Origin of the sequence: Clostridium sp. TW13 (genome assembly GCF_024345225.1) — a bacterium.
Lineage (GTDB): Bacteria > Bacillota > Clostridia > Clostridiales > Clostridiaceae > Inconstantimicrobium > Inconstantimicrobium mannanitabidum.
In genome coordinates this window covers 346,029-403,699 of sequence record NZ_BROD01000001.1, presented here as the reverse complement: position 1 = coordinate 403,699, position 57,671 = coordinate 346,029, and the positions used below count along the sequence as shown (strand labels likewise).

Sequence of the window (57,671 nt, the reverse complement as noted above, 5' to 3'; positions counted from 1 at the left end):
TGCAAAAAACAAAAATGATTTTTACAATTGGTCCTGCTAGTGATAATGAAGAAACACTTAGAGAACTTATGAACATTGGTATGAGCGCTGCTAGACTTAATTGCTCTCATGGTACTCAAGAAACACACAAACAAAAAATAGACTTAATAAAGAAATTAAGAACAGAATTAGACAAACCAGTTGCCATTGTATTAGATATTAAAGGTCCCAAAATAAGAACACATAATTTTTCAGGAGATGAAGCCACTTTAAATGAAGGTGATGAATTTATATTCAGCTGTGGTGAAGAAATCCTAGGAGATAACAAGCATTGCTCTATTTCCTATACTAAACTATGTAAAGATATAAAACCTAATGATACTATCCTAGTTGATGACGGATTATTGGAATTTAAGGTTACATATGTCGAAGGAACCGAAATTCATACCACAGTTGTGATAGGCGGTACTATTAAAAATCATAAGGGAGTTAACATTCCAAACTTAAAGATTGATTTACCTGCTATAACTGAAAAAGATAAAGAAGACTTAGCCTTTGGTTGCAAGATGGATGTAGATTTTGTAGCAGCTTCTTTCATAAGAAAGGCTGAAGACATTACAGAAATAAGAGAATTCTTGAAACAAAATGGTGGAGAGAATATAAGAATAATAGCTAAAATCGAAAGTCAAGAAGGCGTTGATAACGTTGATTCAATTCTTGAAGCTACAGATGCTATCATGGTAGCAAGAGGAGATATGGGAATCGAAATTCCTATTGAGAAAGTTCCTATAATCCAAAAGAAGATAATAAAGAAGTGTAATGCTGCAGGTAAGGTAGTAATTACAGCTACTCAAATGCTTGATTCTATGATAAGAAATTCTAGACCTACAAGAGCTGAAGCTTGTGATATCTGCAATGCTATCTTTGATGGTACTGATGCAGTAATGCTTTCTGGTGAAAGTGCTTCTGGTAACTACCCACTTGAATCAGCAAGAACAATGAGCAAGATTTCTTTGGAAACTGAAGCTAATTTAGATTATGAATATATGATAAACAAACTTCGTGAACCAAGCTTATCTCACTATGCAGATGCTATAAGTTATTCAGCTGCTAAAACTACAATTAAGCTTCCTACTAAAGCTATAGTAGCTGCTACTCAAAGTGGTGCTACAGCTAGAGTATTATCTAAGTACAGAACTAAATGCCCAATAGTTGCTATAACTGCTTCCGAAAAGGTTCAAAGACAATTATCTTTAAACTTTGGTGTTATACCTCAACTTTGTGCTGAGTTCCACACTACTGATGAAATCATCAATGAAGCTAAAAATGTAGTTAAGAAATTGGATATAGCTAAAACTGACGATACAATAATAGTTGCTGCCGGAATGCCAACTTCTCACACTGGTGGAACTAATATGTTCAAAATCGAAAAAGTATAATATGCATTAAAATAGGCTGTCTTAAAGGATAAACATTTTCTTTCTCCTCTAGACAGCCTTTTCTTTATAGTAAAAACAGTTGCTAAAATTATTTAAGGGAATGTAGATAGATTGGCTTTTTACAAATTTGTCTACATTCCCTTTTATTACTTAAGGTTATTAATTTTAATTGTTAAGAATTTAAGCTTGCAACTTTCTCTTGCAAATACTTGCTTTTTGGAAAAACTTCTACCAGCCTTTTATAAACCTTATTAGCTTTATCCAATTCTCCTAGTTCTTCTAATGCTTCTCCTAATTTTATTTGAATATCAGCATCAGCTTCTAAATCTTTATTATTGATTGACAAGATTATTTCTGCAAACTCCTTTTTATCACCAAGCATGAAGAAGTTTAGAGCTTTTAGAAGTCTAACTTGTTCTTCATCTTTTCTTTCATCAAGTGAATTGCAGCATTCTAAGCTTTGTTCAAATTTCTTAGAATAATATAGATCTATAGCTTCATCAATTAATATATTTTCGCTATCTTTATTATTCTTTATAGCTTTTACCACATACCAAATATAAATTGGACTTATTATTAAAAGAAACGGATTCATTATACAAAACATAAGATACATCAAACCTATTGAAATAAGTATCCTTAAAGGCTTATTTTTCTTTTTAAGATATTTGGGTTTACTAATTTCTTCTATCATCTATATATTCCAATTACTTAGGCATCTTCAAAAAATAAATATCCGTCGCACATTGTGACTTGTTATTTATTTTCAAATGCCTTATTCAAATTTTACTCCTGATAATTTATCTTTTAATAAGTCTCCTAAAGTTGATTCTTCTTCATTATCAGTGTATTGTAAGTATTCTTTTGATTTTTCTACAGCATCTTTTATGCTTAAGCTCATTTTATGGTTTGCTGCATCTATGCTAAGAACTTTTACCTTAACTGTTTGACCAATTTCAAGTACTTCTGATGGCTTAGCTATATTTTCGTCGCTTATTTCGCTTAAATGAACAAGACCTTCAACTCCATCTGCTACTTCTACAAAAGCTCCAAAAGTAGTGAATTTAAGTACTTTACCTTCAACTACATCTCCTGTCTTCATTTTAGATTCTACTAGAGTCCATGGATTTGTTGCAACATCCTTTAAAGCTAAGGATAATCTATTCTTTTCTCTATCAACAGATTGAATAAATACATTTACAGTATCACCAACTGAAACTACTTCTTCTGGATTGTTTACTCTCTTCCAAGATAAATCTGATACGTGAACAAGTCCTTCTACTCCTCCGATATCAACGAAAGCACCAAACTTAGCAAGTCTTGTTACCTTTCCTTCTCTCTTTTCTCCTACTGTTAATCCAGACCATAGTTCATTTTTCTTTGCTTCTATTTCAGCTTCTTCTATAACTCTTCTTGAAGCTACTATATTCTTTTTAACCTTATCACATTCTGTTAGCTTAACTTCAAGTTCTTGACCTACTAAAGTGTTTAATTCAATTCTTCTAGCAGCTGCTTGAGATCCTGGAATAAATACTCTTAGTCCTTTGTAACTTGCAATAAGTCCACCCTTAGTTTCAGATTTAACTTTAACTACTACTGTTTTTCCTTCTTTTTTAGCATCATCTACTGAATCCCATATTGAAGCTTCATCTGCTTGTTTCTTAGATAAAACTACATTTCCTTCTCCATCATCAGTACTTATAATTTTAACTGATATTTCGTCTCCTTCTTTAACTACATCAAAAGGATTAACATCGCTTTCAAATGAAAGTTCATCCTTATTTATGATTCCATCTGAAAAATAATTTATATTCACTATAACTTCATCATTAGTAACTTTTAAAACGCTACCTTTGATTATCTCTCCTGTGTGGATTTTTTTGAAGTCATAATTCTTTAATACATCTTCCATTGCTAATTCTTGTTCTAATTCTTGATTTTCTTCCATATATATCACTCCTAATCATATGCTAAATGCTTTACATAAAATTATTTTACCCCAGCGGCTCTATCTTAACAAGTTATTTAAAACTAATTATTAATATTTTCTTAAAGTTTTCAAGTTATGATACTACCCAAAACATGGTATAATTGTATTAGCAAAATAAAAATATTCGTAAAATTTCTTTAAGAGTTATTAAATAACCCTTAAAGAGTTAAAAATTAAAGTAAAATGAAGATATCAAGAGTTTATTCTTATTGTATGCATCTAACTTCTTATAAACAGTAAAATTTATAACGATATAGGTTATTTTTATACTTGTAAAGAGGTAATTTATACTATATAATAAATTCATGGATTTAGTTCTAGGGGGTGTGCAAAATTAAGTTTAACAAAAAGCGCTTTGTATTTACGCTTATACTGACCTTAATGTTTTTAACTTCTTGTTTTTCTATAGATATTCCAAATATCTTTGGAAATACAGGTAACCCCTCTGTAGCATATGCTAAGGGGAGTTCAAGATCATCATCAAGTGGATTTAAATCTAGTTCTTTTGGAAGTTCAAGTTCAAAGTCTTCCTCAAGCGGATTTAAATCAGGTAGTTTCTCTGGTAGTTCAAGTAAGTCTAGTGGCTCATCCTCTAGTGGCTTTAAATCAGGAGGCTTTTCAAATTCTAAAAACAATAATAGTAGTAGTTTCTGGGGATCAGGCAGCAATAGTTCAAACTACAACAACAATGGAAGCTATTCTACAAAACACTCATTTATACCGATACCAATTCCAATCCCATTTGGTAGATCGTCATATTATGGTGGTTATGGATACGGTGGTGGCAGCCTAATAGGCTCAGTTTTCAAAGTGATTATATTATTTATAATAATAATAATCTTAATAAATCTTATTAAAAAATATATGAGAAGAAAATAATGGAGGAATGATTTATGGGAATTATCAACAGATTATCAAACATGGTAAAGGCAAAGGTAAATGATACTTTAGATGACATGGAGAATCCAATTCAATTATTGGATCAAAAAATTAGAGACATGGAAGAAAGCTTGAGCAAAGCTAAACTTTCTTCAGCACAAATTTTAGGAAATGTTCATGAAATTGAGAAAAAAATAACTATAGCTGAAAAAGAATCTAAAGATTATGATGAAAAAGTAAAGCTTGCATTAGCAAAAGGGAATGAAGACTTAGCTAAGAGAGCTCTTCAAAGAAAATTAGATGCTGACAAGAAGATTGAATCTTTAAAAACTAGTCATGCAGATGCTGCTCAAAAAGCAGAATTAATCAAAAAGAACTTAAAAGCATTAGAAGATGAAATTGAAAAGACTAGAAGCTACAGAGATGAAGCCGCTGCTAGATCTAACAACGCTGATGCTTCAAAGCAAGTTAATGAAATACTAGCTAACGTTAAAACTAAACAAAATTCAATTCAATTAGATGATATCGAAAGAAAGATTCAAAGAAAAGAAGCTCTTGCTGAAGGTTTAGGCGAATTAAGAGAAGTTGACAGCTTAGAAGCAGAATTTGATTCTCTTGGTGGAGATGTAGACCTAGATTTAGAACTTCAAAAATATAAAAAGACTGAATAATTATAGTTAGGATGAAGCCTTATGTCAAATGATTTAGAATTTATAAAATCTGAAAAAGATATCTGGGGAAAAGTATACGTTGATATCAACTATGCTATCGACAATGTAGCACCTTTCCTCTCTGAGAAAACATTAAGACTTAGAAGATATAATAGTAAAAAGGACGTATTAAAAAAATACATTGATCTTTTAGAATCTTCTGAATTAGAACTTTCAAAAAAATCAGGCTTTCTAGGTGGTTTATTTGCAGACAAAAATAAATATCAAGATTTGCTTAAGAGCTACAAAGCAGACAACAAAAATACTTTTGCTCAATTAAAGAATTGCAGCTCTTGTGCTTGCTTAAACTGTGTTAATGATGATTGTAAGTTCAATTCTTGCACAGGTTGTAGAGAAGGTTCATACATTAAGACTTGTGATCATGAGAAATTAAATATAACTCTACATGATAGCTTTACTTTAGATCTTACTAACAATAATACAGGTAGAGAATCAAAGTATAAAGTCTTAGCAACATTACAAGATTGCCAGCTAGATAGACAATATATAATCATTGAAAACCTTTGGGATAAAGAAGATAAATTCATTCTTTACTACTATCCTGGAATTTCTGAAGATCAGTATGGTGAAATATCTGATCCTGAAGAATTTGATTATATTGCCGAAAATTTTCAACAGATTTAGATTAATAATATAAATATTTAAGTATAATATAAGGACATACGGATACATTAAATACTTGTATCCATATGTCCTATTTTTCTAGATAATAGACTATATAATCTTGTGTAAGTAAATTTTAATATTATTGAAAATCCTAATTTTCAGTAATTTATACTTTCTTTATTTCTTAAACTTATCTGCAAGCTTTGTAAAAGCTTCTAATGATTTTTCAATCTTTTCAAAAGAAACACAGTATGCAATTCTAAAATATCCTGGACATCCAAAAGCAGAACCTGGCACTAATAATAAATTAAATTCCTTTGCTGCATCACAGAAAGCTTTATCATCTTCTATTAATGATTTTGGGAATAAGTAAAATGCTCCCTGAGGCTTCACACATGAAAATCCTAAGCTTACAAGATGATTGTATAGCACATCTCTATTTTTCTTATAAACTTCTACATCAACCTCAGAATCTAGATTTCTTGCCACAACTCTTTGGAATAAAGAAGGTGCATTTACAAACCCTAAAACTCTGTTTGCTACATTCAAAGCCTTCATTATTGTATCAAAATCATCCATCTCACTATTAGCTACAATATATCCTATTCTTTCTCCAGGCAAAGATAAAGATTTACTATAAGAATAGCCTACAAATGAGTTCTTGTAGTACTTTAATATATATGGAATCTCAATGCCATCATATGCAATCTCTCTATATGGCTCATCAGAAATAAGATATATACTAGTGTTAAATTCTACAGATTTTCTATTAAGTATTTCTGCTATTTTAGTTAATGTTTCAGAAGAATAAACCACTCCTGTTGGATTATTAGGTGAGTTTATTATTACTATTTTAGTTTTTGCTGTTATCTTTTCTTCAAACTCTTTTAAATCTGGTTCAAAAGTTTCTTTATTTGGAGCTACTACTTTAAGTACTCCATCATAATTATTTGTATATGCTCTGTATTCCCCAAAGAATGGTGCAAAAACTAAAACTTCATCTCCAACATTCATTAAGCTCTTAAAGATTATGTTCAGTCCACCTGCTGCTCCACAAGTCATAACTATGTTTTTTTCTGATAACTGAACATTGTACTTTTTACTGTTAAATTCAGCTATAGTCTCTCTTACATCATCATAACCTGAGTTATTCATATATCCATGAATTAAATTAGGTGATTCTTCTGATAAAATCTCTATAATAGATTCCTTAACGCGCTTTGGTGGTTCTACATTTGGATTACCTAAACTAAAATCAAATACGTTTTCTTCTCCGTATATAGCTGATAATCTTTTACCTTCCTCAAACATAGCTCTTATTGCAGAACTGCCTGCTACAAGATCCTTCATTCTTTCTGATATCATATGATAGCCCCCAATCATAATTTTTATTATATATATATTAACACACTTTTTTTTAATTTTATACATATGTTGTTATTTACTCTGCCACTAATCCAAGATTTATATGCTGCTAGCATATCTATACCCTCAATTCCTATATTTCTATACATTGAAGTTGTATCATTTTCTCGAAAACAAGTTTTGCATAAACGCTATAAGTTTTACTAAAATCCATATACAGAGTCCAGCTACTTAATTCAAATCCTATTTCAATATTAGCAAATTCAATCTATACAAGAACTCTAGTCCTATGTATTAGATTAAATCCCCTATGTAAGTATTCCATCAAAATGTTGGTGGACAAGTTACAATATTTCGACAAAAAAACTTACGGACAAGCTACAAAAGTCCTACAATATTCTACCAACATTTAAGTGGAATAGTACCATATGCATTCACAGTATTATATATGACCTATATATCTCTTCTTAATACTACTCTTTATAAAAAATCTGCTTAGTGAATTATATTTAAATTTATTCCCAACTTATAGATTTTACCTCTCTCAATATTAAATGGAACTATTTTTCTGGAGCTGTATAAAATTTTCCCTTACCACACCATTACTACAAAAAAATAAGCGAATACCTAAAATCCACTATTCGCATTTTATGATATCCACTTTAAACTATCATTCCATATTTATTTTTCTATACAGCTAATGCTCCAAAAGCTGTATTTACTTTTACTCTTTGTAGCACTGTATTTACTACTGAATTACATACATATTGAGCAAATATTATATCTGCCTCAAACCCTTTAACTGTGTTATATTCAATTAGCATTGCATTAATAAAATCAGCAACCTTTGCTATATCTATATTCATATTTTTATAAGAATTGTATCTATAGTTTTCAGCCATTCTTCCTAATACGACCTCATATTGAACATGTCTCTTGAATTTATTTTTGAACTCCCATCTCTCATGATGAGCCATACAAAAATAATCACATAAAAAATGACATACTACTCCAAGTTCTTGATTAAATCTTTTTTTACCATAGGTAGTTAGTATTTCTTGTTTGGAAAGCGAGGACAAAAAATGTATCTTTGAAATAATCATTGCAAAACTCTCATCTTTATAATGTTTCTTTAGCTTATACATAGAAATATTATCAGGTTTTAAGTTGCCTTTAATAAAATTCTTCTCATCTATAATATCCTTGTTTCCTGTAGAAATATTTACAATTATATTACTTGCTATCATTCTATGAGTCTTTGTTAGCAATCCTCTTAACCCCTTTCAAATTAATCTTCCTCTGTACTTCATGCTATTACTATCTGTAACTTCATCTTAGTATTATTATTTCCCAATGTCAATGCAAATAGTATTGGTAACTTGTAACAATCAGTTTAGTAAAGACTAATTTTCTTATGTTCTCTAAAATCCATACCAAAGTCTTTAAGATTCTCGTATTTTTATCTATACCCAACTCCTCTAAATCTCTTTCTGGAGTTTTAGAATCTATAAGTATTCCTCTAAATATAGCTTGATACTTATTGTTCATATTAGTATAACTATCAATAGAAAAATATACAGCTGTACATAGAAGAATAATAATTATTGAAGCTATTATTATAACCTTTCTAAACTCCTTATAATAATAGTATATTCCTATATATATCACTAACATGAATATTAAAAGTGTTAATTGTTGAATTTTTCAAAACAAAAAAACAACTGAACTTACAAATAATATTATTTAGAATTTATATCTCTATTTGTTCTTTTAAAAAGATTTGTTTTCCCTATTAATTTTCCTATATTGCTTAAAATCCAAATTAAAGCTACTCCAAACATTATGTCATAAGAAAGATTCATAAGATAAATATGCTTGCCCAAATCTGCTCTCCCTGAGCCTATAATAGGTAACACGGCTTGAGATGCTCCTGTTGCTAAAATAAATATACACAGTAGTGATAATAACCTAGATTCTCTTCGTTTATCTTTTATTAGATACCATAAACATATTATAAAATACAGTATTGAAAAGACCAAAAATACAAACACATTTTTATGAATTTGTGGAGTTTGCTTAGCCAAATGGACTCTAAATGTATTCACCCATTTTCCGCTCCAATCCTTTCCCTTCTCAAAGTTTGATGGTTCAACTTCAAAAAAATCATAAGCATATTTAGCAGAGCATTCAATTTTCTCCCACATTCTATCAGGATGCTTTAAATAGAACACAAGTACCTTCATTGAACTCATTTTACTATATACATCATTTTTCATTATTTCACCGACAGTATCTACAGGATTATCTTTGCTGTAAAAACCATAGTTTCTTAAGTAAGCATATTTTTTATCAATACCCAACTCCTCTAAATCCTTCTCTGGAGTTTTAGAACCAACTAATATTCCATCAAACACTGCCTGATACATATTATTCATATTAGTGTGATTATTTATTGATATATAAACAATTCCACAAAGATTTACAATTATCAATGCTGCAATTAAAGTAAGCTTTCTGAATTCCTTGTAATAATAATATATGCTTATAAATATTATTATCATGAATATCAAAAGTGGTAATTGTTGAGTTTTTGATGTTAAAAAAGCTGCTGAACTTATAAAGAAAACTATCATATGCCACTTCTTAGGTTTTTCTCTGGCTATTAGGTTAAGTGTTACCCCTATGAATAAGAAGAAAAACACAGTAGTAGCAGCTTCTCCAAAGAATGAATTAAAATAAGAAATATAATTAAAATCAGTAAAAAATAAAATTATATATATACCTAAAACTACTTTAATTGGTTTTGATATTTTGTTATATTTCATTATTTCTAACATTGCTATAACAAAAAGTGAAGCATACACTATTGTCTGATAACTCAAATTAAATAATTGATTTATGTCTGCAGTAATAGGCAAAGTTAAAAATACACAAATCTTAGCAATAAGAACTCCAAATACCCAGTTTGGACCCCAAGGTTGCAATAAGGTAAGCCTATTTACTAAATAGAACCTATGTACTCTATAATCAAAAATTTCATCATAGCTCTTTCCTGTATTGTATAGTCCACCTAAACCATACATTCTTTCAAAATCTCCATTATCACATTTCCCTATTATCGGATCGCAAAAAAGCGAATATATCAATATTCCAGCTAAAGCAACAACAAATATAGTTTCTATAAGCCTGTCCTCTTTTATCTTTTTTAAAATGTTTAAAAATCTTCTTTTCATAGTTTCCTCCTAACATTTTCTGACAATAAATTATAGCATTAACCAGAAAATATTTCCACGATGAATTCTTAATTTTTTCTTACTTTTCTATTAATTTACTGAATGCAAAAAAAATCACATGCAAATACAATTTCTTAAAGAATAAAAAACTTGCTATACACATATTGTGTATAGCAAGTTTCATATTTCAATTCTATATAGTTTATATATTTATTATTTCTATGCTTCTTTTAATAGATTGTTCTTTCTTAAGGTCTTGTAGCAATAATCTATTATATCACTTCTTTTAATAATTCCTATAAAGGTATTATCATCATCTACTACAGGAACAAAATTCTGTGATACTGCCAACGTTATCAAACTTTCAATATTAGCACTAATAGCTACTGGTTTATGATTAACCTTTCTTGTTATATCTTTAACTGTTACTGTATTAGTGTTTTTGAAATTTAAATCAGGAGTATTTTTGAGTTTCCAAAGAATATCTCCCTCTGTTAAAGTACCAATGTACTTTCCATTCTTATCTATAAGCGGAATAGCTGTATATCCATGCTGTTCCATTCTCTCTATAACTTGTCTCATAGTTGCATCTATTGTTTCATATACGACTTCATTTTTAGGTGTTAAAAAAAAAGCTACATTCATATTTAATTCATACCTACCTTTAAAACTATTTGGGCCACTTATATTCTATCATTTTTTGAACTCTTTTCAAACTTATATGTGTAGTTAAGATATTGTATATCATCCAAGATTGTATTAAACTCGTTATAGATTTCTTTTCCTTCTAATGTTTGCTTAATAACAATTTCTTTAAGTACTTTACTTTTACATTTTGGACAATAATACATTCCTATAAATCTCCATCCAAAAAATCTAAATTCTTTTTCCACTAATAGATTACATTTACAATGTGGGCATTTTATATCTACATCTTCTTCATTAATTTTATGATTTTCTAAATTATGTGCCACAAATACTGGAGTCTTATATATCTCCTTATAAATATAATCTTTTATTATCCTTGAATTAAATAATCTCTTAAAAACTTTAGCTGTACAAATAGAATCATATAAAGCATCATGCAGCTTTTTATTTTCCACACTGATTCTTAACTGGTCAACTGCATTCTTTAAACCTAAGGATTTCTTTTTTCCCAATACTTTAGTGGCATATTCCTGTATATCTATATACTCATTAATCCAGGATATTACCCCATAATTATGATATCTAGCATTTTTAATAAGTTCAGCCACATCATCCTTGGCCCAAGAACACAAGATATCATCTTCACCAATAAAATTTCTAAGCTTATCCATCCCTTCTTCAAAGCTAACCCCATTAACAAGCATATCCTCTGTAATGTGAGTTATTTCTGTAATTTTAGGATTAATACGCTTAAAAACTGTTGGCTTAATAAAAACCTTAAGATTATCTATTGGGTTTATATTTCTATCAAGCTTTACAGCTCCTATTTCTATTATTTCATTATCAAAATCAATATCCTTAAGCTCCGGATTATCAATATAAAAGCTTGGATAATATTTTGTAATACCAGCTAAATTATTAAATTCTAAATCTATAATTACATACCCCATAAAATATATCCTCTCCAACATATGTCATATAACTATTATGACATATGTTGGAGAGGATTTCACCTAAGAAGTTAAATATTTTTCTTTAATATACCTACAGCTACCCCTAATATATTTACGTTTTTATTTTTAATATGTATTGGACTGTACATAGGATTTTCCGGCATTAATACTGGTTCTTCTGAAAGCTTCAACCTTTTAAGTGTTGCACTTCCATCTATATCAGCAGCTATAATATCATTATGATTTGCAGTAGATTGACGTTTGATTAATATGAAATCTCCATCTAATATATCTGCATTCTTCATACTGTCTCCCTTTACATGCAAAAGAAACAGCTCCTTTTTGTCTCTTATCCAATCATTAGGCAACATAAATGTACTTTCCATTTGAGAGCTCATTAAAATTGGTTCACCAGCAGCTATATCTGAGAAAACTGGTATTTCAAACTGCTCATTGCCTTCATATATATCTTCTGTATCTTTATCAGTATAACTTATAAGCTTTCCTTCTACATCAGACGAATCCCTCATAAATTCCATAGTATTCTTATGTTTTAAATCTACAAACTTAAACTTTTCTAAGAACTTAGAATTATTCTTTGCAGAAAACTTGTCCTTCAGTAAATAGGTTCTAACTTTGCTTGTATCTCCAAAAACAGAATTAAAATTCACTCCCTTTTTGAACCAAGCATCCTTAATATCTCCTGTATTTGTATTTATAATAACTATAAAATTTGAGTAAGGCTTTTGGGCATTAAGCATTTTAATAAACTTAATTTCACCCCTTCTTAATGTTTCAGAATCATCTAAAAATATATGGGTACTAGTTTGTCTATACTTTTTTAATGCTCTTATCGCATATATTGTATAATCATATTCATCCATTAAGCCTTCATATGCTAATCCCTCTGAATACTGCAGCATCATATCGAATATAGCTTTTCTTGATATTGCATTCTTTTTTATTCTCTTGCTTCTGCCTTTTCGCTCTATATTTAAGTATTCTTCTTCCTCAAAGCAAGAAGATTTAATCCAATGAATTTCTTCTAAAAGGAACTCTAAAGTTATTTTTTTAAGCAATTTAGATTTCTTATATTTTTCTATATTTGCACTTAGAATATTCCTTAAAATATCTAGCCTTTCTTCCTCTGACGCTATTCTAAGGCTCATTCTTTGCTCCTTGATATATGTCTTAGCATACATTTCTATAAGTTCTGCTTTTGTAAGTACCTTAATTCTATTTTTATTGGTTGAAAATAAAGTCATTACCTCATAAGCTTTTGCATCATTTATTTTTTTATAGAGTTTCCTTAATTCGTCACATCTATTTGAGTCAGAGGTTACATAAAGAATACTATCTTCATCATATAAGCAATAATTGTTTTCAAAAATTATCATCTTATCAACTGCTATGGTAGTTTTTCCTGTATTAAGATTTCCCTTAAGGACTTGAACTCCCATAGTCTTAGACTTTAAAAATCTTTTTTGACCTTTTCCTAATTCCATTTTTCCTACCTAAACCAAAAAAATTTTACTTTTGTGGTACTCTTCCTCTCTATTTATGTTTTAGTATCGATTATATATTTCAATTAGTGCATTTTATCCTTAATAATTACTTAAACTACTTGTAATATTATTAATTATCTCACTCATGGCTTTATAATTCAACTTGTCTTTTGTATCTCTTTTTGTGTACAAATCTTCATATCTATAAATTCCTGTATCTGTTAGCAGCACTGCTGGAATTTTTGCTTGCCAAAATGAATAATTATCTTCCTTACTTGCTCCTAAAATCTTGTTAGAATTAGTTTGAACTATTGGGAAACTTGATTTTTTCTTAAATTTGGCAACAAAATCATCATTGAAGCTCTTAGAATTACTATCTCCCATGGCTGCTAAAAAATTCCCCTTGTTCGGATACCCTACTCCCATAAAAGGATATCTTTGAGTGAGAATAGTATTAGTATAATATCCAATACAATCTAAAATCACAGCACCTTTTATATTACTTTGCTTATCTTTAATGCTATTTACATATATTTTGCTTCCTATATTTTCAGATGAAGTATATGGTTTTTCAGAATTTGCAAAAGCAACAAACTCTATATCGTAAGTGCAGCTTAAATTCTTCATCTGATCTGCAATGGTTAATATGGCAGAAATACCAGTATCTGAAGCGTCTACTGAAGGCCTATTTCCACTAAAATATGGAGCACCTACAACTATTGTGCCGGAACTTTGTCTGCTTCCCTTCTTTATAGCAATAATATTAGATACATTTACACCTTCATTGTCAAATTGTTGAACCTTTATTTCATATCCACACTTTTTAAATTGATTCATAATGTAATCTCTTGAATTATTCAAGTTTGCTATATTCTTTGTATTTCTAATGGTAAATTCACCTGAAAATTTGTTCATATTATTTCTTAAAGTAGTTTCAATATTACTATTTTCAACATACTGATCTTTATTTTCGTTTATCTTCCATCCAAAGGTAAGAGTAGATACTGCCACCATTATTAAAGCCACTACCACTACCCAATTTATCTGTTTTTTCATAAACTAATCTCCTCTAAATAAAACCTATGACTAATTTTGTTCAAAATAATGCTAATTATTCATAATCACACTATCTTATTTGACCACTCAATGGAATCTATAAATAATTCGGGTAATATAATTGAATCCAATTTCAATTCTTCTAATAATCTCCCTACTTCTTCAAAATCCATATTTTCATATGCCTTTACAAGAACCAATATATCATTCAATGTATTTTTTTCACCTGTTAATGCATCTTTTATATCTACATCTAATGGTAAATCTCTTAGAACATCCCTCATATCCATATCCAAATAAGTATCTATGCTAGAAAATAGGCCTACTATAAATGCCTTATTTTTTTCTTCTTCAATATTCTGTGCAATTAGTTCACAAAACCTCGCTCTTATTAGTGTTTGACTAATAAACTCTTCATTATTATCACTAATTATATTACTTACTGCAATAACTGAAATCCACTTTCTTAATTCATTTTTACCTAAGATAACTATAGCTTGCCTTAAAGACGAGATTCTTTGTCTAAATGAAAACTTTGCAGAATTTAAAAACTTCATAAGCTTATAACTCATAGCTACATCTAATTCTATCATTTTTTCAACTACATCTATATCAAATTCATCTTTCATAAGCTCCAACATAACGTTAAAACAACAAGCTTCTCTTATAGGTATATCTTTGCCAGATATCATAACAGGTCTACTAAAATAATATCCTTGAAAATACGTGAATAAATTTTTTGCAGCTTCTTTATATGTCTCTTCATCTTCTATTTTTTCAGCTAGAAATTTTGCTTTTGGATTCACTTTTCTTATTTTATCTAATAGTAATTTTCTTTGCAATTTGTTTGTATCAATAAAATCGATCTTATATATGTCAATTAAATCTCCGAATTCTTTATATCTTGTACTATATACTACATCATCTAATGCTAAAACATACCCTTTTTGTTTTAGCTGTTTCATACTTTCAATAACTTCAGGAATAGGATTTACATTCTCTAGTATTTCTATAACGACCACATCTTTAGGTAAAATGGTTGGAATATCATTAAGCAATATTCCTTCAGTAAAGTTTATAAATGCTTTTTTATCACTTGTTAATTCTCTAAAACCTATAGTTGAGCAGTTTGATATAAGTTTTAGGGTTGCATCATCCTCATTATATTCATTTGAAATTAAATCAAATTGATTTATGTCAGAATTTCTAAATAACATCTCATATGCAATTATATTTTGTGATCTATCATATATAGCCTGCCGTGCTAAAAAAATATTGATAATAACCATCCCCCAAACTATCTATTTTTACAAAATATATTAATATAGATTAAGTATAGATGCGTGAAAAGCAGTACTATTCATTAAATTATTATATTATTTTAATAGAGCTACTTTACCTCTAGTTCCATTAATGTAAATCTTATGCCATGAACCGTTTTTTCTTCCTCCACTGAATTAAATCCTAAATCATTATAGAACTTAATTGAACACGGAGCAGAATTCGCAGAAATACACTGAATTCCTTTGTTATAATATTGGCATTTAAGTATGGCCTCATCTATAAGCTTATGCGCTATACCAATTTTTTTGTATCCATCTCCTGCAAACAGAAGAGAAATGTGATTAAAATCTTTTACTTCTATAGTTCCGACAATTCTATCTCTATTCATTGCAATCAACATAAAATAATTGTTAGATACTCTCTCCCTTATTCTGTTGCCATCAACATATTTTAAAAACTCTTTTATTCCTTCTGTTGAATAGTCAGTAGCAATATACTTATTAAAACAATCTACAATTAGCTCTCCCACTAAGTATTCTTCCCCATTTTCAATTGTTCTAATATTTATATCTTTTTGCATCTAATCTCACCATCTCTCATTTTATATTGCAAAGAAACTCTTATTTTTTATTAAATTATACCATATCTATTTACCTAAATAAATCTAGTTTATCACTATTTATTCGCAAGTATTCTGTGAACTTTTTGTTCTTAATCCTAATAATTCTTCAAACCAATTTAATATAGAACTAATTATATTTTAATAGTTTAGCTCAAATACCATTTCAGCTGCATTTGTAAAAGAAATAGAGCTGACTATTTTCAGCTCTACAATACAATTTAAATTAAAACTTAGTAAATAACTCTTTACATCTTTCAACTAAAGATTCTTGCCTATCTTTTATAGCTTGCATATTCCAATCCTTTAGTACTTTAATTTCATCTGTAATTGCAAACTCACTTTTCTTTGAAATGTAATTTTCTATCTTTTCAGCAAAAGCCTTGTTATTAATTTTGCTGTTCTTTGCACCTGTAATAATTACTAGATTACCTAATTTATTAGCCCAATTTCTTCTTTGCTCCACTGTAAAATTAGCTGTCCAATAAGCTTCTTTGGCATTTCTAGGTAAGATATGCTCTAGCATAACCTTATTACTATATTGTAAGTTTTCTTTCTTTCTAAGTTCCATGTCTAATCTAATTAATATATACTTAGGAATCATCATTCTGCCCTTACTATAGAATTCTATATCATCTAAAGAATTTGCAAAATAGCTTGAAGTTCTTTCTATATCCCCTATAAATACATCTGATTTAATTACATCAGTTCCTTTTTCACATTTATCTATAGTCTCAAGAATTCTATAAATTCTCGCCAGTCTATCAGCAAATGAATTTCCATTTACCCAATCTATCACAATTCTCTTTTCAAGTGCTTTAACAAAGTCTAGTACTAATTTATCTTCTTTATACTTCTCAATAAACTTAATTACAGCTGTTATCCATTCATCAAAAGATAAGAAATCCTTCATAACTGTTATTAAATTTTTATAGTATATTTCATCTTCCTTATTTTCTACGCTAATCTTGCCTTCCAATATGTATTGAATATATATTTCTTTAATACTGTGAAGATGCTCTATGAATTTTTCACCTCTATACTCTGGCTCAGCAACAAATATTTTTTTGTTAAATTCTTCATATACAGTTGAATTTGCTTTTCTATTAAGCTTCATAGTCCTCATAAAGCTAATAAGCATTTCCATATCTTCTTTTCCAAGCTCACCTTCATCTGTTTCCCATATATCTGTATACTTAATTCTTACTTTTTCATCTATAACTCTTAAATTTTCACTTTTTAATAAATCTGCATTGGTAAGTGGTAATCCTCTAGCATTTATAACATTAAATAATCTAAATGCTGAAGCAAATGAATCTGTAGTTATTACTACTAGTATTACTTTTTGAAGTAAATATCTTATAAATTTATTTAATTTATCAAATAATAATTCTTCATTTTCATCAAAAAATCTAGATCTAAATACTTTCACTGCTGTAAGCATATTTATTTTTGCATCTTCAAGTTCAGAATTGTCCACTTCTAAAATATTAGCCGTTCCACCTTCTGATAATATGTACTCTTTAAAAAAGTCTAGTTCCTTGCCTCTAACTTTTACACGTATACTTTCCTTTACTCCCATTAAGTCGTTAGGCTTTTGATAAATTAAAGAAGATAAAACCTTTTTATATTCTTTATTTTCTACTAGATCTCTCATTGTAGCAATTAACATTATTATTGAAGTTAATCTTTGTTGTCCATCAATAACATCATATAATCCTGATCCATCATCCTTAAATTCCTTTGAGCATAAAACTATGCTACCTATAAAATATGGTTCATAATTTTCAAATTTCTCACCATATTGATCTTTATTATTTTCTATAGAATCTTCTATGTCATCAATCAACTGATTTAAGTTTTCGCGTGTCCAAGAATATGCTCTCTGATAATCTGGAATCTCAAACAAAAACTTGTCACTAAATAAATCTTTTACATAATACTCTTTTGCTTTTATCTTTTCGGTAAACAAAATTCTTTCCTCCTAAAATTAAATATGGGATAAGACTACTCCACTAAGGCATCATCTTCCCCATATTTCCTTCTTCTTTTGGCCAAAACAATGCTTTTGTTTTAGCAGCCTTGTATATTATATCAAAAAATCATTGATTAAGCTAAAAATATTATATGTCTATTCCTGCCATCCTCATAAGATATACTGCATTTCTTGTAGTAGACTTACCACTTCTAAGTGTATAATCAAATTTTATTTCATTATTTACATAATGTTCTTTGAAGTGATAGTTTGTCACCTTGTTATTACTATCTTGTAAGTCACATAGCTCTAAATCATGAGTTGAAACAAAGCCTAAGGCTGGCTTTTTAGATAGTTGGTTTATAAGCATCTCTGCTCCTGTATGCCTATCCATAGAGTTAGTTCCTTTAAAAATTTCATCTAATAAGAAAAATACATGCTCTCCTCTGTTTACTGCTTCCATAAGTATCTTAATTCTTAAGATTTCAGCATAAAATGAAGATATATTTTCCTCTAGGTTATCTCCAATTCTCATACATGTATAAATATTTAATATAGGTGTACTGAATTCTTTTGCACAAACAGGTGCTCCGATATAAGATAATATCATATTTATACCTACAGTTCTTAAAAATGTACTTTTTCCTGACATATTAGAACCTGTAATAAGAATTATACTTTTATCTTTCTCTAAAGAAAAGTTGTTGCTTATAGCTCTTTCCCCTATTAATGGATGTGCTATTTCTTTGCCACTTATAGTTAATTTATCTTCTATTTTAGGGAATGAATACTTATTAAAATCTCCACTAATATTAGCAATACTCATGTATGCTTCAAATTCTCCTATAACTTCAAACCAAGCTTCCACTGTATTACCGCTTTTTCTTCTCCACAATTCTAGCTGCTTTAGTAGATGACAATCCCAAAGTAATAATATGTTTATAATTATATAAACCATATTGCCCCTATCTCTGACTTTCACAGCAATCCTATCAAGTTCTTTCATTTCATTAACTGCGTTTAAGCCATTACTGTTTAATTTTGCTTTCAACTTTTTAAGATTTTCATCTTCAAATGATTCATTTTCGATAAGATTAATTATGTTAAAATACTTACTAATCTTATATTTCACATCATAAAGAGTATCTAAGGCAGTTTCAATTTCTGATTTTCCTATTCTTAAAATAATTATATTTAGAACTGTTACTGCTAAAGGAATAGCTCTAGATATAACATGGGTACTAAAATATATTATTATAGATGCAATTAATAATATTGGACACAAGAAAGATATAACTGTATTATACGGCTTTAAAATCTTATCATTACTCTCTTTTGCCCAAGCTACAAAACTTTCAGGATCACCTTTTCCCTTCTCTTCTATGCTTCCTTCAATCTGAACCTTTTGCCTAAAGTCTACCTTTTCTCCTAATTCTCTAATAATACTTTGTCTTCTTAATATATCTTCTTTAGTTGGAAGTTTATCCATTGAAAGAATTTCCTTTAATCTATTTCTTCCAAATTGAGTTGTAGTAGTATTAACCCATTGGAAAAGTGAACTTTTTCCAAATATGTCGAGGTCATTTACATATGGATGTTCTACTTTTAAGTATTCATGACCATCATCCTCAAATTTCTTCCATTCACCATTAAGTCTTGCTTTTGCTTCCTCATTTACCTTAACTAATGTCTTTATCTTGCTTTGCTCATACAATGCCTTTGAATGTATAGATGCAACTATAGAAAAAGTTGCAACTGCTATAACTATGGACATTATTGCTAAATTATTATTAGCATTCTTATAAGAAATATATAGTGCTACTATAAGTACTGCAATTATAATAAATCTAAGAATACTGTAAAAATCACATCTGCTTTTTAATTGTTTTAATTCTTCTCTGGCACCTTCTATTTTCTTATCATAAAATTTAATCCGTTCTTCCATATACCTACCCTTTCCATAATAAGGCGTCTTCAAAAATATTTAAATATTTTATTTATTTTCAGATGCCTAAATCTCATAGTATAAATATATATTACTATAACTGTATAAAATTTGAAACTACTTTTTCTGATCTATCTACAATTTCTTGTAGGATTGAAAATATTTTTTCCCAATCTACTTCTCCAATAAACGGAATAGACTTTGTAATATATATTTTATTATCACCTAAAAGAGCTAATGTAATTTCATTATCAGTCACATTAATATCATTTATTTTTTCTAATGCTTTCTCTACATTCATGTCTTTTATACATTTATTTAAAGAAATAAACATTTTAATATGAGTTTCCTCACATAAAAACATATTTACCTCTTTATCATTCAGTTTAAATATTATCTGTTGAATATCATCATCAATATTTTGCAAGTCGTGTTTTATGCTCTTCTGATTTAGTACCATACTAAATTCATCTAAATCTATCATCATTACACCTCTTCTTCCAATACTTCATATATATCTCTTAAATACATTTCCATAGTTGCAACAAAGTCTAAAATAATTTCTTCTAACTTCTTATAATTGATATCTGCACTTAGTATAGGAATATTTACATCTGATAAAATCATACCATTACAAACTTTAAACTTTATGTAATTGTCCTCCAAGCTATTAATTTCATTTAATATTTCAAGAACATCTATCTCCCTATCTTTTTCATATGTTAACCCTTTTGCTAAGCCTAACGCTATACTGTTTTCATCAAATCTTAAATAAACTTCAAAACTCTCTTCATTACTTCCTTTGATCTTTAAAAATAATAGTGATTCTTCTTTTCTAAAAGGTATTTTATTAGCTTCTAGATATTTTATAAATTTTTCTTTAAAAAACATAATCCCACCTCAATTTAAAAGATTTTTATAAGTGTACTATATACATCTTACCTATTTTTCTCTTAAATTAAAAGTGAGATTACAATTTATCTTTATTTTTTTAAAGAATCATATATTTTATCTAAATTTTTCTTCATTGCTTGAACATAATCCAATCCATCTTCTTTGCTTTCAAGTGTATATATTTTTTCAACTTTTGCATTAACTTCATTTGCTAAAGTTTCAGATACTTTTGGACTAGCCAATGTTTCCATAAATATAGTTTTTATATTATTATCTCTACAGAACTTTACCAAAGTAGCTTGTTTTTTAGGAGTAGGTTCTCCCTCCGCAAACATATCTTCTACACTTTTTTGAGTAAGACCAAAGTCCCTGCATAAGTATCCAAAAGCCTCATGACCTGTCACAAAGTCTTTGTTAGCTAATGAAGCAAATCTAGATTTATTTGAATTATATAAGTCATCTAACTCCTTTGCAAAATTATTATAATTTTGTTCAAAATAACTTTTATCCTTTGAGTCTAACTTAATAAGCTCATCCAATATACTTTTTGATTGATTTTTAGCTTCCTTTAAACTTAACCAAATATGTGGATCAGTTTTACCATCACTCTTTATTAAATCTACATTTTTACTAGCATCTAAAATTGTAAGTTTCTCACTGCTTCCAACTGCAGATTTTACAGAATCAACCCAATCTTCCATGCCAGCTCCACTATATACGAATAAATCTGCATTAGCTAGCTTTTCTAAATCCTTAGGTTTAGGATCAAAGTCATGTGGCTCTGTGCCTTCTGGAACCAATAAAGTTACATTTACCTTATCCCCACCAACTTTTTGTGCAAAATCTCTTACTGAATTTATACTAGCCACAACATTAATCTTTCCATTATTGCTTTTAGTATCCTTAGCTACAGTACATCCTGCTGCTGTGAGAACAATCCCCACACTCATTATTGATATAAATATTTTTTTTAACATCCCGACCTCCACTTGCAAATCATTTGCATCTATTACTAGGATAATTCTTTTCTATTTGATTGTCAATATCCTCACCTGCTGAATTATTCCAATAATTTAATGTAATTATTCACTAGGGGGTTTATAATTATTTTTTATTATAAAGCTCTACTTTTTCACCATTCAAAATTTTATTAGTAGTTCTTACTGCACACATCTTTCCGCACATAGAACAACTATGTTTATCTTCTGGAGGGATACTTTCAAAATACTCTTTAGCTTTTTCTCCATCTATAGCAATCTTAAACATCTCATCCCAATCGAGTTTTTGTCTTGCATCTGCCATTGCATTATCTCTATCTCTGGCACCTGGAAGTCCATTTGCTATATCTGCTGCATGTGCTGCTATCTTTGAAGCAATTATTCCTTCCTTAACATCTGATATATCTGGAAGTCTTAAATGTTCTGCTGGTGTTACATAACAAAGGAAGTTAGCACCATGTGTTGCAGCTATAGCCCCACCAATAGCAGAGGTAATATGATCATAACCTGGAGCTATATCAGTAACTAAAGGTCCAAGTACATAGAAAGGAGCTCCATGACATAATCTCTTTTCTATTTGCATATTAGCAGCAATTTCATTCATAGCCATATGACCTGGTCCTTCTATCATAACTTGAACATCCTTTTCCCATGCTCTTTTAGTTAGTAACCCTAATTCAATTAGTTCAGTTATTTGACCTGCATCAGTAGAATCATCAATACAACCTGGTCTCATGGCATCACCTAAACTGATTGTAACATCATACTCTCTAAGAATATCTAATAGTTCATCATAGTATTCATAAAAAGGATTTTCATTACCTGTCATCTCCATCCATGCAAATAGCAAAGATCCTCCTCGAGATACTATATTCATCTTTCTTTTATCTTCTTTAAATAACGAAATCGTTCTTTTATTTATCCCTGCATGTATTGTAACAAAATCAACTCCAGCCTTTGCATGTGCCAAAACTACATCAAGAAAATCCTTAGCTTTTATGTCTAACAAGTCTTTTTCAAGGTACCCAATAGCATCATACATAGGAACAGTTCCTATCATTGCTGGAGAGTACTCTATTAATTTTTCTCTAAATTCTTGAGTCTTCCCATAATTACTTAAGTCCATTATGGCTTCAGCACCATATTTAATTGCAAGCTTTACCTTCTCCATTTCTCTGCAATAATCTACACTATCACCAGAGATACCAAGGTTTACATTTATTTTGGTTCTAAGTCCATCACCTATCCCCTCTGGACTAAGTGATTTATGATTAATATTAGCTGGTATAACCACCTTTCCTTCTGATACTAACTTTAGTAGTCTCTCTTCAGATATTCTTTCCTTTTCAGCTACTGCCTTCATCTCCTTTGTAACAATACCCTTCTTAGCTGCTTCCATCTGTGTTTTATAATTCATATAACATATCTCCTTTCAATAATTATTTTCTGTAATCTATAAGCTAGGAGAATATTTTCAACTATATATGTTTAAAACAAAAAATGTAGCCACTACGGGCTACATCAATAGACAAAAATATTAATATACTTCCCTACGTTGGTATGAACCAAATCAGGTTATAAGAGTTTAGGAAATTGTTCTTTCCAATCTCAGCTAAAATATTAGCTCCCCTAGTTATATAGCTATACAATTATAGAATCATTTACACTCTTAAAGATTAACCTAATATAATAAAAAGGTCAAGAAATTTAGATGTATTTTATAGATAACTTTCCTCTAATATCCTCATCTTTAGGTCTAAAGTTTGTACAAAAATATACGCCATAAGCATTGCTGTGTAATCATCTTCAGAATTTTTTCAAAAAATTCTTTGCAATTAATTCCATAGATAATTCAAGAATTCATTAGATTATATTCATGCATTGGCAGTAATCACCGTTGGATTTAAGAATAGTCCTATGTTAAATTATATTCACAGCCCGATAATGCATCTGCAAAAAATAAATAAATCCATTTTCAGATGCCTAAAACAAATTCGAGGAGGAATTAGATATGAAAAATATTAAATTAACCAAATTATTTGTTATCCCAGCTGTAACTTTAAGTTTAGGATTAGCAGCTTTTGGAGCTAGTAAAATAGATTACTCTAAAGTAACTGGAGCAAATGCTGGTGCTCAAGTTGAAAATGTAAATGTTGCAGCAAGAAAATCATTACATAATTCTAATAGATATAACTACTATAAAAATAGTGTACAAGCTACACCAAAAACTACAACAAATACAACTAATAATACTGCAACAAATTCAACTAATACTTCTACTAATTCAACAGTAAATACTCAAAACACAGCTACTAATAGTACAAGCACTCAAAATACTACTTCAAATACAACAAATAACACAACTACAAATACTCAAAGCAGTGTTGCAAATGATAAATTTATAGCAGAAATTGAACAATTAATATTTAATAAAGTTAACCAAGAAAGGGCAAAAGCTGGTGTTTCACAATTAAGCTACAATTCAACAATGGAGCATTATGCCAGAATTAAGTCTCAAGACATGGGGGATAGAGGTTACTTTGACCACAAAAATCCTGAAGGTAAATATATGTCTGACATAATGAAGGCTGATGGAGTTAATTACATGGCTTGGGGAGAAAATATAGCTTACATTGGTGGTGTAACAGGAAACTCTACTTTAGCAGATAACTTTATGACAAACTGGATGAACTCGCCAGGACATAGAGCTAACATATTATCAACAAATTACTCAAGTATCGGAGTTGGAGTTTATAAGATAGGTGATACCTACTATGCAACTCAAGAATTTTACAAATAATATTCTGTAAAACTACATAATAAAATAATTTAAAAAGCCATAGAGATGGACTAGCTATATAAACACTGCAGTTTATATTTGCCAGTCTAACCTCTATGGCTTTACCTTTTATTCTTTATGAAGTTATAATTTCTTAAGACTTGTTGAGCTAGAGATAATAAACTCTTTAAATTTTTATTGTAAAACTATTTTTTCACTAATTAATTCTTTAAATTCTTCTCTCTGGCCTGCCGGAATATTCAATGCATTAAATACTACTGTTTTTCCACTTTTTAAATTAATTTTAAGTATTATATCTTCAAAAGAATAGTCTTCTATATCTGCATACTTAACTTTCTTACTCGTAAAGACTCCATTGATACTAAGTTCATTTTCCTTTACAACTGCACAATTTAGATATGCTATTAAAAATCTTAGCCCAAAGAAGATTAAAATCACTATTATTAGTATATTTACTATAATTTTATTTTGTGTAGAATTTGCTGTAGATAGTGTTATAATTCTCGCCACAGCTGTTATCAAGAATAATAAAACATATATTATATTAACCCACAACCCTCTAAAACTCTTTTTCATTTTCCTCACCTCTAAATATTATTGCTAATCTATTATATCAGATAATAATTATAAATGCTTTTTTTTCTACATTGAATAGCACCATTAATATTTTGTAACATATACCCATGGTAATTAGTACAAACTAAGTGTATATTAATTACATAAGATATATTTTTATATCTTAAATATTTCATATTATTTATTTACAGAGTAGGTATTTGTGCGTTAAGTGCTGATAAGACGGGAAGTTGCTTATTAGACGAAAAACATTAGTTTGCGGTACAAATGTCGCATTCCGCTGTTAAATAAAAGAGATCTCTCTTTTGTTTCAGCAAATAATATTAAGGGGGGATCTATGTGAAAAGAATATATGATTTATTTTCAAATTCATCAAAAGAACTAAAGAATGTACTTTGTCTAGTTACAGTTGGGCTTCTGCTTGCCGTTAAATTGGCACTAGGGTTACTACTCAACATTCAAATTACACAATTTTTAAGACTAAGTTTTGACTTTTTAGTTATGACTATAATTGGTTTATTATATGGGCCTACTGTTGGGGCACTGAGTGGAGGATTATCAGATATTATTAATTATCTTTCTAATCCAAGAGGACCATACTTCCCAGGGTTCACTCTTTCTGCCATTGTAGGAGGAATTTTATACGGACTTATCCTTTATAAGAAAAAAGTTACTATTAAAAGATGTATTGTAGCCAATGTTTCAGTTGTAATAATCGTTGACATAATATTAAACACTATTTTCTTAACTATGATGTACGGATATTCAATCACTGCAATACTGCCGCTTAGAATAGCTAAAAATCTATTATTAGTTCCTATTAATGTTGTAATGATGAATTTTATATTAAAACTTGTAGAAAAAATTAAATTAAAGTAGTCAATTAAGGGAAGTTATAAAATTATAACTTCCCTATAAATATACTTAATATAGCCTTAAAGACCTAATTTAATTAGAATAAACATACCATCTTCTTATTCCTATCACTCTTTTGGTTTGCTCATCAATATATACAATATATGGTAAGTGCTTGCCATTCTCTTTATACCTAAACGTGACTACATAAACTCCTTTTCCAGCATATCGTTCATAGCAATCGCCATTAAATGGGGGAATATTTTTGAATTCTTTAGTTAATACAAATTTTCCAATTTGTGAATTAGCATAATCACCAGAAAATCCACTTAATACATCAGGTGTAAGAGCTTTAAATGCTATTTTTTTAACCTCATTGATTTGCTTATCATTATATACAGATATAAGCTGTGTATTATCCTTATAATAATTATTTAAATAAATTAACCCTGCAGTACAAAAAATGATTATAAATATTAGAGTTATAAATATGACTATTTCATTTCGCCTAAGCATGACTAAATCCCCCTATAAACAGTTCATCCCTTATTTATTACGAAAAAAATATGAAATAGTTCAGTGATAAGTAAAAAAATTATAAATTTATTACTTTTATATCACTATAATCCTTAGTATATTCTACTTCTCTTTTCTGACAAGTAAATATTATTATTTGCCTTCTCTCTCTTAAACTATATAACAATTCAATAGCTCTTTTCATTCTCTCATCATCATATTGAACAAAAGCCTCATCTAAGATAATAGGTACAACCTCGTCTCCAAAAATCAAATCAATAAGAGCCAACCTTAATGACAAATAAATTTGATCCCATGTACCATTACTTAATAACTCTGCTACCATCAAAGAATTATTTTCTTCATTTCCTATAGATAGATTATAATTCTCAGACACTCTTATATCTGTATACTTTCCACATGTAAGAAAACTCATATAATTTGCTACCTTTGTATTAAGTATAGGTCCAAAGTTTTTTTGCATATCTTTAAAAGCTTCGTTTATAACCTCCATAGCTATTTCTATTGCTTCAAGGTTTTCCTCTTGATTTTGTATTTCTTTTTTTACATTAATAATATCTTCTTCTATAAGATAAAGTTCACGACTCCCTAAGAACAAGGTCTTAATATCATTTTCTATATCTTTTAGCGATTTTTCAGTTTCAAGCAACTCTTTATTTTTTTCATTCAGCTCATTCTCAATCTCATCTTCACTTTCATAAGAATATGAAATGTCCTTATCAATAAATTCTTGAAGTTCCATCTCCATAAAACTTATATCTCTGTCTTTTAATAAAAGTTTGTATGTTTCTTCTGTATTTTTCAAACTAATTTCTATTTCATTCTTCAATCTTATTTTCTCTTTAAACTTCTGCAACTGCTCTTTAATTACACTATAATCCTTTGAATATATTTTTACTGAACTTAATCTTTTATCTAAAATTTGAAGTTTACTTTCTTTATCCTTTTGTAGCATTTCTATGGAATCCATCAATAAATCTTTTCTAACTTTTACAGAATTTATTTCTTCCATCAACATTCTGTAAGTTCTTATTTTTATCATAAATTCATCTATATCTTCGCTGTTAGTTTTCATCAATACTTTATTTATTGCCTGTTCATTCTCATAAAGTTCTTTTTTAACATCATCTTCACCCAAAGCTGTTAAGAAGTTTTCTTTATCTTTTTTCTTCTCTTTGAGTAACTGAAGACTAAATTTTATTTTATCGAACTTATTTAGTACTAAAATCAACTGCTTATAATCATTTACTTTTATAGCTTCACAAATTTCACCTATGTTATTTTCGTACAACTCAATATGCTGTTTTTTTTCTGTTAGTAAGTTAATGTAACTATTATAATCCTCATTATCTTTTTTAACAGCCTTAAATTTTTCATTAATATTAATATACAAACCTCCAAAAACTATTCCTAATAGCATTATAACTATCCCTAAGATTTTCAGTAGTGGTAATAAACTCAAAATCACTATTCCTACTGATATACCTAAGACTGCAAGACTACTGTATAATACTTTTTTGTTTTTTACTGATTTCATAAACTGTTTTGAAATTTGCTTCTTGCTGGCTCTTTGATCTTGTAATAGAGTTTCAGTATATCTAAGTTCAGCTTCATATTCATTTAAAAGTTCAGCAATATCTTCCCTTCTTTCCTCTAAATATGATGAACCTTGCACAAAATTCAGATTACTATTTATTTCTTGATCTATACTTTTAATCTCTTCCCTGATACTACTTATTGCTTTCAACTTATCTTTTAAATTCTCATTTTCTAAATTTACCTTTATTACTTTAGATTCTATATCCTGTGGTAAATCATAAAATGCAATTAAATCTTCTAGATTTTTTTCCTTTTGACTTATAGTTTGTTCTAACTCATTTTTCTCTTGAAGCTTTGACTCAATAGCTTCATCTACATTTTTAACTACATCAAGTGATTCTTCTAGTTCTTCCAAATATGCTAAATTTATTTGCCCCTGATCACTATTTAAATCCTCTTCAACCTTTTCTTTATTACTCTTAAGTTCTTGGCTTTTCCTTAAATACTCCATTATATCTTTGTATTCTTTTTGTAGCTTAGTTTTCTTTAAATATTTTTTATAAAGCTCAAGTTTTCCTATTTCCTTTATTAGAAAATCTTTATGCTCTTTAAGATTAATTTGCTTTAACTCATCCTGAACATTTTCTTCTGAAAGCTTTAATCTTTTATACCTCTCATCAACAAGATTGCTAAGCCTAATTCTTAACAAATCTAAACTTCCACCTTTTCTGGGTGCCACAAGATTTTTTTTAAGCTCTAAAAGTTTCTTTATAGATTTGTCATGAGAAACCTCATCTCCACCTGCCTGAAACATTCCTGTTATCTTAGTCATTATTTCATCATCCTTGGACTTTGTAACTATGGTCCCTAGTTGTTTTATAAAAAGAGTATTTTCAAAAGTATCACTACTTATTTTTAATATTTCTTCTCCCAAGGATTGAAATGAGAGCTCCTCTTGGGTTTCGCCTGTAACTGAATCTATTACCTTAATCAAATCATCTTTTTTTGTTTTTCCAAAGCTCCTTTGTATAATCATATCCCTTTCTGAATGAAGAATTTCAAGTTCTCCATGAGCTGTATTTTCATTAATAGGTATTATTTTGGTTCTTTCATCTTGTCTTATATCTCTTATTCTCTTATTACCCGCTCCAAATAGGCATGCTTTAATAAAAGCTTGAACTGTACTTTTTCCAGATTCATTTTGTCCATAAATAACATTAAAACTATCTGATAATTCTAAATCCACATTATTTAACTTTCCAAATTTAAATGCTCTTATCTTTTTAATTATCACCTAAGTTCACCTCTTCCTTTGATAAACTTTGTAACCCTATTTTAAAGGCTCTAATCAACTTCTCTTTTTCTTCTTCATTAGCAGCTGTATTTATCTTCTCTAACATCTTAGCGCTAAATAATCCTTTAATTGAGTATTCTTTACTTAGTTTATTTACATCAACTTTAATTGTAGTATCATCTTTAACTTTCACTGAAAAGAAATATCTTTCCAATGAATTTTGCAGTGAATTAATATCAACAACAAAATCCTCATCTATCTCACCCTTTAAAAGTATCCTATAAATATCGTTTATAGAATTGCTATCCACTTCAGAAAGAACTCTCTTTACTATTCCTTCCTTTGATATAATTCCTGAAACATCTACTTGCAATTCCTTATAGTTTCGTTTATTAGTTGGAACAAATTCAAGTTGCACATTTTCCCTATAGACTTCCCCTATAATTACACCTTTCTCACCCAACTCATCATATCCTCTTCCTTCAGGACATCCACAATAAGCATAAAAGGTATTGCCGCTTCTTTTAATCCCTGAGAATGCATGTTTATGTCCTAATGCTAAATAATCTACTGAAGTTCTTGCAATTTCAGTTTCTGTAATTGGATTATATTCATTACCATCTTCAACTTGAGATACATCTCCATGCAATATCATTAACTTTATATATTTTTGAAAACTGTTGTCTGAATTATAATCCCTAAGTAAAGATTTTTTCTCATAACTTTCTTTAAATGAAGCTCCTATAACCACTGTATTTAGTTCTTCTATTACAACACTCTCAAACTGATTTGAAAATATGTGAACATTACTTGGCCAATCTATCATATTGTAAAAACTTCTATTATTTAATGGATCATGATTTCCTGCTACAATAAATATTCTTACTTCTGGTATCTCCATGAACTTTTCTTTTAAAAATTGTAATGTAATTTTTTTCACACTACTATTATCAAAAACATCGCCTGCAATTAGTAAAATTTCAGCATTTTTCACCTTGCATAAATGTATTATTTTTGAAAAAGTATCTCTCAGCTCATCTTGCCTAATTTTAGATAATTTGGTGTCTAAATCACTGAAAGGTGTATCAAAATGTAAGTCTGCACAATGAACTATTTTTACTTTATCCATCACTTATATCTCCTCTATATTTTACCGAACCTTTGTTCTAATTTTAGCATAAAAAATAAGACCATGCAAAAGTTAATCTCTTGCATGATCTCATTTTTAGGTTTTAAGAATAATTTACATTATGAATTTACCAAGCCATTATATATGTTTATTACTTTATAGTGCTCTCATATTGCTGAACCATTCTCTTAACCATTTCGCCACCTACGGAACCACATTCTTTTGCTGTTAAGTCTCCATTGTATTCCTTAAATGGAACTCCTAATTCACCTGCTACTTCATTCTTAAAATTTCTTAAGCCTTGTTTTGCTTGTGGAACTATTATTGACTTTGACATAATGTATTCCTCCTTTGGCTATATTATTTGTAAACGAGTTTTTCATTTTACTTGAAAATCCTCTTTTTGTTTACACTGTTATGTTAACCACTCTATATATCTATAAACTATGATTCTAATGGAGATACTGTAATAAAGTGGACAATTTTTTATTAAGGTATCTGAAAGTACATAGGTTTATATTCTAATCTATTTTCAGATGCATAAGTAATAAAATAAGGATGTGCAAAGTTAAATCTATGCACATCCTCATTTTTGAATGACCTTGGGATTATTTTTCTGCGTTACTTAATATGACTTTCATAATCCTGTATCATTCTTTTAACCATTTCGCCACCTACGGAACCACATTGCCTTGATGATAAGTCTCCATTATATTCTTTAAATGGAACTCCTAATTCTCCCGCTACCTCATTTTTGAAAGTAGCTAAACCTTGCTTGGCCTCTGGAATTAACACTCTTGACATGATTACATTCCTCCTTGGCTATATGGATTTGTAGACCGAATACTTTTACTTACCCTGTATTCTCTTGTCTACACTATTATATTAACCAATATATTTTGTAATACTCTAAGAAATTTATGGAATCACTTGAGTAAATGTCATTTCTTTATAGAGTCTTTATAAATCAATTACATTAATTCTAGATAATTAATGTAATTGATTTATATTTTTAATTATAATGTAACATTTTCATTGTAAAATTACATTATTAATAATTATCTATAATAAAGGAGTTGTAATTATGATATCAAGAAATAAATTTTTCAATAGAATGTTAATACTAGTCGCAACAACATTAGTTATAGCAACTTCTACTTCACCTTTAAATATGGAATCAACTTTTGCTGAAAATAAAGTGATCACTTTATCTAATAAATCCACTCCAGATATAACTGCAAATAATTTATCATTTGGAGTTATATCTGATACTCATGTAGGACCTCGTAAACATAATGAAATTGACCGATTAACTAAAGTATTTAAATTTTTTAATAAAAATAAGGCTGATGCACTTGCTGTTGTTGGCGACCTTACAGATGGTGGACAAAAGGAAGAATATAATACATGGAAATCTATTCTTAAGGCAAATAAAGGTAACCTAAAGTTAGTAGCCTCTATGGGCAATCATGAAGGCAATAGTGCTAGTTTATTTACTGATACAACAGGAGAAAAACCTAATGCCAATTATATAATAAATGGATATCATTTCATTACTTTAAGTCCTGGTTTAGGAAACTTCAATGAAGATACTGGCAGAGGAAAAATCCAAGGTGGGGATAATTATGCATATGTAGCTAATTGGTTAAAAAATCAATTAAAAGCTGCTGTAAATGAAGATCCTAAGAAACCTATCTTTGTATTTTTCCATCATCCATTACAATATACTACTTATGTTTCAAATGAACGTCATGGCAGAGGTCTTTCTACTGGTAAAGATTCTACATTTAAATCAGTATTCAGTGGATATCCTCAAGTTGTAACTTTTTTTGGACATACTCATGCGCCAAATAATAATCCTACTAGCATATGGCAAGATGGAGGTTTTACTGCTATAAACACTTCTACACTTTCTTATGCTGGACTTGAAAGCGGAATGGTTGGTGGCAAAGTTGAACCTAAAGATTGTCAAGATGTAGCCCAAGCAATGTCAGTTGAAGTTAAAGGCAGCAAAATTTCAATTCATAATTATGACCTTTTATCAGATAAAGATATTGCTCAAACATGGCAATTTGATGTATCATCACCAAAAAGCTTTATTTATACTAAAGCACGTAGTAAAGATGCTCAAGCTCCTATTTTTGAAGATACAAACTCAATTTCTGTAAATAATGTTAATCTAACAGAAGCTACATTAAAATTCAACCAGGCCTCTGAACCATACAATAAAATAAATGATATAGTTGAATGTTATAAATATGATTTAATTAACCAAAAAACTGGCCGTGTTATTAAAAGTTTTAAAAATTGGTCTGAATATTATATTGATCCTATGCCACAGTTTATTACACAGAAAATAACCGGGCTAACTCCTGGAACAGAGTACATTGTGAAAATATATGCAATAGATGCCTTTAATAAAATTAGTGACTCTTATTTATCAATAACATTTAATACTGAAAAACTTATAAAATCACCTAAGCTTTCAAATTCAAATGATAAAAAAACACTATAAATTGATTACTTATTATTAATCATAGCAACAAAAATATAAATATATTTATATATAACTCTTATTTATTTGTATTATACAAATTTAAACAAAGCAACTCATTAAAGAGTGATGACTATAGGATTTCCTTGATATAGGAAGCGTACCATGGTCATTACTCTTTTTTATTTTGGAATATTTAAATATACTTTATTGGTTATTGATGTAGGATATTATTTAGAACTTATATGCATTTCCTAGCTAATAAAAAACGCTCTTGCTCATACATATAGGAACGCACACATTAAAATAATCTTAAAGGCGAAAATCAACTTACATATTTTACATAAAAATTCAAATATGGTATGATAAACTTTATATTGTTTATATTTTAATTTATATAAGAATATTTTCATTGATAAATAATTTTTTATTCGAAAATTTTAAGGGGACCTATTTATGATATTCAGACAAAAAAATCTTAAACAAATTCTTATTATGACTATAGCTATATTAATACTTACAAATTCTTTTTTATTTTTTCCTAAAAAAGTTGCTATAGCTGAAATTAAAAATAATACTGACTCTAAAAATAATAAAGTTGTTTTTGGAGTCATATCTGACACTCATATAGCTCCAAAAAAGTCTAATGAAATTTCAAGATTAGCCAAAGCATTCGAATTTTTTAATAAGCAAAAAACTGATGCTATTGCTGTTGTTGGAGATCTTACAGACTCAGGAAAAAAAATAGATTATGATATCTGGAATTCAATTAAAAAATCAACAGTTGATAATATAAAGTTGGTAGCTTCTATGGGAAATCATGAAAAAGATACAGCTGCTTTGTTTACTGAATGTACAGGTGATAAACCAAATGCTAATTATGTTATCAATGGATATCATTTTATAACTTTAAGTCCAGGTACAGGTCCACTAGATTTATCCACTGGTAGAGGACAAACTCAAGGTGGAGCTGATTATTCTTACGTAACTAATTGGTTAAAAACTCAGCTTGATTCTGCTGTGAAAGAAGATCCTAAAAAACCTATTTTCGTTTTTTTTCATCATCCTATGGAAAATACCTATTACACAACAAGTGATTGCCATGGGTATGGATTATCAACAGGTAAAGATGATTCCTTTAATTCTGTATTTAGCCATTATCCTCAAGTAGTAGCTTTTTCTGGTCACACACATGCACCAAATAATAATCCTACTAGCATATGGCAAGATGGAGGTTTCACTGCTATAAATACTTCTACCCTTTCCTATGCTGGACTAGAAAAAGGCATGATTAGTGGTAGCCAAAATCCTAATGATGCTTATCTAGTAGCTCAAGCAATGACAGTTGAAGTTAATGGAAGCAGAATATTAATCCATAATTACAATCTTGTAACAGATAGATACATTCCTCAAACTTGGGAATTTGATGTATCTTCTCCTTCAAGTTTTATTTATACAAAAACTCGTAAGCGAAAAGCCAAATTACCTGTTTTTAATCATAGGAATATTACTATTAATAATATAACTGATTATGATGCTACTATAAAATTCAAGCAAGCAACTGTTCCTCCTAACAATATAGATGATATTATAGAAGCATATAAATTTGATATTATTAACAAGAAGACTGGTAACCTTGTTACAAGCTTCAAAAATTGGTCAAAGTATTACTTAGACCCTGTGCCAGATTCTATATCTCAAAACATTTATTCATTAGAACCATCGACAGAGTATATAGTAAAAGTATATGCTATAGATGCATATGACAATGTTAGCAACTCAAACTTATGTATAACATTTACTACACATAAATCAAATTCTATAAATACAACTCCAATCATATATTTTAATGTTGTAGTGCTAATAATATGTTTTGCATATTTATTAATTAAAAAATTACGTAAAAATACAACTGAACATATTAATTCATAAAAAAAATTTTAAGCAGGTGCATTAAATTACACCTGCTTAAAATCTATCTATTCGTGAATTGAAGGTAAGGTATTCAAATTATTGGACTCATCTTGATCTGGTAAACTTCTTAAATATTCTTCACCCTTCTTAGAAACACCAACTGCTACTCCTGATATTTCACCATTCTTAGCTCTTCTCACACCTTCAGACTTTGATATCTTTTCTCCATTTGAAAGTTGATATCCTGTTACATCTCCTGATTTTTTAATTAATGCTTGTATAGAATCAGCATCCTGGTTAGGTGTTGGAACTTCCTCATTAATGTTTATAGGCAATCCACCTAATCTTCCATCATCATTATTCATAAAATAACACCTCCATTACCTTTATGATGTTATTTTCTCCGTGAAGAAATAAATAATCCTTTAAAATTTAATCCTTTTCCACTAAAGCAATCCAGTTATGATTAAGCCTTACTAAATAGAAATACCAGCTATTACTCAATTCATAGCTGGTATTCTATCCTATTCATCTAAGGTCCTTAGTAAATTATCTAAACTATCTTTTAGTATTTTTGCCTCTTCAGGTGATAGACCTACCTTACAAAATATTGCATTAGGCACTTCTACTATCTTTTCTTTTAAGGCTCTACCTTCATCTGTTAATTCTACTATTACAACTCTATCATCATTGACATCTCTATATCTTTTGATCAACCCCATATTTTCTATCTTTTTTAATAATGGTGTTAATGTTCCTGAATCTAAGTGTAATCTTTCTCCAATACCTTTCACTGTAGATTTTTCTTCTTCCCACAATACAAGCATAGCTACATATTGAGTATAGGTAAGATTAAACTTATCAAGTATAGGTTTATATAATTTAATTATTTCTCTTGAAGCTGCATATAAGGAAAAACACACTTGGTTATCCAACTTAATGCAATCATATTTATCCATAAAACTCTCCTTCTGCTTATTTCAATTTATTTTAATTGAATCAAATTAATCATGCTTTTTTAATAATATTATATTTTTTTCATTTATCTGTCAACAGGATAATATTTTGTTCAATTTAATTTATTAAAATTATATTACTTTTTCTTTTCGCTTCTGTCAACAAATAATATGTGGAATTCAAGTACAATCTACTTCATCCTTTCAGTTTTAAAAAAGACTATACAAAATCATAAGTTAGTAAATGAAGTAACTACTTATAACTTGTATTCTTGCACATTTGAATTAGTTCAGATACCTCTTCACTACTTAACTTACGCCATCCCCCATAATTAATTCCATCAAGTTTTATATTAAGAATTCTAATCCTCTCTAATCTAACAACTGTATATCCGCAAGCTTTACTCATTTTTCTGATTTGTTTATTAAGACCTTGAGTCAGGATTATATTAAAAGTATCTTCATTTATTCTCTTTAACTTACACGCTCTGGTTTTAACTCCATCTATCTCTACTCCATCAGACATCCTTTTTATAAATTCATCGTCATATGGCCTATTTAATGTTACTATATACTCTTTTTCATGTTCATTTTCTGATTCTAAAATCTTATTTGCAAGTTCTCCATCATTGGTCATTAATATTAATCCTTGAGAATCCTTGTCTAATCTCCCTACTGGAAAAATATATTCTGGATAATTCAAATACTCTATTATATTATTCTTCACTTCACTAGCTGCAGTACAAGTTACTCCTATTGGTTTATTTAATGCTATATATATTTTTTCTCTTTCTGAAATAGGTTTACCATCTATAAGTATAGTATCTTCTTTCTCTACCCATTGCCCAGGAACACAAAGTTTTCCGTTAACTGTTATTCTATTTTCTTCTATTAGTCTATTAGTGTCTCTCCTTGAACAAAAGCCAAGATTACTTAAAAGCTTATTTATTCTCATTTCTTTATTATTTCCTTTGACAACTTATTTTCATATAATAATACATTTTATATCATATTTAAATCTATAACAATGTGAATATATTTATAAAGTTATACTTTTCTATAAATATATTTAAATGTTTATAGGGAAAATGCTAGTTCAGATACTCTTCCAAAATACTCCTCGAAATACATACACAGCAATCTAAAATGTGGTAAGCAATCTACTCCCATAACACATGGGTCTATGCCTAACATGACTCAACAGACTAAAGTACATAAAAATAGTGGACATTTATACTTGTCCACTATTTAAAATCAATTTATTATTTTGTACCTTTTAATGTATCAGCAATAGCTGCTATTGAGCCTAAAGATGATAAAGTCTCATTTGGAAGGATCAACTTATTAGCTGGATTCTTGGCCATTTCTTTTAATGCTTCAACTTGCTTTAACGCTATAACAACTTCATTAGTTCCTGATGAAATAATTGCATCATTTACATTTTTAATTGCTTGCGCTTCAGCTAAAGCTACTTCTTTAATAGCATCTGCTTTACCTTGTGCTTCTAAAAGTTGTGCTTCTCTTAAACCTTCTGCTTTTCTTATATTAGCTTCCTTTGCAGCTTCAGCTTCAAGTATTTTAGCTTGCTTAACACCTTCCGCTCTAGCAATTTCAGCTTGTTTTGCACCTTCTGCTTCAAGAATTGTAGCTCTCTTACTTCTTTCTGCTTTCATTTGTTTTTCCATAGCTTCTTGGATTTCTCTTGGTGGAAGTATGTTTTTAATTTCAACTGAAAGAAGTTTAATTCCGTAAGCATCAGTAATTTCATCTACTATAGTTAAAAGCTTTGAATTTATTCTATCTCTACCTGATAAAACTTCATCAAGTGTCATTTCACCAACTATATTTCTCATATTAGTTATTGTTGCATATCTAATACCATCCATATAATTTTCTATGTTGTAAACAGCATCCTTAGCATTCATAACTTTATAGAATATAACATTATCTATAGAAATATTAACATTATCTTTGGTAATAACATTTTGAGGTGGTATATCTATAATTTGTTGCTTTGTTGATACTCTTCTTCTTACATAGTCTATAAATGGAATTAAGAAATGCCAGCCTGGTTCTAACATTCTATTGAATTGTCCCAATCTCTCAGCTACCATTACACTTCCTGTATTAACAACTTTAATTGATGATAATATGGCTATTATCAATACAAATACTATTACAGTAATAATAATTTTTAACATTTTGCTATTCCCCTTTTACTAAAAATTTAGTTCCTTTAATTGCAATAATCTTAATTTTATTGCCTGCCTTAATTGGTTCACCTTCATTAATAACTGACCAGTAAGCTCCATCTACCATTATTCTGCCATTTCTATCTATATCCTCTTTGGCAACTAATTCTGTTCCTATATACTGCTCTTCTCTGGTAAGTGTCTTAGGTATGTTTTTAAGTTTTCGCTTAAATATTGGATAGAAAATAATTGTTAGAATACTTCCTACCACTGCAAACGCAACTACCTGAGAGCCAAAACCAAAACCATATAGTTCAAGTATGGCTGCAACTAAAGCTCCTACACCATACCATACAAATAACATTAAACTGGTAGCAATATCAGCAATTACAGATACAATTATTATGGCTACCCATAAATAAATCACTTTCCTTCCCCCTTCTTGAATTGATATCTCGAATATAGTATACAACTTTTAGTAGAGTTGTCAACCTTCTAATGAGTTTTTTATTACCTTATTATATCTTTACTCTACATCTAATCCTATGCATACTATAACAGTAATATTAAATATAAATTTTAATTTTATTTTACATATTATCTATACAATTAATATTATATACCAATCTTGGGTTTTATTAAAGCTAAATGACGTTTTTGCTGTTGAATCAAAATATATTTTGAAATATTTTTGCTATATGAATATATGTATGTTAAAATATAAACAAAGTCTGACTTAAAGGTTTTTCCTGAAAAGAAAGATTTGTATTTTACCAATCGTTCTGAATAACATGAGGGTAAGTCCCAAATGACAAGGCGGTAAATATATTAAGATAGCAAAGATTAACTATCCTTACGCCTTTTTGGTGTAAGGATTATTTTATTTTAGGTATTCTCAAAAAAATAAGTAAGTCCACATGTGATGAATATTTGGGCTTGTTATTTATTTTAAGATGTCCTATTGAAAGGAATTGTAATAATGGATACGCGAATAGCACTAATTGGTATTATTGTTGAAAATGAAGAAGTAACAGAAAAACTTAATTCAACTCTACATGAATACAGAAAATATATTGTTGGAAGAATGGGCATACCATATCATCAGAAGAATGTATGTATTATCAGTGTGGTCATTGATGCTACCAATGATGTTATAAGCTCTTTATCTGGTAAACTTGGTATGATTAACGGCATAAACGTAAAAACTATCTATTCCAAGACAGGTAAATAAAAGTTTCCTATGTATACCTTAATATTGGATGAAACAGTTATTTGATCAGAACGAATCTAAATTTAGGCATCTTCAAAAAATAAATAAGTCCATATGTTAGTCTATTTTCCGTTATACTGCGTCAACAGAACCCTTAGATAGCTCTGCTATCTGCGGAACCTGTTTCCTTGTCTAACTAAAAATATCCGTCACATATTTGGACTTGTTATTTATTTTCAGACGCTTTAAAATCCAATTTTATAGAAGGAAGTGTAAATATAATGTACAACGTTAAATCAAAAGTCGCTACTGAATTTATTGATGATCAAGAAATATTAGACACTCTTAAATTTGCTGAAGAAAATAAAAGGAATCGTGAATTAATAAATGAAATTATAGAAAAAGCAAAAACTTGTAATGGACTTTCTCATAAAGAAGCTGCTGTCTTACTTGAATGTGATTTAGAAGATGAGAATCAAAAAATGTTTTCTCTTGCAGAAGAAATAAAGAAGAAATTTTATGGCAATCGTATTGTAATGTTTGCTCCTTTATATCTTTCAAACTATTGTGTTAATGGTTGCATATACTGTCCATACCATCATGGAAATAAGCATATAAGAAGAAAGAAGCTTACTCAAGAAGAAATAGCTAAAGAAGTTATTGCTTTACAAGATCTTGGACACAAGAGATTAGCACTTGAAACTGGTGAAGATCCAGTTAACTCTCCTATTGAATATGTGCTTGAAAGTATAAAAACTATCTATAGCATTAAACATAAAAATGGTGCTATAAGAAGAGTAAATGTAAATATTGCAGCTACTACTGTTGAAAACTATAGAAAACTTAAAGAAGCAGGTATAGGAACTTATATTTTATTCCAAGAAACCTACAATAAGAAATCTTATGAAGAACTTCATCCAACTGGACCAAAGCATGACTATGCTTATCACACAGAAGCAATGGATAGAGCTATGGAAGGTGGAATTGATGATGTAGGTTTAGGGGTACTTTATGGACTTAACATGTATCGTTATGATTTTGTAGGTCTTTTAATGCATGCAGAACATCTTGAAGCTGCTAATGGCGTTGGCCCTCATACTATCAGTGTTCCTAGAATACGTCCTGCTGATGATATTAATCCAGAAGATTTCAGTAATGCAATTTCAGATGAAATATTCCAAAAAATTGTAGCAGTATTACGTATTGCTGTTCCATATACAGGACTAATAGTTTCAACTAGAGAATCTCAAAAAACTAGAGAAAAAGCACTTCACCTTGGAATTTCTCAAGTCAGTGGAGCTTCTTCAACAAGTGTAGGTGGTTATGCTGAAAAAGAGAAACCAGAAGAAAGTTCTGCTCAATTTGATGTAAATGATGATAGAACTTTAGATGAAATTGTTAACTGGCTACTTGAGTTAGGATACATTCCAAGTTTCTGTACAGCTTGCTATCGTGAAGGAAGAACTGGGGACAGATTTATGTCTCTTGTGAAATCAGGACAAATTGCAAACTGCTGCCAACCAAATGCACTTATGACACTAAAAGAATACCTAGAAGACTATGCTTCTGCTGATACAAAAGCAAAGGGTGAAAAGGTAATTCAAGATGAAATTAACAATATATCAAGTGAGAAAGTTAAAGAAGTTGTTAAAGAGCATTTAAAAGATCTTAACGCTGGAAAACGTGATTTTAGATTTTAATATAATCCCTGGCAATGTTATTAATAGTAAATTTTGAAAAAACTTAAAAAATCTTAATATCACATACTATATATGTATAGTATGTGATATTAACAAAGTCCAGCAATAACTTTGCTGGACTTTAATTTGTAATATAAAATAACCAAAATTTATTCGTACTTTATTAATTATGTTTAAAAGAGATATTTTCAGTACTTGCTGTAAATTCTATCAGACCAATATTCTTATTTTCAAGTAAAGCATGTATTTCATATTTGTCATCAACTTTATATACTTCATCATAAAGCCACCATGAGTTTTCCAATGAAGCATCTTGTTTTATTATATTATAATTCTCAAGCCGTATCTCATATACATCAGTAAAACCACCAGAATTATCAAATAGTATTGATAAATACTCATCTGTTTGCTTTATATCTGTAATAAGACAATCATGAAAATTTATATTTTCAACCATGTCCTTATTGAATGATTTCGAAGCTTCACTATAATATTTATTATATGCTTTAATGGTCTTATCCACCAACTTTTCATTATCATTACAAAATCCAGTTACGTCGTTTATTACTTGACGTGATGCCCTATCTAATACAAAAACACGGATATCTGCTATCTTTTTTAATATTTTTTCAGGAAGTATTTTTTTTAAATGTTCCTGACGATATATAAATCTATCTTCGAATTGTTTAGAAAACTTTTCTTTATAAAATGGCTCCTGTTCTATTTTATAAACATCTCGCCACGAATCTAAAAACTCATTCAACTTTTCAAGGTACAACTTTTGAAAATATTCTTCTGAAAAAGATTCTGCTTGTTCATCTTCTTCTAAGATAAGATGAGCATAGGTCTTTTGACATAATTCATACCACTCTTTAGTAAAGTATTTCATTATTTTAATTTTCCCCCAATTCAAATAAAAGTTATCTTTATTTTATACTTTGATAATTACTAATTTCATATCAATACATTGAATATAACATTTGTTGATTAGTCTTCACTTACAACTGTAAATTGGTTTATAGATTCAATTATACCATAATATTCATAAAACTATATCTGTTTACATATCTCAGCATAGCTATATAAAATGCTTCTCAAAGTCTAAAATTCTTTATAATTTTGTGCAGACTTACTATAACTTTTTTTGCTAGTCTTTACAGCAAACTTACTTCAAAATAAATAATTCGCCCAATATATGGTATAATAAATTATGATTCATACTTGTATAAAAGATTCCATTTGAATTATTGTACAAGCAATAAATCTGAATTTATGGGGGTTGGTTTCATGCCAAAAGCAAAAGTGATTATATTTGACTTATTTGAGACATTGATTCATGATATAAAATTTGATTTTACTTCAGGTTTATTATATCTGCATGAAAATGTTCTATTCGAAGCTACTGATAAACTAGAACTTCTAAATTATGCAGATACATATTGGAAAAACCTTTATGACAAAAGAAATGAAGATAATTCAGAATTGCCTTTTGAAGAAGAACTTTTGGATTTCAAAAATAAATATGGTTTTAAAGTAGATTTGCCAACAGAAGAAATTCAATACAATTGTGTACTTACAATGAATCCTACAGAATTATTCAATGAAACTATTTCTACTTTAGAAAAACTAAATTCTTTAGGTATTCCTGTTTATTTATTAAGTAATAGCATTTTTAAAAAGAATGTAATGAAAAAATTCATTAATCAGTATGAATTAGAAAAATACTTTGTTAACACATATTTTAGTGCAGATTATAAAGTGAGGAAACCCCACAAAGATTTCTTTCAAGTTGTCTTTGATGATATTCAAAAGGACAATAAGGGTATTGAAAATGAAGAAGTTTTCTTTATTGGAGATAATTATGACGCTGATGTTCTTGGAGCTAAAAATTTTGGATTTACACCTGTGTTTTTAAATCGTAAACATGTGGATGGAATTAATAATAAAGGCTTTCTTGAAATTAATTCCTTAAATGAGTTGTTTGAATTGATGACTTAGTTGTAGTGTATTCTTGTGATATAGTTCTTTTAACTAGACTAAATGAAGAACTTTTTTAAAAAAATTGATAAATACGGAACTACTATTTATTATAGGAATCTTCTTACTTCATAGATAGAATAAATTCTTATATAATTGAGTTATGTATTTATATTGGTGCATATAGAAGCATTCCACCTAAATGTTGGTAAAAAAATGTCGAATTTTTGTAACTTGTCCACCAACATTATTATGGAACAGTTCTATATAGGTAGCAGATAACAACATTACCCTATCAATCAAAATACATAGATTTTATTACAATGCATATACTTATACAAAAATATAAGAATATAATATAATTGCACTATTGACAATATAATGTACTAGTGCTAATATGTACAACAAACATAAATATTATATAACGGCTTTGAAGAGGAAGAGTAATTATATACTTAAAATAAAGAGAGGGAATGACGGTGGAAATTTCCCATGACAGATATAATGAAGGTAGCCCCGGAGCTTTAAACCGAAATTTTTATAAGAGTAGGCTTTAACGGAATCCCACTGTTAAAAGGGAGATAGTATCAGCATTACATGCCCGCACTATACTGAGAGTGTACATTTTGTACAAATTTAGGTGGTACCACGGAGATTCACCCTTCGTCCTATATATTAGGACGAAGGGTTTTTTTATTTTCTTTAAGTGCGCAATTAAAGAAAATTCTTAATTGGAACATATAAAAATAATAAAAAGTATTAATTTTGTGGAGGTAGCCTTATGTTAACTAAAAAATATAATTCAAATGAATCAGAAGAAAAATGGCAAGAATACTGGCAGGAAAACGAAATATACAAATATGATTTTAATAGTGATAAAGAAACATTTTCTATAGATACTCCCCCACCAACAGTAAGTGGCAGTCTTCATATAGGTCATATATTCTCCTATACACAAGCTGAAATGATTGCAAGATTTCAAAGAATGCAAGGTAAAAATGTATTCTATCCTTTTGGGTTTGATGACAATGGCCTACCAACTGAAAGATTGGTTGAAAAAGAAAAAAATATACGTGCTGTTAATATTCCTAGAAGTGAATTTATCAAAGAATGCATTGCAACAACAAAAAGATATGAGGAAGAGTTTAAAAACCTGTGGCTTTCAATGGGTTTCAGTGTAGATTGGTCCTTACAATTTGAAACTATAAATCCAATGGTTCAAAAGATATCTCAAAAATCCTTTATTGATATGGCCAAATCAGGAAAAGCTTATATAAAAGAATCCCCTGTTTTGTGGTGCACTACCTGCCAAACTTCTATTGCACAGGCTGAACTTGAAACTACAGAAAAAGAAACAACTTTCAATTATATTCCCTTTTTAGTAGAGGGTGAAGAATTGATAGTTGCTACTACAAGACCTGAACTGCTTTATGGCTGCACTTGCTTATTTATAAATCCTAAGGATGAAAGATATACAAAATATATAGGAAAAACTGCTCTAGTACCTTTATATAACTATGAAATCCCAATACTTTCTGATGAAAAAGTAAGTTTAGATAAGGGAACAGGGATTGTTATGTGTGCTACCTTTGGAGATACCACTGATGTTGAGTGGTATGAAAAGCACAAACTTCCTTATAGAAAAGTTATTGAAGCCAATGGAAAAATAAATGAAACGGTTCCTTTCATAGGAGGATTGAAGGTTCTAATTGCAAGAGAAAAAATAATAGAGCTCCTTAAAGAAAATAACTTACTAAAGAAAAGTGAAGTAATAACTCATACAGTTTCAACTCATGAAAGATGTGGAAAACCAATAGAAATAATCCCTTCAAAGCAGTGGTATATCGATATCTTAAGTGAAAAAGAACGATATTTGAAAGTTGCTGATGAAATTAATTGGTATCCTGCTTCTATGAAAAATAGATATATTGCTTGGGTAGAAAATCTAAAATGGGATTGGTGTATATCAAGACAAAGGTACTATGGAGTTCCTTTTCCAGTTTGGTACTGCAAGAAATGTGGTAAACCAATGTTTCCAAAGGATGAGGAGCTTCCAATAAATCCAATGGAATCAACACCAACCTCAGCTTGTGAATGTAATCATATGAATTTTATACCGGAAACAGCTGTTTTTGATACTTGGGCAACTTCTTCTCTAACTCCATTAATAAATTCAAAGTGGAATACAGATGAAGATATTCATTCAAAGTTGCTTCCCATGGGAATGAGAACTCAAGCACACGAAATAATCAGAACTTGGGCTTTTTACACCATAGTTAGAAGTCTATATCATACTGGCAATATTCCTTGGAAGGATCTTATGATTTGTGGTTTTGTTTTGGCCAAGAAAGGTGAAAAAATAAGTAAGTCAAAAGGCAATTCTAACTTTGATCCTAAAACATTAATAGACAGACATTCTGCTGATGCTTTAAGATATTGGGCTGCAGGTGCAAACCTTGGTACTGATACAATGTTTTCTGAGGATGAACTTAAAATATCAAAAAGATTCTTAACTAAACTTTGGAATGCAGCTAGCTTTTGTATTATGCAGCTTGAAGATTTCACTGGAGATAAACCAAAAGAAACATTACCAATTGATAAATGGATAACTGAACGACTTAAGCAAGTAGAAAGTAAAGCTATCGATTATTTAAATCAATATGAGACAGGGCTTGCCAAACATGAAATTGATGATTTCTTCTGGAATGATTTTTGTGATGATTATTTAGAATTAGTAAAGGACAGATTATATAAACCAGAAATCCATGGAGCAAAAGAAAGATTGTCTGCTCAATATACTTTGTATAATGTGCTTCTTGAACTTCTAAAGCTTTATGCCATCTATGTACCTTACATCACAGAAGAAATATATCAATCTTATTTTAAAACCTTTGAGAAGTCAGCTTCAATTCATATAATGGAATGGAACAAGAAAGAATCTACTATAGATAATGAACTTTTATGCTTTGGAGAAAATATAAAGGCCATTATCAGCGAAGTAAGAAAATATAAATCAGAAAGAAATCTATCATTAAAGGAACGATTAAATATTATAAAAGTTAATATACCAATAAATCAAAGCAGCTATTTTCAAAAAACATTCAAAGATATCAAAGCTTGCACTTGGGCTGAAAACATTGAAATATCCCCTAGTAATTGTTGGAATATAGAGATCTTATAAGATTAATTATAAGTTCTACTTACTTTGAAGAATTATAACAGGTACCTGAGTGGTGATATAATTCATTTATATCTTCTGAAGCAGTCGCTTCATATAAGTTTAAATGACATTGCTAAAAATTAAAAATATTATTAACTTAGTATAAAAAAAGTGCTGTTACATATCGAACCCTTCATTAGGTTGGATGGCAATAGCACTTTTTTTCATTATCTTCTTAACAGTATACTCTAGTCTTAAATATCCATGGTCCCCATTTTATACTGTTATTAATGCTGACATTTGCGAAAACTATTTTTATGTCAGCTTGTCCACTCAGACTAAAATCTTCTATATTATATCTACGCTCTTCTTCTGCAAGACACTTGTCCAATTTATAAGAACATTGATTTTCTTCACCTCTAATTTTTATCTCATTTACATACACATTTGAATCTATAATTCTAAATCTTCTGTTTTCACCAACTTCTTTATCTGAAGTTAGCTTTGATAAAATTACAAGCTCTCCCCCATCAAAGAACACTTTATTTATACTAATTGTTATACCATCCTTACTTGCTACTAAGTTTTTTGTCTGATTAAGCTCTATATAGTCTTTTTCTATTTTCAACTTACTTGCTAAATCACTATTTATAACTCTGATATTTGCCTTAATATTTTCCTTTATTCCAACTAGATATGCATCCATTTCAGATGCATTATCTGAAATTTTTTTAACCACTGACAATAAATAATTATTGCATCCAAATATCTTAGAATCCTTTTTTGTATTTACTTCCTTAACATAAACAGCTTCTTGTACTAACTCAATGCTACCTGATGAAATATTATATGTAGCCTCCCCGTCCATATGCAATCTCCCCCTTAAATCTCATAGCTTTAATAAAAATCCCCTCATTATAGTTATATGATATATGCAAATTGCTAAAAAACTTTTACTACACATCTTCAAAAAATAAATAATTCCATACTCTAGTCCATTTTCAGATACTATGTTTCAATTTAATATGATAATCTTCTTTAATTATTATTGTATACGATATCATATAAATAAATTATACTTGTTTCATAAAAACTTTACTATAGGAGGAAATCATGAAAATAGGTGTAGATTATTATCCTGAACATTGGGATATCAACAATATAAAATCAGATATAAATTTAATGAGGAAAACAGGAGTTAAACTCGTTCGCCTTGCAGAATTTGCTTGGTGTAGATTGGAACCTGCAGAAGGAGTATATGATTTCAAATGGCTTGATGATGCCATTGAATTGTTTGGAGAAAATGACATACAAATTGTTCTTGGTACACCAACTTGTACCCCACCACTTTGGCTTTATGAAAAATATCCTTATGCCATTCAAGTTGATAAGAACGGTAATAGATCATTTACAGGGATTAGAGGACATCGTTGTTTCAACAGCCCTTCCATGCGTAAGTTTACAAATCTAATTGTAGAAAAAATGACTAAGCACTATGCAAATAGCAAAGTTGTTATAGGCTGGCAAATTGATAATGAATTAGAAGCAAATAATTGTTGCTGTGAACATTGCAGTAATAAATTTAGAGAATGGTTAAAAAATAAATATGGAACATTAGAAACTATGAATAAGGAACATGGTAATGTTGTATGGAGCGGTGAATATACAAGTTGGGAGCAAGTAAAACCTCCACTTGGCGGCTCACCTCACTTAAATCCTTCTTATCTACTTGATTTTGATAGATATGCTGCTGATTCTACAGTAGAATACGTTAAATTTCAGTTAGAAATTATAAGAAGGAACTGCCCTAAACACTTTGTTACTACTAATACTTGGTTTCCTTATTATATACCTAATTTCCATAAAACTTTTAAGGAACTAGATTTTGTATCCTATGATAATTATCCAACCACAAAAGTTATTGATAATAAGGACTCTTTACATTCTCATGCCTTCCACTGCGATTTGATGAGGGGAATAAAGAGACAAAACTTTTGGATTATGGAGCAGCTTAGTGGTCCTTTAGGGTGCTGGATGCCTATGACAAGAACCACTAAACCAGGTATGATAAAAGGTTACTCATTCCAAGCAATTGCACATGGTGCTGATACAGTTGTTCATTTTAGATGGAGAAATGCTACTATTGGTGCTGAAATGTTCTGGCATGGTCTTATTGATCACAGCAATGTGCCTGGTAGAAGATTCAATGAATTTGCTGAGCTTTGTAATGATGTGAATAAAATAAGTGCTGAACTTAGAGATTCAGTTATAAAAAATGAAGTAGCAATACTATATTCTTCTGAGCAGGAATATGCTTTTAAAATTCAACCTCAAGTTCAAAATATGTATTATTTAGAACAACTACAACTGTTCCATCAATCTCTCTTAAGATTAGGGGTTGGTGCTGATATCATAGATTGGAGTGAAGATCTTTCATCATATAAAATAGTAATTGCCCCTACTCTATATATTACAAATGAAACTGTAACTAAAAATCTTTATTCCTTTGTAAAAGCTGGTGGCACACTTATTCTAACTAATAGAACTGGAGTAAAATATCCTAACAACACCTGCGTGATGAAACCACTACCTGGGGATTTTGCTGAATGTGCTGGTATCGTTGTTACAGAATATGATCCCTTAGGAGAAGATAAACTTACTGTTAAATCTTATAATAATAAAACCTATGAATGTACTCAGTGGTGTGATCTTATTGAACCTACTACAGCTAAGGTTATTGCCACCTATAATGATGATTTCTTTAAAGGCACTGCTGCTGTAACAGTAAACAACTATAAATCTGGTAAAGTTTATTACTTAGGAACTGTATTTAGTAGAGATTATTACTATGATTTAATGTCTCAAATATTGAAGGATAATAACATCAAATATTACACAGAACTTGAGGATGATATAGAACTATCTGTTCGTGAAAATGACAATGGAAAATACTTATTTATATTCAACAATAGTAACAAATTAAAAACCTTCAAAGCTAAAAGTAAATATAGAAGTATTATAAATGATACAGTTTACGGACAAACTTTTGAGTTAAAACCTTATGGAACTGATGTACTTAAGGAATGTAAATAGAAGTTGCCTGCTATGCTAAGCAATTAATATAGCAGGCATTTTGTTTTTATATATTAATTGAAACTCTATTTTCATTTCATATTAGCTCTATTCATAATTTTATATCATTTATCAATGAATAAAAGATGCATAATTATTAGTTTTTATTTTTTGCACATAATTGTACTCATTTTTATACTTTTGCATGCAATTTTTATAAAAAAGTACATCAAATCTATCAAATTTAAATAAAAATTGTACTAATAGACTGAATTTCAGGTACTAATGTACTATTTTCATAAAAGTTTTCACACTCAAAAGCATTTAAAAGTGCTAAAATCTCCACCTTTAAGTGAGTTGTTTACTCAAATATATATTCGTATAATATTAGTATAAGAAATATATTCGAGGTGAACAAAATGACTTTAGAAAAGAAATTGCTTAAGTTTTCAGCCTTCGGTGGATTGTTCTTTGCAGTGCTTGGTTTAGCATGGGGTATTATAATTAAATCAAATATGATTATGTTTGACGGTCTTTACGCGTTAATCAGTTTATTTTTATCAATGTTTGCAATTTGGATAACAAATTATATAGAAAAAAGTGATTTGGAGAACTTTCCATTTGGTAAGGTAATGTTTGAGCCAATAACTGTGGCAGTAAAATCTATTATTTTAATCTTAATGTGTACAATTTCATTTAAAGATGCTGTAAAAGAAATACTAAACGGCGGGAATATTGTAAATACTAATCTAGCATTAGGATATTCAATTATTTCAACCATTGCATGTACGTTAATCTATAGGCTAATCAGCAAAAAGAGTACAAAATTATCTTCTGAAATACTAAAAGCTGAAAGTAGTCAATGGTTTATGGATTCAATCTTAACTGCTGGTGTACTTGTAGGATATTTTATAACAATGATACTTGGAGCTACTAGCTTCTCATACTACACAAGATTCGTAGATCCTTTAATGGTAGTACTAATCTCAGTTGTATTTATAAGAGTTCCACTAATGACATTATTTAAAAGCTTTAATGAAATGGTTAACGGAAAAGCAGATGATAAAATTAATGATGAAATTAACACCATAGTTGAAGACATAAAAGAAGAATACAACTTCCAAGACTCAGTAACAAGAGTTAGTAAAATAGGTAGAGAACTTAGAATTGAAATTGATTTCGTATTTAATGAAAAATCAACCTTAACTGAACTTGACGAAATGGACAAAGTTCGTGAACAAGTTTATGCTAACATGATTGATATTAAACTAAAGAAATGGTTAAATATTAACTTTACAGGAGATAAGAAGTGGGCGATATAACTTTTATATTAAAGCTGAAGCAGTTTAAAACTATTAAATAAGTTTTAAGCTGCTTTTGTTTTTTTAATGCTTTATTAACTTGTTGTACAAGTGGTATATTTACATCTACGAAATCTGTTAATCTTACGAACAACCCCTACTAATACTATCAATTCACATGCTAATAGCAATAATTGTACATATGATATATAAGAAATATATCTATCATATACATCTCCTATAAGTTTCAAACTTGAATTTGTATCTTGAAAACTTGATATGATTGCTTCTCTGTAAAAATTAAAATCAAAGATGTAATCTGATGGTATATACTTTTCTGGTATTGCTAATGGAAACTTAATAATGTTAAACACGATAAAAATCATAATTATACATATTATAATCTTAGAACTTTCCAATAATATATGTTTATACTCAGCTTGGATAATTTGCAAAAAGTATAATTCCTTTGCTTTTTCTTTTATCATTTTTATCAAATTTAATATATTATTCTTAACATAAATAATTATAAAAATTATTAATAAAATACCTGCTATAAAAATAAACATATTAAAGGTTTGAGAAGCAATTAATTTATTATAACCATAGTTATCACTTTTATATGACCTGACTTTATCGCCTAATGTCTTATTAAGTTCATTATATACATACTTTTCATCATTGCCCTTAGGCACTTTTACAGTAAGAACATCAACAAATTGCCCTTCAATATTCATAGTACTATATGGGACATATACTCTTTCGTACTCATCTTGTGCCATAGCATACAGCATAGATTTATTCTCATCTTGATAAACACCAGTTATATAATAATTTTTTTCCATAAACTTTATTGTATTACCTATAACTTTTGTAGTCTTAAAAAACTTATTAGCCATACTTTCACTTATTACCACTTGATTACTTTGTTTATTCAAATCTAACGCATCAAAAAACGCTCCTTCTATAATCTTCTTAGGATAGAAGTTGATCTCCTTTTCATCTGTGAACACTACTTTAACCTTATCTATCCTAACACCAAATTTGCTTTCTGCTTCTGTTGGTATCTCACTATAGCCTGTAACCTCAAACTTGCTATTTACTTGCTGTAGTTTGTTAAGTTCATTAAAAGTAATTCCTGTAATTTTTTTTGTATTCTTATAAGCAATTGAATCAATTATTTTACTGTCTAGGCATAGCTTTAAGTATATGCTAAAAGTAAGCATAATAGCTATTGCAACTATGCTAATAACTATTTTAACTATATTAGAACTCTTATATATACGTAAATTCATTCCATCACCTCAACATTACAGCAGAATCATCTGTTAATGTTTTTGATGTATCTGTAACAATTTGTTTAACATCGTTAGGAACATCCTTTACTGCACAATTATTCGTGTCTGAATCTACTATATTAACTTGAAGCTTCGCTACATACTTTTCTTTTCCTAATATACCTTGCCTTTCTTTAACAACAAATATATAATTCTGTCTATTTTCCTCAGTTATGCATCTCTTAGGAATAACTTGATTGTAACTTGGACTTGACTTATTAATACTTATAGTTGCTTTTTGCCCTTCTTCAAGTACTATACCATTTGAATTTAAATTAGCACTTAATTCATATACTTTTTCATTACTTAAGTACTGTTTATTTATGACATTAGATTCCATGACTAAATTTTTAGTATCTAATATTTCATCATTTCCACCTTTATTTCCAGCATTATTTTGTCTGATTTTTATACTAACACTTATCTTATCTCCAACCTTATATTTTATAGCTTCATCCTGATTAACTTTCCAAGATACACAGTATTGTGGGGTATCACTAACCATCTCAAATATAACTTGGTTAGGCTGAGTAACGCTACCTTCCATAGCATTTATCCCCACAATTTTTCCATCAGAATCTGCTAATATATTACCATCTTCATCAATACCTTTTGAGACCTTTTCATATTGAAGTTTAGCTATTTCAAGTTCAATCTCCTTTTCCTTAATTAAATCTTTATTAGGCTCAGCCTCATTTTTCAAAGATTTTAAAATATCTTCTGCTTTAAGTACATTTAATTGTGCATTTTTTTTCTGCAATAAAATCTCATCATTTTCTATTTGAGCTAAGCAATCTCCTTTTTTAACAAATTTATTTACATTCACATTAATTTTTTTTATAAACCAGCTATTTGTTGAATATATTCTGTTTTTTGCCTTATACTCAACTACTCCTTGATTTTCAAAAACATCCCCTAAACTTCCTTTTTGCAATTGTGTTACTGTAACTTTAGGCAATAAGAAATTATTTATTGTTTTTGAAAAGAATGTAAGCAATCCTATAATTACAAAAAAGCCAATAGTTATCTTATAGATTTTATGTTTCTTTCTATTTGTATTAATCTCTAACTGCATGATATCTCCTTACTTTATTTCTAAATTTTGTACTCCTTTTAATAAATCCTTTTCACAGTTTAAAAAAAGAAGTATTGCAGGAACCATAAATATTACTCCACAGGCAAATGCTACTCCCAACTCTGAATTATTTATATCTGAGAGAAAAATAGATAAAGGATGCATGTTACCATTCTCCAAAAAAATTAATGGTTGTTCTACCATGTTCCAACTATCAACAAAGCTTAGTATCGCTAATGAAATCACTCCACCTTTACATTGAGGTAAAATAATTTTTGAAAATATGCCAAAATAGTTTGCTCCGTCTATCTTAGCTGCATCGCATTGTTCATCTGGAATTGATCTTATAAACTGTCTAAGCAAAAAAACTCCCAAGGCAGAAAATACTCCTGGCAAAATAACAGCTGAGCGAGATCCAAGTAGTCCAATTTTTTTCAGTATTATATAGTTAGGCACAATTGTCACTTGATATGGCATGAGCATAAGCACTATTATCAAATAAAACATCTGATCTCTTAATGGAAATCTAATTTTAGCAAAAGCATATGCTGCTGGAGTCGAGATTACTACCTGTCCAATCACTATTGGTAAGACCAATATTACTGAATTCCAAAACATCACTAAAAAATTAGGTTTTCTAAATAGTACAGTATAGTATTGTTTTAGCGTTACTAACTCAGGTATAAACTTAAATTTCATAAAGCCACTATTTACTTCTGTATCTGAAGACATGATACCATAAGCTGAAAGTATTTCTCCTTTATCCATAAAAGAATTTGCTATCATTAATAATATCGGAAATAATACAATAACTGCCAATATAATCAAAGGTAAGTATTTTAAAATTGTTGATATTTTCTTTCTTTTATAATTAGCCATATAATCCCCCAATAGACTTAACAGTCTTCCCCATACCTTTTTTCAAATTTCAATAATATATAAACTAAAAGTGCTATAAATATAAATACTAGAAATGCTGCTGTAGATAATCTTTGATAGTTTAAGTTATAAAAATTATTATTCATAAAATGCTGAAGCATATATATGCTGGAATGTGGATAATTCCCACCTAGCATAAATGCCTCTCTATATACTTTGAAAGAGTTTATTATAGAAAATACAAAAACGAAAAATGTAGTTGGCATAAGCATTGGAATGGTAATCTTACAAAAGCTCTTGAACTTTCCACATCCATCAATATATGCAGCTTCATAATAATGTTGAGAAATACTATTTAACCCTGCTAGAAAAATTATTATATTATATCCACAATTCTTCCATATATAAAATAATACTAATATATTAAATGCCCAAGGTGAATTGAGCCAGTCTGTAGATTTATATCCAAAAATAGATAAAAAATCGTTTAATACACCACTTGAATGGAAAAATATTTGCCATACTAATACAACTGATGCTGATGGAATAACTAACGGCATAACGAAGATAGTTCTAAAATATGATATCCCCTTCAATTTACTATTTAGCACTACTGCCATAACTAAAGATATACATAAATTTAATGGAACACTAACAACATTAAAATATAACGTATTCTTTGCTGCTAATTGAAAAGTTTCACTGCTTAATAAATCAATAAAATTTTGAAATCCAACATACTCAACATCACCTATACCTTTAGTAAAGCAAAAATATAGACTTATTATAAATGGAACTCCAAAGAATATAAGATATCCTATTATGCTTGGAGCTATAAAAAAATATCCAGCCATTGCTTCCTTATTTCTTAATTTCATATCTATTCCTCCAGCTATTCGTTTAAATATAGCTTCACTTTCTCTTCAGCTTCTTTAATTGAATTTTCATAGGAACTCTTATCTTTAAAGTATCCATCCAACGCTCGTTCCGTTAGTGCTTCTATTTCCAAATCAATGAACTCACATCTATTAATATTACTTATAAGTGATTTATAATTATTTTCTAAATTCTTTGGTAAGTGCATTATTACTTTTTGATTATTAATCTCAGTTTCTTGTCCTTCAAATTTTTCCTTGCATTCGTCCAAAATATCTTTCACAGCATTATTATTTACTGGGATATAGCGCATACATTTGCTAGCTTGCACCTTTTCAGAGATGGCACATTTTATAAAGTTATATGCCATCTCTTTGTTTTTAGAATTCTTATTTATAGCCATACATTCATCTGCAATAGCAGTAATTTTTCCACCACCATTATATGTTGGAAATGGGCACATAACCTCCTCTTGATTCATTGCTTGTTTTATCACAGAATATGTTTCCATAACATTGACTGGTTCTTCCAACATATTATCATTAAGGAATATAGTTGAGCCGTCCTTAATCATACCGTATACCCCATCTACATACTTTTGCTTAATCTTATCATCAGCAAAATATTTGCTTAACACTTTATAAGTGTTTATCATTTTTGCTACGTCTTCATTATTAAAATTTGTTTTTTTATTCTCATAATCAACAAAATTTAATCCACTGCTAATAATAAAATCAGATAATGGTATAGAATCCGAAAAAATATATTTTTCTTCTTTTCCGTTTATACTTGATGCATGCTGCAAAATATTATCCATAAACTGCTTAGTTGTATAACCATTTTCACACCTTATACTATTATTTTTTAATATTTCCTGAGTACTAATGAATAATGGGACTTTATAGCTAACTGGTACAAAATTCAACTTATCTTTATATACCCCACATTTCATAATCTGAGCATTATAATCCTCTTTCTTAAAAGTCTTATCTTTTTGTATAAATGGATTCATGTCTTCAAAGACACCATTTTTTAAAACCTTGCTTATACTATCTATAATATAATCATCAAACAAAACCACATCTGGCCCTTCTCCCCCCATAACTTGAGTAGATAATTTTTCTTTATATTGTTGCAAATCTGTAAAATTCACTTCATCAACTCTTATATTGGGATACTTTGATTTAAATTCATCTATCGCAGTTCTTAGATAAGGATCATTATTATACATATAAATTTTCAATGTGTTGCTACTAACATTGTTTGAATTATAACCCTTAATCTTTTTGTTTATAATAGGATAAAATCCCAGACCCAAAATAACAGCAATGATTAACGTTATTACTATTACTTTTTTATTTTTTATAAATCCCCTCATTATTTAGCCACCATCCTCCAAATTACTTTGTTTTATAAAGTATACTGCTCAGTAAGTCATTTGTCAATTTATTGAATAATTTATTTTAATATACTTTTATTGATACAAAGTCCTATAAACACAAGTATTTACAACTCCATTTTTTAGTGCTATACTTTGTTTTACAAATTTATTTTTAATAAGGAGTTTAGTATATGAGTAATAAAGAAATTGAAAATGCGATTAAAGATGTAGAATTTATAAAAAATGTAATTGACAGTACTTCCATATCATTAAAGAAATTGAGTACCTCATTTATACAATTAGGCATGTATTTACTTGTTATGATAGCTATAATTACTACTTCGAATATACCAGTAATTGGACAATACTCAAGCAATAATGAATACAGAGCTTATATAGAAATTTTGGGTAAATCTATTTACATTGAAAATGGAACAACACTTAATATAATTATCTCTATTTTTGAACTTATATTTTTTGCACTACTAATATTCGTGATAATAAAAATGTCAAAAATAATTAAAAAAAATAGCTTAACTGGTCTAAGCAAACAATTGATTATACTATGGATATGCATTATAATTTTTAATATGATTTGCATAATATTTTTCCCTAGCTTAATGGAAAGATTCGCACTATCTATTGATCCACAATTCTCTATAAACTCACCAATTTACAGTGAATATGGTATCTACATTATAACTATTTTTAACCTTTTTACTCTTTCAATTGGCTTGTTAATGTTAACTATATTTACTAATCTTAGGCTGCCTAAGTTAATGTTTATTGTATATGTTATTGCTTGCTTATGCTTAATGGTTTTTCCTTTATTGGTAAGCTACTATTTTATTTTTATTACACCAGTCACAGTAATTATTATTGGTATATATCTAAAATTAATCGATGTAAGGTGATGCGTATGGATATGGATTTTAATTCAATATCTGAAGCTTTTGAATCAAAGATTAGGATAGCAATTCAATGCTCCTTGCTCAACGGTCCTAAAAGCTTCAGCGAACTAAAAGAAATTACAGGTGCGACTGATGGAAATTTAAGTTCGCACCTAACTAAACTTGAAAACATTCAACACATTACTGTTGATAAGGCTTTTGTAGGTAAACGTCCTAAAACTACCTATACATTAACTGAACTTGGAAGACAAAAATTATCTGAATATGTGGATTTACTTGAATCCTTAATAAAACTAAACGACAATTAGAGCTTATATTCTGTTTATTTAATCTATAATACTATTTTCTTCCTTCACTATAAGTTTCTCTTTTCTAAATTACTATTACTATTACAATTATTATCCTTA

The 57,671-nt window shown here is 29.1% G+C and carries 52 protein-coding genes, 2 riboswitches and 1 other annotated feature (2 of these 55 cut by a window edge); of the genes, 16 read left to right on the top strand and 36 right to left on the bottom strand.

Translation table 11 applies throughout. From position 1 onward, the window contains the following. Positions 1-1,418: the 3' portion of a pyruvate kinase gene (gene pyk, locus OCU47_RS02000; RefSeq protein WP_261826923.1), read on the top strand. It extends 1 nt beyond the left edge of the window; 1,418 of the gene's 1,419 nt are visible here — the last part of the coding sequence; the start codon is cut by the window's left edge — 2 of its three bases fall inside, at positions 1-2; the stop codon is at positions 1,416-1,418. A 172-nt stretch (positions 1,419-1,590) separates the two neighbouring features. Here the strand turns inward: pyk and OCU47_RS01995 are convergent, their stop codons facing one another. Then, positions 1,591-2,112: a tetratricopeptide repeat protein gene (locus tag OCU47_RS01995; RefSeq protein ID WP_261826922.1), complete on the bottom strand. Its 522-nt coding sequence runs from the start codon at positions 2,110-2,112 to the stop codon at positions 1,591-1,593. Between the two features lie 81 nt (positions 2,113-2,193). Continuing rightward, a complete protein-coding gene (rpsA, locus tag OCU47_RS01990; protein WP_261826921.1) occupies positions 2,194-3,366 on the bottom strand; it encodes a 30S ribosomal protein S1 in 1,173 nt (390 codons plus the stop codon). A gap of 366 nt (positions 3,367-3,732) precedes the next feature. On the opposite strand from rpsA, the gene OCU47_RS01985 reads away from it, so the two are divergent. From OCU47_RS01985 to OCU47_RS01975, 3 genes are read left to right on the top strand one after another with little or no spacing between them, the layout of a single operon-like run. Further along, entirely contained in the window at positions 3,733-4,287 is a 555-nt protein-coding gene (locus tag OCU47_RS01985) for a hypothetical protein (RefSeq protein WP_261826920.1), read from the top strand. 14 nt (positions 4,288-4,301) lie between these two features. Next, positions 4,302-4,958 carry a PspA/IM30 family protein gene (locus OCU47_RS01980; RefSeq protein ID WP_261826919.1) on the top strand — a complete coding sequence of 219 codons (657 nt, stop codon included), beginning with the start codon at positions 4,302-4,304 and terminating at the stop codon, positions 4,956-4,958. A 21-nt stretch (positions 4,959-4,979) separates the two neighbouring features. Further along, positions 4,980-5,642 carry a DUF1292 domain-containing protein gene (locus OCU47_RS01975; protein WP_261826918.1) on the top strand — a complete coding sequence of 221 codons (663 nt, stop codon included), beginning with the start codon at positions 4,980-4,982 and terminating at the stop codon, positions 5,640-5,642. Positions 5,643-5,801: 159 nt separating this feature from the next. Here OCU47_RS01975 and OCU47_RS01970 read toward each other — a convergent pair whose 3' ends face one another. The 15 genes from OCU47_RS01970 to thiC form a co-directional block, all read right to left on the bottom strand. After that, positions 5,802-6,989: a pyridoxal phosphate-dependent aminotransferase gene (locus tag OCU47_RS01970; RefSeq protein ID WP_261826917.1), complete on the bottom strand. Its 1,188-nt coding sequence runs from the start codon at positions 6,987-6,989 to the stop codon at positions 5,802-5,804. Positions 6,990-7,678: 689 nt separating this feature from the next. Continuing rightward, complete coding sequence (locus OCU47_RS01965; RefSeq protein ID WP_261826916.1) at positions 7,679-8,257, bottom strand: zinc dependent phospholipase C family protein; 579 nt, start codon at positions 8,255-8,257, stop codon at positions 7,679-7,681. Positions 8,258-8,728: 471 nt separating this feature from the next. Next, positions 8,729-10,222 carry a glycan biosynthesis hexose transferase WsfD gene (wsfD, locus tag OCU47_RS01960; protein ID WP_261826915.1) on the bottom strand — a complete coding sequence of 498 codons (1,494 nt, stop codon included), beginning with the start codon at positions 10,220-10,222 and terminating at the stop codon, positions 8,729-8,731. Positions 10,223-10,441: 219 nt separating this feature from the next. Next, complete coding sequence (locus OCU47_RS01955) at positions 10,442-10,867, bottom strand: CBS domain-containing protein (protein ID WP_261826914.1); 426 nt, start codon at positions 10,865-10,867, stop codon at positions 10,442-10,444. 38 nt (positions 10,868-10,905) lie between these two features. After that, the gene (locus OCU47_RS01950; RefSeq protein WP_261826913.1) at positions 10,906-11,820 is read right to left on the bottom strand and encodes a 3'-5' exonuclease; all 915 of its coding nucleotides are present in this window, start codon (positions 11,818-11,820) and stop codon (positions 10,906-10,908) included. Positions 11,821-11,891: 71 nt separating this feature from the next. Next, a complete protein-coding gene (gene lexA, locus OCU47_RS01945) occupies positions 11,892-13,328 on the bottom strand; it encodes a transcriptional repressor LexA (RefSeq protein WP_261826912.1) in 1,437 nt (478 codons plus the stop codon). A gap of 99 nt (positions 13,329-13,427) precedes the next feature. Next, positions 13,428-14,384 (bottom strand): M28 family peptidase, encoded by a 957-nt coding sequence (locus tag OCU47_RS01940; protein ID WP_261826911.1) that lies wholly within the window; start codon positions 14,382-14,384, stop codon positions 13,428-13,430. 65 nt (positions 14,385-14,449) lie between these two features. Next, positions 14,450-15,673, bottom strand: a complete 1,224-nt coding sequence (locus OCU47_RS01935) for an EAL and HDOD domain-containing protein (RefSeq protein WP_261826910.1) — start codon at positions 15,671-15,673, stop codon at positions 14,450-14,452. A gap of 101 nt (positions 15,674-15,774) precedes the next feature. Then, positions 15,775-16,248 carry a GNAT family N-acetyltransferase gene (locus OCU47_RS01930; protein WP_261826909.1) on the bottom strand — a complete coding sequence of 158 codons (474 nt, stop codon included), beginning with the start codon at positions 16,246-16,248 and terminating at the stop codon, positions 15,775-15,777. 265 nt (positions 16,249-16,513) lie between these two features. Next, positions 16,514-18,259, bottom strand: coding sequence for a DUF262 domain-containing protein (locus OCU47_RS01925; protein ID WP_261826908.1), 1,746 nt, complete (start codon positions 18,257-18,259; stop codon positions 16,514-16,516). A 151-nt stretch (positions 18,260-18,410) separates the two neighbouring features. Beyond that, positions 18,411-20,207: a MutS family DNA mismatch repair protein gene (locus OCU47_RS01920; RefSeq protein ID WP_261826907.1), complete on the bottom strand. Its 1,797-nt coding sequence runs from the start codon at positions 20,205-20,207 to the stop codon at positions 18,411-18,413. 94 nt (positions 20,208-20,301) lie between these two features. Next, complete coding sequence (locus OCU47_RS01915; protein ID WP_261826906.1) at positions 20,302-20,694, bottom strand: hypothetical protein; 393 nt, start codon at positions 20,692-20,694, stop codon at positions 20,302-20,304. Further along, positions 20,694-21,098: a hypothetical protein gene (locus tag OCU47_RS01910; RefSeq protein WP_261826905.1), complete on the bottom strand. Its 405-nt coding sequence runs from the start codon at positions 21,096-21,098 to the stop codon at positions 20,694-20,696. The genes OCU47_RS01915 and OCU47_RS01910 overlap by 1 nt, the downstream gene beginning before the upstream one ends. A 92-nt stretch (positions 21,099-21,190) precedes the next feature. After that, positions 21,191-22,078, bottom strand: a complete 888-nt coding sequence (locus OCU47_RS01905; protein WP_261826904.1) for a metal ABC transporter solute-binding protein, Zn/Mn family — start codon at positions 22,076-22,078, stop codon at positions 21,191-21,193. Positions 22,079-22,205: 127 nt separating this feature from the next. Further along, positions 22,206-23,516 (bottom strand): phosphomethylpyrimidine synthase ThiC, encoded by a 1,311-nt coding sequence (gene thiC, locus OCU47_RS01900; RefSeq protein ID WP_261826903.1) that lies wholly within the window; start codon positions 23,514-23,516, stop codon positions 22,206-22,208. Positions 23,517-23,629: 113 nt separating this feature from the next. Beyond that, a riboswitch (TPP riboswitch) is annotated at positions 23,630-23,740 on the bottom strand. A 370-nt stretch (positions 23,741-24,110) separates the two neighbouring features. Between thiC and OCU47_RS01895 the strand changes: the two genes are divergently transcribed. Beyond that, positions 24,111-24,899, top strand: coding sequence for a CAP domain-containing protein (locus tag OCU47_RS01895; protein WP_261826902.1), 789 nt, complete (start codon positions 24,111-24,113; stop codon positions 24,897-24,899). Positions 24,900-25,073: 174 nt separating this feature from the next. Here the strand turns inward: OCU47_RS01895 and OCU47_RS01890 are convergent, their stop codons facing one another. Further along, complete coding sequence (locus tag OCU47_RS01890; RefSeq protein WP_261826901.1) at positions 25,074-25,475, bottom strand: hypothetical protein; 402 nt, start codon at positions 25,473-25,475, stop codon at positions 25,074-25,076. Between the two features lie 186 nt (positions 25,476-25,661). Continuing rightward, positions 25,662-25,760, top strand: a riboswitch (THF riboswitch). 54 nt (positions 25,761-25,814) lie between these two features. Between OCU47_RS01890 and OCU47_RS01885 the strand changes: the two genes are divergently transcribed. Next, a complete protein-coding gene (locus OCU47_RS01885; protein ID WP_261826900.1) occupies positions 25,815-26,354 on the top strand; it encodes a folate family ECF transporter S component in 540 nt (179 codons plus the stop codon). A 69-nt stretch (positions 26,355-26,423) separates the two neighbouring features. On the opposite strand, the gene OCU47_RS01880 is transcribed toward OCU47_RS01885, so the two are convergent. The 5 genes from OCU47_RS01880 to OCU47_RS01860 all read right to left on the bottom strand — a co-directional run bounded on the left by OCU47_RS01880 (position 26,424) and on the right by OCU47_RS01860 (position 31,633). Then, complete coding sequence (locus OCU47_RS01880; RefSeq protein ID WP_261826899.1) at positions 26,424-26,846, bottom strand: hypothetical protein; 423 nt, start codon at positions 26,844-26,846, stop codon at positions 26,424-26,426. Positions 26,847-26,925: 79 nt separating this feature from the next. Then, on the bottom strand, positions 26,926-29,700 hold the full coding sequence (locus OCU47_RS01875; protein WP_261826898.1) for an AAA family ATPase: 2,775 nt from the start codon (positions 29,698-29,700) through the stop codon (positions 26,926-26,928). After that, complete coding sequence (locus OCU47_RS01870) at positions 29,690-30,829, bottom strand: metallophosphoesterase family protein (RefSeq protein ID WP_261826897.1); 1,140 nt, start codon at positions 30,827-30,829, stop codon at positions 29,690-29,692. The genes OCU47_RS01875 and OCU47_RS01870 overlap by 11 nt, the downstream gene beginning before the upstream one ends. Before the next feature lie 151 nt (positions 30,830-30,980). Continuing rightward, entirely contained in the window at positions 30,981-31,166 is a 186-nt protein-coding gene (locus OCU47_RS01865; RefSeq protein WP_261826896.1) for an alpha/beta-type small acid-soluble spore protein, read from the bottom strand. 284 nt (positions 31,167-31,450) lie between these two features. Then, on the bottom strand, positions 31,451-31,633 hold the full coding sequence (locus OCU47_RS01860; RefSeq protein WP_261826895.1) for an alpha/beta-type small acid-soluble spore protein: 183 nt from the start codon (positions 31,631-31,633) through the stop codon (positions 31,451-31,453). 280 nt (positions 31,634-31,913) lie between these two features. Between OCU47_RS01860 and OCU47_RS01855 the strand changes: the two genes are divergently transcribed. Further along, entirely contained in the window at positions 31,914-33,344 is a 1,431-nt protein-coding gene (locus OCU47_RS01855) for a metallophosphoesterase (RefSeq protein WP_261826894.1), read from the top strand. A gap of 435 nt (positions 33,345-33,779) precedes the next feature. After that, positions 33,780-35,255, top strand: a complete 1,476-nt coding sequence (locus OCU47_RS01850; protein ID WP_261826893.1) for a metallophosphoesterase — start codon at positions 33,780-33,782, stop codon at positions 35,253-35,255. Between the two features lie 47 nt (positions 35,256-35,302). On the opposite strand, the gene OCU47_RS01845 is transcribed toward OCU47_RS01850, so the two are convergent. The 5 genes from OCU47_RS01845 to OCU47_RS01825 form a co-directional block, all read right to left on the bottom strand. Further along, entirely contained in the window at positions 35,303-35,602 is a 300-nt protein-coding gene (locus OCU47_RS01845; RefSeq protein WP_261826892.1) for a DUF3892 domain-containing protein, read from the bottom strand. A gap of 159 nt (positions 35,603-35,761) precedes the next feature. Beyond that, positions 35,762-36,196 (bottom strand): MarR family winged helix-turn-helix transcriptional regulator, encoded by a 435-nt coding sequence (locus OCU47_RS01840; RefSeq protein ID WP_261826891.1) that lies wholly within the window; start codon positions 36,194-36,196, stop codon positions 35,762-35,764. Positions 36,197-36,446: 250 nt separating this feature from the next. After that, positions 36,447-37,148 carry a pseudouridine synthase gene (locus OCU47_RS01835; protein WP_261826890.1) on the bottom strand — a complete coding sequence of 234 codons (702 nt, stop codon included), beginning with the start codon at positions 37,146-37,148 and terminating at the stop codon, positions 36,447-36,449. Positions 37,149-37,455: 307 nt separating this feature from the next. Further along, positions 37,456-38,394, bottom strand: a complete 939-nt coding sequence (locus OCU47_RS01830; RefSeq protein ID WP_261826889.1) for an SPFH domain-containing protein — start codon at positions 38,392-38,394, stop codon at positions 37,456-37,458. Between the two features lie 4 nt (positions 38,395-38,398). Then, positions 38,399-38,812, bottom strand: coding sequence for an NfeD family protein (locus tag OCU47_RS01825; protein ID WP_261826888.1), 414 nt, complete (start codon positions 38,810-38,812; stop codon positions 38,399-38,401). A gap of 552 nt (positions 38,813-39,364) precedes the next feature. Between OCU47_RS01825 and OCU47_RS01820 the strand changes: the two genes are divergently transcribed. Together OCU47_RS01820 and hydG are read left to right on the top strand one after the other, a co-directional pair. Further along, a complete protein-coding gene (locus OCU47_RS01820) occupies positions 39,365-39,616 on the top strand; it encodes a TM1266 family iron-only hydrogenase system putative regulator (protein ID WP_261826887.1) in 252 nt (83 codons plus the stop codon). Positions 39,617-39,876: 260 nt separating this feature from the next. Beyond that, on the top strand, positions 39,877-41,295 hold the full coding sequence (gene hydG, locus OCU47_RS01815) for a [FeFe] hydrogenase H-cluster radical SAM maturase HydG (protein WP_261826886.1): 1,419 nt from the start codon (positions 39,877-39,879) through the stop codon (positions 41,293-41,295). 163 nt (positions 41,296-41,458) lie between these two features. Here hydG and OCU47_RS01810 read toward each other — a convergent pair whose 3' ends face one another. Continuing rightward, complete coding sequence (locus tag OCU47_RS01810; RefSeq protein WP_261826885.1) at positions 41,459-42,184, bottom strand: DUF4085 domain-containing protein; 726 nt, start codon at positions 42,182-42,184, stop codon at positions 41,459-41,461. 398 nt (positions 42,185-42,582) lie between these two features. Between OCU47_RS01810 and OCU47_RS01805 the strand changes: the two genes are divergently transcribed. Together OCU47_RS01805 and OCU47_RS01800 are read left to right on the top strand one after the other, a co-directional pair. After that, a complete protein-coding gene (locus OCU47_RS01805; RefSeq protein ID WP_261826884.1) occupies positions 42,583-43,293 on the top strand; it encodes an HAD family hydrolase in 711 nt (236 codons plus the stop codon). Positions 43,294-43,693: 400 nt separating this feature from the next. Further along, positions 43,694-43,946: a binding site (T-box leader), on the top strand. Between the two features lie 107 nt (positions 43,947-44,053). Next, positions 44,054-46,453, top strand: a complete 2,400-nt coding sequence (locus OCU47_RS01800; RefSeq protein WP_261826883.1) for a valine--tRNA ligase — start codon at positions 44,054-44,056, stop codon at positions 46,451-46,453. A gap of 214 nt (positions 46,454-46,667) precedes the next feature. Here OCU47_RS01800 and OCU47_RS01795 read toward each other — a convergent pair whose 3' ends face one another. Continuing rightward, positions 46,668-47,300 (bottom strand): DUF4179 domain-containing protein, encoded by a 633-nt coding sequence (locus tag OCU47_RS01795; RefSeq protein WP_261826882.1) that lies wholly within the window; start codon positions 47,298-47,300, stop codon positions 46,668-46,670. Positions 47,301-47,545: 245 nt separating this feature from the next. Here OCU47_RS01795 and OCU47_RS01790 point away from each other — a divergent pair, with 245 nt between their 5' ends. Both OCU47_RS01790 and OCU47_RS01785 read left to right on the top strand, forming a co-directional pair. Further along, on the top strand, positions 47,546-49,525 hold the full coding sequence (locus OCU47_RS01790; RefSeq protein WP_261826881.1) for a beta-galactosidase: 1,980 nt from the start codon (positions 47,546-47,548) through the stop codon (positions 49,523-49,525). Between the two features lie 398 nt (positions 49,526-49,923). After that, positions 49,924-50,826: a cation diffusion facilitator family transporter gene (locus OCU47_RS01785; RefSeq protein ID WP_261826880.1), complete on the top strand. Its 903-nt coding sequence runs from the start codon at positions 49,924-49,926 to the stop codon at positions 50,824-50,826. A 74-nt stretch (positions 50,827-50,900) separates the two neighbouring features. Here OCU47_RS01785 and OCU47_RS01780 read toward each other — a convergent pair whose 3' ends face one another. From OCU47_RS01780 to OCU47_RS01760, 5 genes are read right to left on the bottom strand one after another with little or no spacing between them, the layout of a single operon-like run. After that, positions 50,901-52,100, bottom strand: a complete 1,200-nt coding sequence (locus tag OCU47_RS01780; protein WP_261826879.1) for an ABC transporter permease — start codon at positions 52,098-52,100, stop codon at positions 50,901-50,903. Positions 52,101-52,104: 4 nt separating this feature from the next. Then, complete coding sequence (locus tag OCU47_RS01775; RefSeq protein ID WP_261826878.1) at positions 52,105-53,217, bottom strand: efflux RND transporter periplasmic adaptor subunit; 1,113 nt, start codon at positions 53,215-53,217, stop codon at positions 52,105-52,107. 9 nt (positions 53,218-53,226) lie between these two features. Then, positions 53,227-54,096 carry a carbohydrate ABC transporter permease gene (locus OCU47_RS01770; RefSeq protein WP_261826877.1) on the bottom strand — a complete coding sequence of 290 codons (870 nt, stop codon included), beginning with the start codon at positions 54,094-54,096 and terminating at the stop codon, positions 53,227-53,229. Between the two features lie 17 nt (positions 54,097-54,113). Further along, positions 54,114-54,974, bottom strand: coding sequence for a carbohydrate ABC transporter permease (locus tag OCU47_RS01765; RefSeq protein WP_261826876.1), 861 nt, complete (start codon positions 54,972-54,974; stop codon positions 54,114-54,116). Between the two features lie 14 nt (positions 54,975-54,988). Beyond that, the gene (locus OCU47_RS01760; protein WP_261826875.1) at positions 54,989-56,350 is read right to left on the bottom strand and encodes an ABC transporter substrate-binding protein; all 1,362 of its coding nucleotides are present in this window, start codon (positions 56,348-56,350) and stop codon (positions 54,989-54,991) included. 194 nt (positions 56,351-56,544) lie between these two features. Here OCU47_RS01760 and OCU47_RS01755 point away from each other — a divergent pair, with 194 nt between their 5' ends. Together OCU47_RS01755 and OCU47_RS01750 are read left to right on the top strand one after the other, a co-directional pair. After that, positions 56,545-57,267 (top strand): hypothetical protein, encoded by a 723-nt coding sequence (locus tag OCU47_RS01755; RefSeq protein ID WP_261826874.1) that lies wholly within the window; start codon positions 56,545-56,547, stop codon positions 57,265-57,267. A gap of 5 nt (positions 57,268-57,272) precedes the next feature. Beyond that, on the top strand, positions 57,273-57,572 hold the full coding sequence (locus OCU47_RS01750; protein ID WP_261826873.1) for a winged helix-turn-helix domain-containing protein: 300 nt from the start codon (positions 57,273-57,275) through the stop codon (positions 57,570-57,572). Between the two features lie 47 nt (positions 57,573-57,619). Here the strand turns inward: OCU47_RS01750 and OCU47_RS01745 are convergent, their stop codons facing one another. Beyond that, on the bottom strand, positions 57,620-57,671 hold the 3' portion of the coding sequence (locus tag OCU47_RS01745; protein ID WP_261826872.1) for an MFS transporter. Its footprint extends 1,169 nt past the window's final position; only the last 52 of its 1,221 coding nucleotides appear in the window; the start codon falls outside the window, past its right edge; the stop codon is at positions 57,620-57,622.

Excerpts from the sequence above, each read along its gene's own strand:
- OCU47_RS01910 (WP_261826905.1), bottom strand. The coding sequence starts at position 21,098 with ATGTTTTTTAAAGAAAAATTTATAAAATATCTAGAAGCTAATAAAATA.
- OCU47_RS01890 (WP_261826901.1), bottom strand. The coding sequence starts at position 25,475 with ATGAAAAAGAGTTTTAGAGGGTTGTGGGTTAATATAATATATGTTTTA.
- OCU47_RS01790 (WP_261826881.1), top strand. The coding sequence starts at position 47,546 with ATGAAAATAGGTGTAGATTATTATCCTGAACATTGGGATATCAACAAT.
- OCU47_RS01795 (WP_261826882.1), bottom strand. The coding sequence starts at position 47,300 with ATGGACGGGGAGGCTACATATAATATTTCATCAGGTAGCATTGAGTTA.
- OCU47_RS01905 (WP_261826904.1), bottom strand. The coding sequence starts at position 22,078 with ATGTTAAAAAAAATATTTATATCAATAATGAGTGTGGGGATTGTTCTC.
- OCU47_RS01865 (WP_261826896.1), bottom strand. The coding sequence starts at position 31,166 with ATGTCAAAGTCAATAATAGTTCCACAAGCAAAACAAGGCTTAAGAAAT.
- OCU47_RS01820 (WP_261826887.1), top strand. The coding sequence starts at position 39,365 with ATGGATACGCGAATAGCACTAATTGGTATTATTGTTGAAAATGAAGAA.
- OCU47_RS01785 (WP_261826880.1), top strand. The coding sequence starts at position 49,924 with ATGACTTTAGAAAAGAAATTGCTTAAGTTTTCAGCCTTCGGTGGATTG.
- OCU47_RS01780 (WP_261826879.1), bottom strand. The coding sequence starts at position 52,100 with ATGAATTTACGTATATATAAGAGTTCTAATATAGTTAAAATAGTTATT.
- OCU47_RS01970 (WP_261826917.1), bottom strand. The coding sequence starts at position 6,989 with ATGATATCAGAAAGAATGAAGGATCTTGTAGCAGGCAGTTCTGCAATA.
- OCU47_RS01930 (WP_261826909.1), bottom strand. The coding sequence starts at position 16,248 with ATGCAAAAAGATATAAATATTAGAACAATTGAAAATGGGGAAGAATAC.
- rpsA (WP_261826921.1), bottom strand. The coding sequence starts at position 3,366 with ATGGAAGAAAATCAAGAATTAGAACAAGAATTAGCAATGGAAGATGTA.
- OCU47_RS01845 (WP_261826892.1), bottom strand. The coding sequence starts at position 35,602 with ATGAATAATGATGATGGAAGATTAGGTGGATTGCCTATAAACATTAAT.
- OCU47_RS01810 (WP_261826885.1), bottom strand. The coding sequence starts at position 42,184 with ATGAAATACTTTACTAAAGAGTGGTATGAATTATGTCAAAAGACCTAT.
- hydG (WP_261826886.1), top strand. The coding sequence starts at position 39,877 with ATGTACAACGTTAAATCAAAAGTCGCTACTGAATTTATTGATGATCAA.
- thiC (WP_261826903.1), bottom strand. The coding sequence starts at position 23,516 with ATGAATTATAAAACACAGATGGAAGCAGCTAAGAAGGGTATTGTTACA.
- OCU47_RS01980 (WP_261826919.1), top strand. The coding sequence starts at position 4,302 with ATGGGAATTATCAACAGATTATCAAACATGGTAAAGGCAAAGGTAAAT.
- OCU47_RS01850 (WP_261826893.1), top strand. The coding sequence starts at position 33,780 with ATGATATTCAGACAAAAAAATCTTAAACAAATTCTTATTATGACTATA.
- OCU47_RS01755 (WP_261826874.1), top strand. The coding sequence starts at position 56,545 with ATGAGTAATAAAGAAATTGAAAATGCGATTAAAGATGTAGAATTTATA.
- OCU47_RS01895 (WP_261826902.1), top strand. The coding sequence starts at position 24,111 with ATGAAAAATATTAAATTAACCAAATTATTTGTTATCCCAGCTGTAACT.
- OCU47_RS01880 (WP_261826899.1), bottom strand. The coding sequence starts at position 26,846 with ATGCTTAGGCGAAATGAAATAGTCATATTTATAACTCTAATATTTATA.
- OCU47_RS01920 (WP_261826907.1), bottom strand. The coding sequence starts at position 20,207 with ATGGAAGAACGGATTAAATTTTATGATAAGAAAATAGAAGGTGCCAGA.
- OCU47_RS01840 (WP_261826891.1), bottom strand. The coding sequence starts at position 36,196 with ATGGATAAATATGATTGCATTAAGTTGGATAACCAAGTGTGTTTTTCC.
- OCU47_RS01995 (WP_261826922.1), bottom strand. The coding sequence starts at position 2,112 with ATGATAGAAGAAATTAGTAAACCCAAATATCTTAAAAAGAAAAATAAG.
- OCU47_RS01800 (WP_261826883.1), top strand. The coding sequence starts at position 44,054 with ATGTTAACTAAAAAATATAATTCAAATGAATCAGAAGAAAAATGGCAA.
- OCU47_RS01830 (WP_261826889.1), bottom strand. The coding sequence starts at position 38,394 with ATGTTAAAAATTATTATTACTGTAATAGTATTTGTATTGATAATAGCC.
- OCU47_RS01950 (WP_261826913.1), bottom strand. The coding sequence starts at position 11,820 with ATGGGGTATGTAATTATAGATTTAGAATTTAATAATTTAGCTGGTATT.
- OCU47_RS01805 (WP_261826884.1), top strand. The coding sequence starts at position 42,583 with ATGCCAAAAGCAAAAGTGATTATATTTGACTTATTTGAGACATTGATT.
- OCU47_RS01765 (WP_261826876.1), bottom strand. The coding sequence starts at position 54,974 with ATGAAATTAAGAAATAAGGAAGCAATGGCTGGATATTTTTTTATAGCT.
- OCU47_RS01935 (WP_261826910.1), bottom strand. The coding sequence starts at position 15,673 with ATGGTTATTATCAATATTTTTTTAGCACGGCAGGCTATATATGATAGA.
- OCU47_RS01860 (WP_261826895.1), bottom strand. The coding sequence starts at position 31,633 with ATGTCAAGAGTGTTAATTCCAGAGGCCAAGCAAGGTTTAGCTACTTTC.
- OCU47_RS01835 (WP_261826890.1), bottom strand. The coding sequence starts at position 37,148 with ATGAGAATAAATAAGCTTTTAAGTAATCTTGGCTTTTGTTCAAGGAGA.
- OCU47_RS01770 (WP_261826877.1), bottom strand. The coding sequence starts at position 54,096 with ATGGCTAATTATAAAAGAAAGAAAATATCAACAATTTTAAAATACTTA.
- wsfD (WP_261826915.1), bottom strand. The coding sequence starts at position 10,222 with ATGAAAAGAAGATTTTTAAACATTTTAAAAAAGATAAAAGAGGACAGG.
- OCU47_RS01940 (WP_261826911.1), bottom strand. The coding sequence starts at position 14,384 with ATGAAAAAACAGATAAATTGGGTAGTGGTAGTGGCTTTAATAATGGTG.
- OCU47_RS01955 (WP_261826914.1), bottom strand. The coding sequence starts at position 10,867 with ATGAATGTAGCTTTTTTTTTAACACCTAAAAATGAAGTCGTATATGAA.
- OCU47_RS01855 (WP_261826894.1), top strand. The coding sequence starts at position 31,914 with ATGATATCAAGAAATAAATTTTTCAATAGAATGTTAATACTAGTCGCA.
- OCU47_RS01915 (WP_261826906.1), bottom strand. The coding sequence starts at position 20,694 with ATGATGATAGATTTAGATGAATTTAGTATGGTACTAAATCAGAAGAGC.
- OCU47_RS01775 (WP_261826878.1), bottom strand. The coding sequence starts at position 53,217 with ATGCAGTTAGAGATTAATACAAATAGAAAGAAACATAAAATCTATAAG.
- OCU47_RS01760 (WP_261826875.1), bottom strand. The coding sequence starts at position 56,350 with ATGAGGGGATTTATAAAAAATAAAAAAGTAATAGTAATAACGTTAATC.
- OCU47_RS01750 (WP_261826873.1), top strand. The coding sequence starts at position 57,273 with ATGGATATGGATTTTAATTCAATATCTGAAGCTTTTGAATCAAAGATT.
- OCU47_RS01870 (WP_261826897.1), bottom strand. The coding sequence starts at position 30,829 with ATGGATAAAGTAAAAATAGTTCATTGTGCAGACTTACATTTTGATACA.
- lexA (WP_261826912.1), bottom strand. The coding sequence starts at position 13,328 with ATGGAATTAGGAAAAGGTCAAAAAAGATTTTTAAAGTCTAAGACTATG.
- OCU47_RS01975 (WP_261826918.1), top strand. The coding sequence starts at position 4,980 with ATGTCAAATGATTTAGAATTTATAAAATCTGAAAAAGATATCTGGGGA.